We start from the raw sequence: 55577 nt of genomic DNA, 5'->3' as shown, positions 1-55577 counted from the left end.
CGTGGACGGCGGCCAGGGCGACGATCAGCTGTTGCGCCGGGGTGGCGGCGATCCGCTGGACGGCGAGGACCTCGGCGTCGGTCATCGGCAGCAGGTTGCGCTGGATGTCCTCGGCCTTCAGGCGGGTGGTGGGGTTGGCGAAGATCAGGCCGCGTTTCTTGGCGAAGCGAAACAGCGAGCGTAGTGCGGCGATCGCGTTGCGCCGCTGCCATCCGCGCAGGGGTGACAGCACGGCCGTGACGTCGGTGACGGTGATCTCGCGCAGGTGCCCACGGGTCGCCGCCCAGTTCTCCAGCAGGGGGCGAACGCAGCCGAAGTAGACGTAGAGGCAGGTGCGGGACCGGGGCTTGGCACGGCTGTCGCCGTCGAGCAGGACCAGCAGCCAGGCGCGGACGTCGCTGGCGAAGCCGGCGGGCAGTTCGGCGGTGCGGTCGTCGATCCAGGAGCGGATCGCCAAGGTGCTGTCATCTTCCAGAAGTTCCAGGTCGGTGAGGACCTCGGCGACCCGATGGCTGGAAGCGTGTCGCGGTATTCGCGCACGGACTTCGGTGAGCTTCACGGGCTTGCCAGGCGGGCGGTCCTCCAGCACCGCCGTCAGGCCATCCATCGCGCACCGCACGAGTGACGGCGACCATCCGTTGGTCTCGCCGAGCTGCTTGGCGTGGGCCGCGGCCGACCGCAGCGCGGGGTTGTCCGAGGTCAGGGCGGGGTGCTGCCAGCGCGGCGGCGGTGGGACGCTCGCCTTGCGCCGGTAGTAGGAGCCCAGAGCTCGGCATGTGTGGTCGCAGTAGGCCCGGTCTCGCCGCGATCCTTCGGGCAGCGGCTTGCCGCAGTGCACGCAGGTCATCGCGGTGGCAGAGACCTGCCGGTGCGAGGACGCGGGGCGACGGTGCGCGGCTGGCCCACCGCGGTGGCCTGTGAGTCGATCGCCGGCATCGGCTCCGGCACCTTCTCCGTCTCGGGCTAGAGCAGTTCCTCGACGCCGCAGCCGAGCACGGCGCAGATGACGTCCAGCTCGTCGAGCTTGACGGTGTTCGGCTGGCCGGACCACAGGCCCGACATCTTCCCCGCGCTGATCACCACGCCGCGTTCGGCGAGCATCCGCTGGAGTTCGCTGGCCTTCCAGATGCCGCGGTTGGCGGCCGCCAGGCGAAGGTTCCACTTCACTGGGCCAGTCCTTTCCATCGGTCGGTGGCGCGCTGTTGTCCGGCGACCCAGGCGTCTTCGACATGGGTGCCGTGGACGTGGATATACCGGGCCGTGGTTCCGGTCCAGGTATGTCCGAGTAGTTCCTGGATGGCGAACAAGGTCATGCCGGCGAGATAAAGCTGGGAGGCACAAAAATGCCGCAGCACGTGCGGGGTGAGCCTCCCGGCCCAGGTGGGCAGGTGCTGAGCCGCGGCATCGGCCAGCGACCGGCGGAAGACATCGGCGGTCGCCCGCGAGCAGGAGCCGTCCCGGTTCTTGCGCTCGGAGGGGAACAGCGGGGCACCGGGCCTGGTGTGGTCGGCGTCGAAGTGGCCCCACACGTCCTCAATGAACCAGCGCAGGTTGCGGTCGGCGCCGTTGATCAGCGGCACCAGCCGCGGCTTCGGCCCACGCCTCCGGGATCCCTTGCCGTGCCTGACATTGAGTTTGCCGAACCGGCCCAGCTCCCACCGGACATCGTCCAGGTCGAGCATCCGTGCCTCGTTGATCCGCAGCCCCACGTCGGCCGCCAGCCGGGCCACCGCGTAGTTGCGGGCGGCCGGGCCGAACTTGCGGCAGGTCACCAGCTCCTCGCGCCACCCCGCGAACAGCTCCTCGATCTCTGCTTCGCTGGGCGGGATCCGCAGCTGCGGTTCCAACGAGGCCCGCGGCCGGTTCATCTCGTCCAGCGGGCACTCGACCACACGGCCGGTGAGGTTGTGCAACTCGACCTTGTGCCGCAGCTCAAGGAATTGGAAGAACACCGCCAGCGCACTCGCCCGGCCGGTCCGGGTCGACGGTTTGGCGCCGCGCAGCACCTTGCCGAAATAGACGTCGGCGTCGGCCGGCTCCATCTCCCACAGCGGACGGCCGAACCAGTCCCGGATCAGCTCCAGATGGTTGGTGTCGTTGCGGATCGTGCTGTCGACCAGACCGGCCGAGGCCCGCGCGAGTAGGAACCCCGCCAGCACGTCGGTCTCGAACTCGGCGAGCTCCTCCTCGCTCACCGGCGCCCGGTACTCACGCAGATCGCGCACTACGGCCAGAGCCAACCCACGCCTCCACGACTTCACCCAGACTGAAGGAATCCCGACAGGGATGAGAGTTGCGCACTACGGATGAGGTTGGGTCAGAACGGCCGGCAGTCACCCGGACGAGGTAACAGGCCCAGGTCCAGGCACTCTCAGTCGTGCCAGGGAACTGCGGACGAACACGGAACCCGGGGACTATTGCTCACCCGAGTAGGCCTGCGCCAGCCGTCGAAAGGCCGGATCGCCTCGCTCGAGCATCTCCATGGGCAGGTCGTTGAAGGTGTCCATCACGTGCGTACAGGCCCACAGGGCCAGAGCGGCCACCTGGCCCGGGTCCTGGCCCAGTTGCTCCAGCAGGTCCTCGCGGCAGTGGTCGCAGCCGTCCCGAGCCGCCCCGTACAACCGGGCCACCGCGGTGCTGTCCACGTCCAGGGAGCGGCCCTGACCGTTCAGCCAGGCCGAGTCGTAGGGCGCCGGGCCACCCAGCTCGGCAGCGATATCACGCTCATGGCGATGGTCAACAACGTTCACGGCTCGCTCGCTCCCGTCGGACAAGGCACGCGTATACCGATCTGAGAGGGCGGTATGAGAGAGCTTAGGCGCTTCGTCGTCACCTGAACGTGTACCAGTGCGGCATCCCGTCCGGCCGGCGGCCATGGGCGTGCTGGGCTGGTCGTCGTGAGCGAGCGCAAGCCCTACAAGTCGGACCTGACCGATGAGCAGTGGGCGCTGGTGGAGCCGGTGATCACCGCGTGGAAGGCCGCGCACCCCTCGGTCAGCGGCCACCAGGGCCGGTACGCAATGCGGGAGATCGTCAACGCGCTGCTCTACCAGGGCCGCACCGGCTGCCAGTGGGACCTGCTCCCGCACGACTTCCCGCCGCCCGGCGCGGTGAAGTACTACTGCTACACCTGGCGTGACGACGGCACCGACCAGAGCATCCACGATCTGCTGCGCTGGCAGGTGCGGGAGAAGGCGCGCCGAAAGGCGGACCCGAGCCTGGTGGTGCTCGACACCCAGAGTGTGCACGCGGCGGCCGGGGTTCCCGCGCAGTCGACGGGGCGTGATGCGGCAAAAAAGGTACCGGGCCGCAAGCGCGGCCTGGCCGTTGACGTGCTGGGGCTGGTGATCGCGGTGGTCGTGGTGGCTGCCTCGGCGCACGAGAACGCCGTCGGCATCACGCTGCTGGACAAGGTCGCCGCCGACACCGACACCGTTCAGAAGGCTCTGATCGACCAGGGCTTCAAGAACGCCGTCGTCGCGCACGGGGAGAAGGCCGGCATCGAGGTGGAGGTCGTGGAGCGCAACCCCGCGCAGACCGGCTTCGTTCCCCAGGCCAAGCGGTGGATCGTGGAGCGCGCCTACGGGATCTTGATGTTGCACCGCAGGCTGGCACGCGACTACGAACACCAGCCCCGCACCTCCGAGTCGCGGGTGTACTGGGCGATGACCGCGGTGATACTGCGCCGGCTGACCGGAGCGACCGCGCCGTCCTGGCACACCGTATGAGGGGCGATCAGCTCACCCTCGGCGCGGTGCTGGCGCGGCTGGAGGAGCAGGAACGGGATATCACCGGGCAGGTCGACGCGGCCAAGGAGCGGATCGCGGAGCTTTCCGCGCAGCTGGAGGGGTTCCACCGGCCGCCGAAGAGATGCTGAATCGCGCCCTCCTTCGTCCTGGGCGCGGGCTGGTCGCCGGTCGGCTCGGCCGGCGGCTTCTCGGTCCGAGCGGACACGGACGGCGCGGCCGACGGCTCTTCGCCCCGCGTGGACGCGGACGGCTACGAAGGCTTCGCGTCCGTGTCCTCCTTCGCCCTGTCCGGACCGCACGCGCACGCCACCAGCGCCACACAGGCCGATACCGCCACGCTCACCATCGTCCGCGCTCTCACTCGGTCCCCTCACCATCAGCCGACAACACGTCAAGAGGTCACGCAGGATCCGGGGGGAACGGTTCCCGATCCGGTCCAGGCGGGACGCCGGCCGGTTCACGAACAACCCGCCGCAGAGCCACACCCCCCGCGAACGAGTCCCAAGGGCTCAACGAACCTCCATCGCCCCACGTCACCCTCGTGGTGCGCGTCGTCGTAGGCCGAGGACGACAGGAAACCGGGTGACTACGTGGTCGCGCCCGGCATCCGGAGGTGTCGGTGTGCTCGCTCACCGCGAACGCTCGCTCGCCTCATCACTGTGCGGTGAGCTTGGCGCGCAACCCCAGGAGCAGCAGTTCCAGTGTGGTCTCGAAGCTGCCGTCCATGGGCCGGTCCCTGCCGGAGTCCCAGCGGACCAGGAACGCGTTGTTCTCCAGCAGACTGAGATTGCGGGTCAGGGCCGGGAAAGTGTTCGGGTTCACCGTCCGTAGCTGGGCCGCGTATTCCTTCTGCCAGCCCTCCTCCACGTCCGCCGGCACGCTGGAGAGCTCAAGGGTCACCCAGCCGAGCACGAATCCGACCACCGCGTTGTACACCTCGACCAAGTCCCGCCCCGAGAAGCCGGCTCGCTCCAGCACACCCACCACGCGCTCCGCGAACGGGACCGCGGTGGTGCTCACCACCAACTGGGAGCCCAGGATCGGGGCGAGGTTGGGGTGCCGGTGCATCGCCTGGCGACACAGCCGGGCGACCTCGGTCAGCCACTCGTCCCAGGCCATGCCGTGGTCGGCGGGGAGCACGATGTCCTCCAGCACCCGTGCCGAGACGGCCGCCACGAGCTGTGCCTTGGTCCCGGTGTGCCAGTACAGCGCCGTGGGGTAGACCCCCATTTCCGTGGCGAGCGCCCGCATGGTGAGCGCGTCCAGGCCGTGCAGGTCCACATAGCGAAGAGCCGCGTCGATCACCTCCGCACGCGACAGCGGATTGCGGGCCGCCCGCCTGCCCCCGCGCCGGCCGCTGCTCTCGCCCATCGGTTGTCCCTCTCTCCACGGTTGCTGCGAACGGAGATACGTTAGCCCGCGGGCTCAGGTCAGGAGCACAGCAGGCGGGCCGGGTTCGCCGTCGTGATGTGTTCGAACTCGCCCGCGTCGAGTCCGGCCGCCAGCAACTGCTCGCGAAATCGGGTGTGGACGAACCCGTACCCGCCCCCACCGTGGGCGCGGAGCTGCGAGATCAGACATACGTCGTGGGAGAGCAGGATGTTGTCGATGTACCCGGCCCGCACGAGATCCAGCACCATCCGTACCCGGCGGTCCACCTCGCCGGCATGGTCGGTGTTGATCGTGTCGACGCCGACGTACGCGCCACGGCGGGCGATCTGTTCGGCGTAGCCGGGGGCGGTCACCGTGTCGCAGTGGCCGATGGCGACGCGCGCCGGGTCGGCTCCCTCGGAGGTGAGCAGGTCCAACTGCGGCAGGCCGACCGGCCAACGGGCCGCATGTGTGTGAACGGCCGCTCCGCTCGCTCGCTGCGCGCGGGCGGCCGCGCGCAGCGAGCGCTCCTCGGCCGCGGAGATGTACCACTTGTCGCAGCCCACCTCACCGATAATCCCGGCGCGGACTCCTCCGGTGCCGGGGAAACCCTCGGTGAGATCGCGGACGATCTCCTCGGCGATGGCGTCGGCTCCGTGACGGTCGAACCAGTCCCGGTCCAGGAACGGGTCGCGGTAGTGCCCTGTGCCGAGCACCACATGCAGTCCGGTGGCTTCGGCGACCCTTTGTACGGCGAGGACGTTGGCCGGGTCCCGGCTGGCACCGGGCGGGGGCGGAGAAGCCCCGGCGTCCGGGGCCGCGCCGGGGGTCAGCTCGGCGGTGGTCAGGTCGACGACGGTGCCGCCGCCCAGGGCGGTGAAGACGTTCAGCTCCTCGGTGACGGTGGCCTCGTCGGCGATGAGCCCATCGGCGCGCCGCTCCCGCATCAGGTTGATGAACAGGTGCTCGTGGGGCAGAACCGTACCCAGCTCCTGGCGGGCCACCAGGCCGCGAGCGGTGGACACCGTGCTGGTCATGCGGTCCTTCCGGGGAGGGTGAGGAGGCGGGCAGGGGTGGTCCGGGTGATCCGGGCGATGTCCTCGGGGCCGATGCCGCGCGCCGACATCAACGGCAGTACGCGGCGCAGGATATGGGCGTACCCCTCGCCGCCGTAGCAGGTCAGCTGCGTGCGGCGGCAGACGTCCTCGGCGATGGTGATGCGGTCGCCGTGCCCGGCCGCGATGAGCGCGGCGATGTGGCGGACCCGCATTCCGTCGTTCGGTAGATCGACCGTGGGATCGGGCGGGTAGTAGCTGGACTCGGTGCCGAAGAGGTCGAATTCGAGTACGCAGCCGGTGTCGGCGAGCGCGAGCATCTCGTCGGGTTCGAAGAGTGTGCGGTCCACATGGCACAGGACGGTTCGCGTGGGGTCGGCGCCCGCGTCGACGGCTTGGCGCAGGTGCAGCAGTGGGGCCTCGGGGTGCCGTCCGGGGTGGATCAGGAGGGCGGCGCCGGTCGCCGCCTGCGCCTGGGCGGCCGCTTGGAGGACCTTCACCTCGTCCGGGTGCGCGGGCCACGACATGCCGATCTCACCGATGACACCGGCGCGGATGCCGGTGTCATCGGCGCCCTCCTCGATGTCGCCGGTGATCTGCCGGGTGATGGCATCGCGGGAGAGGGCGGCGACCTGGGGCGGGTGGAACGCGGCAACGTAGTAGCCGCTGCCCATCACCACGTGGACACCGGAGCGGCGGGAGATCTCGCGCAGCCCGGCCGGGTCGCGGCCCAGGCCCACCGGAGTGGCGTCCACCACGGTGCCGCCGCCGGCCTCGCGGTAGAGGGCCAGTTCGTCGACGGCGGTGTCCACCTCGTCCAGCACCATGTCCCGCCGGTTGTTCCGGTCCACTCGCACGGCGAAGTAGTTGGCGGGGGTGAGGGGCTCGTCGACGGCGTCGTCCGGTGCGTAACGGCTGAGATCGGCGAGCAGGTGTTCGTGCGGCTGGACGTGCCCGAGCCGGTCGGGAGCGACCGGCCCGAGCACGGTGTGGACGACGCCGCTCATGCGCCCAGTTCGGTCTTGTGGGTCTCCCGGGTCAGCAGGACGGCCAGCGCGGTCACGGCGCAGGTGCCCGCCATGAACCAGGACACGTACACGGCGTTGGGCGCTCCGCCGCCCGCGGCCAGCAGGCTGGTCGCGGCGATCGGAGCCAGCGCACCGCCCGCCACGGAGGCGATCTGGTAGCCCAACGAGGCCCCGGTATAGCGCGTTCCGGTACCGAACAGCTCGGCCAGGAAGGCGCCCATCGGCCCGTACATCAGGGAGTGCAGGCCCAGCGCGAGCGCGTAGCCCAGGAGGAACAGCGGGGTGGAGTCCGCGTTCACCAGCGGGAAGAGCAGGAAGGAGTTGAGGCCGAGCAGCACCGCGCCGGCGAAGTAGACCGGGCGGCGGCCCACCCGGTCGGACAGCGCGGCGGCCAGCGGCAGACAGACCAGGGAGACCGCCGAGGCGACCATGAGGCCGTCCAGGGCGGTGGAACGGCTGTGCCCGACCTGGGTGGCGTACGAGATCACAAAGGTGATCAGCACCGAGTTGGCCGCGAACGGGCCGAACCCGATGAGCGACGCCAGCAGCAGATCCTTGGGCTGCGTGCGCAGCAGTTCGACGATCGGCGGGCGGGTCCGCTCGCCCCGTTCACGCTTCGCGGCCAGCTCCGACTGCGCGGCCTCGAAGGCGGGGGTCTCGGACACTCCGAGGCGGATGTACAGACCCACGGTGGCCAGGACGACGGTCATCAGGAACGGCACTCGCCAGCCCCAGGACATGAAGGCCGATTCGGGCAGCCTGTTGGCCAGCGAGAAGACGAAGGTCGACAGCAGCAGGCCGGTGGGCGCTCCCATCTGCGCCACGCTGCTCCACAGTCCGCGCCGTCCCTTTCCGGAATGCTCGACGGTCATCAGTACCGCGCCGCCCCACTCGCCGCCGACGGCGACTCCCTGCACGAGGCGCAGCAGCACCAACAGGGCCGGGGCCCAGATGCCGATGGTGTTGTGCGTGGGCAGCAGCCCGATGAGGGTGCTTGCCACGCCCATCAGCAGGATGCTCGTCACCAGCATGCTCTTGCGGCCGAGGCGGTCGCCGAAGTGTCCGAAGAGGATGCCGCCGAGAGGGCGGGCTCCGTAGCCGACGGCCAGTGTCCCGAACGAGGCGAGAGTGCCGGCAGCCGAGCTGAGTTCGGGGAAGAAGAGCTTGTTGAACACGAGCGCGGAGGCCGTGCCGTAGAGCAGGAAGTCGTACCACTCCATGACGCTGCCGAGGTACGCCGAGACCAGCACCCGGCGGGAGCCGGTGGGCGGGAGCTCGTTCTCGGGAGGCACGGGAGAGGTTCTTTTCGGGGAGGGGGAGGTTGCCGTCATGGTGACTCCGGGGGCATCGATGGAGCGGGGACAGGGCAGCCACGGGGAGCTGTACGTTGGACAGGGTTGCTTGTCCGGCGTACAACAGTCAATAGGTCGACGCCTGCCATAACACTGCGTAGCGCCCCCGCGACACCGCCTCTTTATTCTTGTCCCGCGTACAATGCATACTGGCCGGTGTACATGGCCGGGGTTGTTCCCTTCCTCGTCCCGCCCGATCCAGGAGCCCAGCATGCGCCCAGCCACCTCGCCGCCCCGTACGGCTATGCGGCCCGACGGCAGCCGACTGATCAAGTTCTACTTCGGTGAGGATCTCCCCTCCGTCAGCCACGGGCGTGGGGTGTTCGTTTACGACACCGACGGGCGCAGGTACCTCGACGGGTGCTCCGGGGCGGTGACCGCGAACCTGGGGCATGCCGACCCGGAGATCATGCGGGCCATGAGCGAGCAGGCGGAACGGATCACCTTCGCGCACCGCGGCTCGTTCCACAGCGAGCAGTCGGAACGCCTGGCCGACCGGCTCAGCGAGATGACGGGTTACCCGTACGTCTTTCTCTGCAACAGCGGGTCGGAGGCCGTGGAGACCGCGCTGCGGCTGACCCTGCAGTACTGGCGGGAGCGAGGTGAGCCCGAGCGGGCGCGGTTCGTCTCGCACGCGGTGAGCTACCACGGCGCCACCCTCGGCGGGTTGTCGCTGTCCGGCCATCCGCAGCGCCGCTGGGCCGCCGAAGCACTGCTGCACGGCTTCAACGAGCTCACCCCGCCCTATGCCTACCGGTACGCCCAGGGCCGCGACGACGCGTCGTTCACCGCGCTCCTCACCGAGCGGGCGGCCCAGGTGCTGGACTCCCACGGCCCCACCGCGGCCGGCGTGGTGGTCGAGCCCGTCGGCGGCGCGGCCGGCGGCGCCATCACACCGCCCGACGGCTACCTGCCCGCACTGGCCGGCCTGTGCCGCGAGCGCGGGCTGCCGCTGATCGCCGACGAGATCATGACCGGCATGGGCCGCACCGGCACCATGCTCGCCGCGCAGCACTGGGACGTACACCCCGACATGGTCGTCCTGGGCAAGGGGATGGGCGCCGGATACGCGCCCGTGTCGGCGGTGCTGGTCAGCGAGCACTTCATCGACACCATCGCCGCCGGGACCGCGTCCGTCACCAACGGGCACACCTACGGCGGCAACCCGCTCGGCAGCGCGGTCGCCCTTGCCGTCCTGGAGGCCATCGAGTCCAGGGATCTGGTGGCCAAGGCATCGGTGCGCGGCAAGCAACTGCGCGCGGGGCTTGAGGACCTGGCCCGGCGGCACGAGATCATCGGCGAGGTCCGCGGACTCGGTCTGCTCCAGGGGCTCGAACTGGTCGGCGACCGTGTGACCAGGAGCCCCGGCGAGCCTGTCGGCTCTCTGACCCGCGCGGTCGTGCTCGCCGCCCGTGACCAGGGGCTGCTCGTCTACCCGGCGACCGGCGGGGTCAACGACGCCGTCCTGGTAGCCCCTCCCCTGACCACAACCCCCGAGGAGATCGATCTGCTGCTCGAACTCCTCGACGCCGCACTGACTACCCTGAGCGGGAAGAGGGCCCCCACCGCATGACGACACTGCCTGCCGACCGTCCACGCCCGGCCCGCGACACCGCCGGGCTGCGGCCCCTGCTCGCCGAGTACCGCGCCCGCACCCCCGGATCGGCGAGCGCCTTCCGTCGGGCCGCCGCGGTGCTGCCTGGAGGCGAGACCCGGTTCGTCACCTACTACCCGCCGTACCCGGTCATCCTCGCCGAAGGCCATGGCTCGCGGCTGACCGACGTCGACGGCACCGAGTACCTGGACCTGGTCAACAACTACACCTCGCTCATCCACGGCAACGCCTACCCACCGGCCATGACGGCCGCCGCGGCGGTACTGACATCAGGCGCGGTCTTCCCCAGCCCGCACGAACTCCAGGTGGAACTCGCGGAGTTGCTCGCCGCCCGCCTCCCGTCGGTGCAGCGGGTACGGTTCACCAACTCCGGGACCGAGGCATCGGTCCTGGCCGCGCGACTCGCCCAGCGCGCCACCGGGCGCGGGCGGCTGCTGCTGTTCGACGGCGCCTACCACGGCAGCGCACCCCCGCTGCTGCCCGACGGCGCCGAAGTCGTCACCGTCCCCTACAACGACGTCGACGCCGCACGAGAGGCGCTCACCGAGGACGTCGCCGCGGTGTTCGCCGAGCCCTTCCTGGGCGCTGGCGGCGTGATCCCGGGCCGCCCGGACTTTCTGCGGTCCGTCGCCGACCTGGCCCGGGCGCGCGGGGCCCTGTTCGTCCTGGACGAGGTGCAGTCGCTGCGCAACGCAGTCGGCGGCGAGCAGACCCGGCTCGGACTCCGCCCAGACCTGACCGTGATGGGCAAGGTCATCGGAGGGGGCATGCCGATCGGCGCGATCGGCGGAAGCGAGGAACTGCTGAGACTGACCGCCGCGAGTACCGACCGCGGCCTCGCGCACTCCGGCACCTTCAACGGCCACCTCACCGCCGCGGCCGCCGGTACCGTCACCCTCCGGCACCTCGACGCCCCCGCGATCGGCCGCCTGGACCGGGCCGCACGCCGCCTCGCCGACGCCATCACCACAGCGGCGGCCGGGGCCGGAATCCCGGCCACGGTGACCCGCGCCGGATCCATCCTCAACGTGCACTTCACCCCGACCGCGCCGGTCGACGCCGAACAGGCCCGCAGGGCCGCCGCCACCCCCCTGCTCAGCGCCCTGCACCTGGCGCTGCTCCTCGACGGCGTCTACACGACTCCGCGAGGAATGATCAACCTGTCGACCGCGCTGGACACGAACGACCTCGACCGCGCCGCACAGGCGTACGCCCACGCCTTCCAGCGGCTCGCGGAGGCGGAGGTCACCCCATGAACGAGCCCGAGCTGTTGCGTGAACCGGCTCCCGATGTGCGCCGCGCCACCGCGATCGGTGACTACCTCACCTGGCTGGAGCGCACCCGGGATCTTGCCTTCACCGGCTACCACGACCTGCACCACTGGTCGGTCACGGACCTCGAAGGCTTCTGGTCGTCGATCTGGGACCACTTCGACGTCCGTACGCACACTCGCTACGACCGGGTACTCGGCCGACGGGACATGCCCGGCGCCGAATGGTTTCCCGGCGCAACGCTCAACTATGCCGAGCACGCCCTACGGCCGGCGGGAGCCGCGCCCGACGACGCGGCGGTGCTGGCGCGTTCGCAGACCCGCGGACCCATGGAGCTGACCTGGCGGCAACTGGCCGACCAGGTTGCCCGCGCCCGCGCCGGTCTGCGCCGCCTCGGTGTCGGAAGGGGGGACCGCGTCGTCGCCTACCTGCCGAACATCCCCGAAACCCTCGTGGCGTTCCTGGCGACCGCGAGCCTGGGTGCCATCTGGGCAAGCTGCGCACCGGAATTCGGCGCCCGCGGCGTCATCGACCGGTTCGCTCAGATCGAGCCCACCATCCTTCTGGCCACCGCCGGATACCGCTACGGCGTGAAGGACATCGACCGACGCGACGAACTCGCCGCGATCCGCGCCGGTTTGCCCACCCTGCGCCACACCGTCCACGTACCGTACGGGCCCGGGGAACTCACCGACACGGTCGCCTGGGCGGACCTGCTCGCCGCACCCGCCGACCCCGGCTTCGACCCCGTCCCCTTCGCCCACCCGCTGTGCGTGCTGTTCTCCTCCGGCACCACGGGCAAACCCAAACCGATAGTCCACGGCCACGGCGGGATCCTGCTGGAGCATCTGAAAAACCATTCCCTGAGCTGGGACCTCCGCCGCGGCGACCGCATCCTGTGGTTCACCACCACCGCGTGGATGATGTGGAACTCGCTGGTCTCCGGGCTGCTCGTGGGCGCCTCCATCGTGCTGATCGACGGCAACCCCCTGCACCCCGGCCTGGACTGGCAGTGGCGGCTGGCCGAGGAGACCGGTGCCACCCTCATGGGCGCCAGCCCCGGATTCCTGATGGCCTGCCGCAAGGAGGGCCTGACCCCCGCGCGGGACCACGACCTCTCCCGGCTGCGCCAGATCGGCGCTGCGGGAAGTCCGCTGCCACCCGAGGGATTCCACTGGGTGCGCGAGCAGTTCGGCCCCCGTGTGCTGCTCAACGTAGGCAGCGGCGGCACCGACGTGTGCACGGGAATCCTGCAGGGCGGCCCACTCCAGCCGGTCCGGGCGGGAGAGATCTCCGGCCCCTGCCTCGGCGTCGCTGCCACCGCGTACGACGAGCAGGGCAACGAGGTGACCGACGAGCTCGGCGAACTGGTCATCACCCGGCCCATGCCCTCGATGCCCGTCGGCTTCTGGGGCGACACTGACGGCTCCCGCTACCGGGCCGCCTACTTCGATACCTACCCCGGAGTGTGGCGACATGGGGACTGGGTGCGCTTCAGCGAGGCGACGGGCAGCTGCACGGTGGCCGGACGCTCCGACGCCACACTCAATCGCGGCGGGGTGCGCCTGGGAACGGCGGAGTTCTACCGCGTCGTCGAAGAGCTGCCCGAAGTCGACGACAGCCTGGTCGTCCACCTGGAGGACCCCGCCGGCGGCCCCGGCGAACTGCTCCTTTTCGTCGTACCGCGCCACGGCGCCGAACTGGACGACGCTCTGCGACGACGGATCACGACAGCGCTGCGAGACGCCCTCTCCCCGCGCCATGTGCCCGACCGCATCACCGCCGTGCCGGTCGTCCCGCGGAACCGCACCGGCAAGAAACTCGAACTGCCCGCGAAGAAGATCCTGTTGGGAGCCGCTCCGGCCGACGTCGTGGACCGGGACAGCCTGGCCGAACCGACAGGGCTGGACACATTCACCGCTCTGGCCGCCCAGCGCTCCGCGCACTGACGCGACAGCCCACGGCGACCACCCGTACCGGGAGAACACAGCATGGAACTCACCACACTGGACGCCATTGGCTGTGAATGACTTCTCTGGCCCCATTGGAACGAGTCCTGTGGCCCCTGGGGCTTGATCGGGGTATGAGTGTTCGTCAGAAGTGGCCCCAGGGGCGGCCTTGCGGTGGGAGCATCAATGTGCTTCCGAGAGGCAGGGGGCCCGGATGGACGGCCCGAGATCCAAGGTCGAGCTCTTCGCGGCGATCCGCCGGGACTCGCGTACGGAAAAGTTGTCGATCCATGAACTCTCCCGCCGCTACGGGGTCCACCGACGGCTGATCCGCGAGGCTCTCACCTCTCCATGGCCGACCCCACGCAAGCCGTTCCCTCCGCGGCCATCGGTGATCGACCCCTACAAGCACCTGATCGACGCGATTCTGCGTTCCGACCTGGACGCCCCGCGCAAGCAGAGCCACACCGCCAAGCGGGTCTTCGACCGGCTGGTGGACGAGCACGGCATGGACAACGTCTCCTACGGCCGGGTCCGCGACTACATCAGGCGCCGCAAGCCCGAGATCTGGGTCGAAGAGGGCCGCGGACCGCCCAGCGTGTTCATCCCGCAGACCCACCGGCCCGGCGAAAAGGCCGAGGTCGACTTCGGCGACGTCTACATCACCCTGAACGGCGTACGCACCCTGTGCTACCTGTTCGTCTTCCGGCTCTCCTTCTCCGGAAAGGCCATCCACCGCATCTTCATCTCGCAGGCCCAGGAAGCCTTCTTCGAGGGCCACCTCCATGCCTTCCAGGTGCTGGGAGGATTGCCGCGCGGAAAAGTCCGCTACGACAACCTCAGCTCTGCGGTCGCCCAGGTCCTCGGCTTCACCCGCGCCCGGGTGGAGACCGAGCGCTGGACCGCGTTCCGCTCCTGGGCCGGCCTGGAGGTCTTCTACTGCAAGCCGGGCATCGACGGCGCCCACGAGAAGGGCGGCGTCGAGGGCTAAGTCGGCCGATTCCGCCGCAACCACCTCGTTCCCGTCCCCGAAGTCGCCACCCTGGCCGAGCTCAACGCCCGGATCGACGCATGGGACCAGCAGGACGACCAGCGCCGGATCGGCGAGCGCCCACGCACCGTCGGCGAGTACTTCGCCATCGAGAAACCCCTGCTTCAGCCGCTGCCCGAGGACCACTTCGAGACCGGCCGGCTGCTGACCCCACGGGTGGACCGCTGTGCGCAGATCACCGTGCGGATGAACCACTACTCGGTACCGGTGCGGCTGATCGGCCGCCAGGTCCGCGTCCTGCTACACGCCTCCGAGGTGGTGGTCTACGACGGCCGCACCGAAGTCGCCCGCCACGAACGCCTGGCCACCCGCGGCGGCAGCCGCCTGGACCTGGACCACTACCTGGAAGGACTCCTGCGCAAGCCCGGCGCGCTGCCCGGGGCCACCGCGCTGGACCAGGCCCGCGCGGCGGGGAAGTTCACCCCGGTGCACGACGCCTGGTGGGAAGCCACCAGCCGCGCGCACGGCGACGCGGCCGGCACCCGCGCGCTGATCGAAGTCCTGCTGCTGCACCGGCATATGAGCCACGACCACGTCGTCGCCGGGATCGCCGCCGCCCTGCGGGCTGGGGCTGTGACCTCGGACGCGGTCGCCCTGGAAGCACGCCGGGCCGCCGAACACGAGGCCCCGAGCCAGGCCAGCCCGGACACGGCACTCGGCCGGATCGCCTCTCCGGTGGTGTCGCTGACCGCGCGCCGGCTGGCCGCGCTCCCGCCGGACCCGCGTCCGCTTCCGTCGGTGGCCGCCTACGACCAACTCCTGCGTCACACCCGCCCATCGTCCGGGCGTCCCACCAGCTGAGGGAGTTCCCGCTATGAGCGTCACCCGTCACCGCGGCCTGACCGAACCGGCTGCCGATGCCGCCATCGACGCGGCCTGCCGCAACCTGCGGCTGCCCACGATGCGCGGCCAGTTCTGCGAGCTCGCCGACGCCGCGGCCCGCGACCAGATGACCTACCGCGGGTTCCTGGCCGAGCTGCTGATGGCCGAATGCGACGACCGCAACCGCCGTCGTTCCGAGCGCCGGATCAAAGCCGCAGGCTTCCCCCGCGAGAAGGCACTGCGCACCTTCGAGTTCGACGCGAACCCCGCCATCGACCCCGCCGCCATCCATACCCTGGCCTCCTGCGAATGGGTCCGCAAAGGACTGCCGCTGTGTCTGATCGGCGACTCAGGCACCGGCAAATCACACCTGTTGATCGCGTTGGGCACCGAGGCCGCGATGGCCGGGTTCCGGGTCAAGTACGTCCTGGCCACCAAGCTCGTCAACGAACTTGTGGAGGCCGCCGACGAGAAGGTACTGACCAAGACCATCGCCCGCTACGGACGGGTCGATCTTCTCTGTATTGATGAGCTGGGCTATATGGAGCTGGACCGGCGCGGCGCCGAACTGCTGTTCCAGGTTCTGACCGAGCGCGAGGAAAAGAACAGCATGGCGATCGCCTCCAATGAGTCGTTCTCCTCGTGGACCAAGACCTTCACCGATCCCCGGCTCTGCGCGGCTATCGTGGACCGCCTCACCTTCGGCGGCAACATCATCGAGACCGGCAGCGACTCCTATCGGCTCGCCCACACCAAAGCCCGCCAACAGGCCACCGCAGCCTCCTGAACAGACCGGGCTCGGTCCTCGGCGGGGCGAGCGGCCTATTCGCCGGCACCCCGAGGCCATGGCAGCATGACCGGCTTGAGCCGAGTGAGCCGCTGGTGTCGCAGCAGTGGTTGAGACAGCATGCGGCGCATGGACTGGATGCCTCTGCTCTCCACGCTGACAGGTGCCGCTATCGGCATCGCCGCCACCCTGATCGCCGATCGCAACAGGTGGCGGCGCGAGGAAGCACGACACGCTCTGGAAGTGCGGCGCGCCGTGTACACCGAGTACGCCTCCGCCCTCAAAGACGCGGGGGAAGAGATACGGGCTGTCGCCCTGGGCGATCACATGTCCGAGTCAGCGCGTGATGCGGCGGTGCGCGAAGCCTTCCGTGGGACCGGATTGCACACGGCAAGCGAGCAGCTCTGGCTCGTGGGTCCGCCGCTCGTTGTTGCGGCCGGGAACGAGGCGTTTCACAGCCTGCGTCGGATGCGCGACGCCTATGCCCGCGGGGTGGCCGTCGGCTCCGCCGAGGACCGAGCCTTCATCCAACAGCGCCGCACGGCCATGGCTGAGATGCGCCGCCGCATGCGTGAGGATCTGGGCATCGGACCCCTCGGGATCGAATGACCACCGGCCGGAGAAGATGTCAGGAATTGCGCCGACCGCAAGCAGTCACCAGTGCAGGCCGTCGGCCTGGCACCCAGAAAGTGAGCCGCGCACGGCTCTCACGGACTCAGGTGGGGCCAATCAACTCGTTCACAGCAGGCCCCGAAGATCGCTAATCGGGGCCAGAAGACTCGTTCCTCTGGGGCCAGAGGACTCGTTCGAAGCCAAGCCATCGATGTCCACGTCCACGTCGAACAGGACGCCCACGGCTGCTACTCACTCGACGACGAGCTCATGGACGCCTCGGCGTCCTACTTCAAATCTTCCGAGAACCGCACGCCCACCCTCACCCAAATCGCCGAGCACTACCGCGCAAGGCGCATGGCCGCAGTCGTGTTCACGGTCGACGCCACCGCCGCAACCGGCCATCCGGCCCTCTCCAGCGAGGAGATCGCCGACCAGGCCGCCGAACATCCCGACGTACTCATCCCCTTCGGATCGGTTCCACCCCAGCCTGCAGGCCTTCCAGCCCAATGATGTCCGTCACTACCCGCTCTACGAAGCCCTCGCCGAACTCGGCGTCCCCGCCCTGTTCCACACCGGACAGACCGGCATAGGCGCCGGTCTGCCCGGCGGGCGAGGCATCAAGCTGCGCCACTCCGACCCGATGCTCCTCGACGACGTCGCCGCCGACTTCCCCGACCTGACCATCGTCATGGCACATCCCTCGGTGCCCTGGCAGGACGCCGCGATCTCCATCGCCACCCACAAGGCCAACGTCTACATCGACCTGTCGGGCTGGTCACCGAAGTACTTCCCGCCCCAGCTCATACGCGCCGCCGACAGCTTCCTCAAACACAAGGTGCTGTTCGGCTCGGACTTCCCCGTTGTCACTCCCGACCGCTGGATGGCCGACTTCACCGGGCTGGCGATCAAGGACGACGTACGACCCTTGATCCTCAAGGACAACGCGGCACGGGTACTGGGCTGGGAGTAGTAGCGGAGGCGGCCCGGCCAGTTCGGTGACGACGATGTCGGCCCGTTCGATCTTCGAGGAAGTCCTGTTTCGGTCCAGCACGGCCGGTGTCCGCGCAGGCGTGCCGTCGCCGTCGAGGACGGGCGAGTGGCCCGCGGCGGCGATCCGTTCCCGGTCGAGCGCGACGGTCGCCCGTTTCACGCCGCGGTGCGGCACCAGCCTTCGAAACTGGGCGCCGAGGTAGGTGCCCTTCATCCGGGCGGCGCTTGAACCGGCCATGTACAAAGCGGTCTTGAGCCAGGTGTCGCCGTGGCGGGGTCGGCCCGTACCGCGACCATCTGCGTCGGCGTCGCGCCGAGGAGCCCGGCGTGCCGGTCAAGCACCTCTTTGAAGCTCCCCCTTGATCGTGGACACCCGCTCTGGCCCGACCGGGCCACCGCCCGCGCCGAGGCCACCGCTGGTCCCGCTGCGGGCAGTCACTCGTGGCGGTGAGGCCGAGGAGGGCTAGCGTGACAGCGCACGATCGATGCGTTCGAGCGCCTCAGTCAGCACCTTCCGGGGGCAGCCGACGTTGAGTCGGACGTACCCCTCTCCTCCGGGGCCGTAGACCCGGCCGTCGTAGAGATTGACAGCCGCACGGTCGACAAGGAACTGGTGCAGCCCGCCCACACGAGCGTCAAGCTCACGAGCCTCCAGCCAGACCAGGAACGATGCGTCGGGCGGCATCGGCGTGATCTCGGGCAGTCGCTCTTGGACGAACTCGTGCACGAAGGCCACGTTGCCCTTGAGATAGTCGGTCAGCCGGTCGAGCCACGGACCACCTGTCGTGTAGGCAGTCTCTAAGGCGAGACGACCGAAATAGTGCGCGTTGATCATGAACGATGCCCGCATGGCGTTCAGCAGTTCCGAACGCAGGGATGGATCGGCAACCGAGAGTGTGGCCGATGGCAGGCCGGCAAGGTTGAAGGTCTTCGTGGGGGCAGTGCAGATGAATGCTCGGCGGGCGGCGTCGCTGCTGATCGAGGCGTAGACGACGTGGGGCCGGCCGTTCAGTCGGATGTCGCAGTGAATCTCGTCGGAAATCACCAGAAGGTCGTAGCGCGCACAGATGTCGTTCACGGCGAGCAACTCGTCGGCCGTCCAGCTCCGGCCCGAGGGATTGTGGGGGTTGCAGAGCAATAGCACCTTCGCGCCGGATGCAGCCAGCTCGGCCAGGTTGTCGAGGTCGAACTCGTAGCGGTTGTCGATGAGCCGTAGCCGGTTCACGAGCAGCCGCCGGTGGTTACCGGTAATGGCCTCGAAGTTCGGCGAGTAGACCGGTGATTGGACGATCACCCCATCTCCGGGGGCGGTGAAGGTGCGCAAGATTGCTGCGACCGAGGACATGATCGCAGGGGCCGGGAGAAGCGTTTCCACCGGCGGTGTCCAGCCGTGCCTGACGGTGAACCAGTTCTGCACGATCTGGAAGTGTTCCGGGTCGCGCAGGGTGTAGCCGTAGATACCGTGGTCCGCAGCGGCGCGCAGGCGGTCGATGACGGTTTTCGGTGCCCGGAAGTCCATGTCGGCCGTCCATAGCGAAAGCAGATCCTCGCCCCGGACACGCGGTGAGAATTCGTCCCATTGGTTGGCCCATTTCGCTGACCCGAAAGTGGCGCGGTCGTACACCGTGTCAAAATCAGGGTCGGCACCGTGCTCTGCGGTGGCGGTAGGCATGGCTTTTGTTGGTCTGGTGGTCATGCGAAACCCTTCTCCCACTCCACGGGCGATACGGCAGTCCGGGTGGTCGTGGCTGCGGGGCGGATCCGTCAGCCACGACCACCGGCCGGGTACGGGCTCAGCCGTTCTGGCCGATGCCGGCTTTGATGAGTTCCGGGACGATCTTCTTGGCTTCGTCGAACGAGATCAGCACGATGGCGTCCGGGTGCTGGGCCTTCACCTTCTCCACCTCGGCCGTGTAGTTGGCTGCGTTCGCGTCGTAGAGGACAGAGGAGACGACTTTGCCGCCGGACTCCTCGTAGAAGGAGCGGACGTTCTTCGCCAATGCCTCTCCGTAGGCGTCCTGTCGGGCGACGATTGCGATGTTGCTGTGACCGTCCTCGCTGATGGTCTGGGCCATCACCTGCCCCTGCAGGACGTCGGAGGGGGCCGTGCGGAAGTACATGCCGTGGTCGGGGTAGGTGTCGAATGCGGTCGAGGTGTTTCCGGCCGATATCTGGACGACGCCGGCCCCGGTGATCTTGTCGATGACCGACAGCGACACCGAAGAGGAAGCGGCGCCGATGATGACGTCGGCGCCACCGCGGAGCAGTTTGTCGGTCTCGGACGGCGCGATGTTCGGCGACCCGTCACCGGAGTCGCCCTTCAGCTGCTTCACGTTTTTGCCCAGCACGCCCCCGGCCTTGTTGATTTCGTCAATGGCCAGGTCCACGCCGGCGAACTGCGGGGCGCCGAGGAAGGAGCTGTCCCCGGTGGCAGGGAGCAAGGTGCCGAACGTAAGGGCGCCGTCCCCCTTGGAAATTGGGCCGCTGACCTTCTGGTCGGCTCGGATGTTGCCTTGGTCCGGGGTGGTGCCGTTGACGTAGCCGACGTTCTTGTAGTTGTTGTCCTGCCCGAATTGGTAGATGCCGACGGTCGCCGCGGACGGGCTTCCTGTCGAGTTCATCTCGATGGGGCCGGAGGCGCCGTCGTAGTCGATGTCCGTTCCGTCGGCGAGTAGGTCGGCGCACTGCTTGAAGCTGGTGCATTTCGTCCCGTCCCTGGTGATGCCGATCTCCTTCTCGGCGATCGCCTTGCCGGAGTCGTTCTTGGCGGCGACCGCAGCCAGGGCAGAGAGGATCGTGGCGTCGTAGGCCTCCGGAGCGTAGGTGAAGTCCTTCACCTTGCTGTTGATCTTGAGGATCCTCTGCCGGAACTCGTCGCCGATCTTGCCGCCGGGCAGGGTGGCGCGCACACCGTTGAGAGTGCCGGGCTCGAAATCACCGGAGTAGTCGGCGGTGTTGCCGTCTACGAAGTAGAGCTGGGTGCCCGCCTTGACTGGCGGCTCACTGCCGGCTGCGGTGGGGGTGCTGTTGGAGCTGCAGGCGGCGGTTGCCAGCGCGGCGGAGGCCGAAACGGCGATACAGATGATGCGTCGCGGGAGCGACATGGGACCTCCAGGTGTGGGTGATGACTGGTGCGCTATTGGTGTGGTGCACGACCGTGCCGTGGCGGGTGTCAGGAGTGGACGCGAGGGGAGGATTCGACCGACACATATGTGTGGTCGTGGTCCTAGTTCCGCCTGCCGGCAGGTGTGCTGTCTGCCTGGGCGGCCTTGGCCAAGGTGCCGAGATAGAGCTCGATCACCCTGGGGTCACGGGCCAGCGACTGTCCGGACCCGGTGTAGGCGTTGCGTCCTTGGTCGAGGACGTACCCGCGGTCGCAGATCTGCAGGCAGCGGCGTGCGTTCTGCTCGACCATGACGACCGATACACCGGTGCGGTTGATGGCTCGGGTCTGGACGAACACCTCGTCCTGCATCACCGGGGACAGGCCCGCTGAGGGTTCGTCGAGCAACAACACGGAGGGTTCCATCATCAGAGCCCGGCCCATGGCCACCATCTGCCGCTCACCGCCTGACAATTGTCCGGCCCGTTGCTTGCGGCGCCGGCCCAGCGCAGGGAACAGATCGGTCACGAACGCAAACCGGGGGGCGAACTTCTTGGGGGCCTGATAGCACCCCATCTGCAGGTTTTCCTCGATGGTGAGCGAGGGGAAAATGTTGTTGGTTTGCGGTACGAAGCCGATCCCTTGGGTTACCAGTGCGTCGGCGCGCTGGTTCGTGACCTCCTCGCCCCGCAGGCGAACCGTCCCGGTGGTGACCTTGACCAGCCCGAAGAGTGCTTTGAGCAATGTCGACTTGCCGGCGCCGTTGGGTCCGATGATGCCGACCAACTCGCCGGGTTGGCAGTACAGATCGGCGCCATTCAGGATGTTGACTCCGGGGAGATACCCGGCGATCAGATTGTCGGCGCGAAGAGTTGCGCCCTCGGCCGCCTGCAGATGCCTTGTCCGAGCTGCCTCGTCGATCTTTGGAACGTTGGGGTCGGTTTCAGCCACGATCTCGCCCTGGTCGGTGACCTGGGAGTCCGATGGGCCGTGATGGGCAGAAGTCATCTCGGGACCTCCCGGTCGGCCCTCTGCTCGGCGTGGTCGTGCGCGTTCTCGACCTGGATTACGCGTTCGAGCTCGCTGATGTCGGTGTCGTGGTGAGCTCCGAGGTAGGCGTCGATGACACGTTCGTCGGACATGATGGATGTGGGGGGTCCCTCGGCGATCACCTTGCCCTGGGCCATGACGACCACCCAGTCGGAGATCTCTCGCACCATGTCCATGTCGTGTTCGACGAACAGGACGCTCATTCCCTGATCCCGCAGCGACTTCACATGCCCGAGCAGGGACTGCTTCAGCGCTGGGTTGACGCCGGCCATGGGTTCGTCGAGCATGACCAGCTTCGGTTCGACCATGAGCGCTCGCGCCATCTCGAGCAGCTTTCTCTGGCCGCCTGACAGGGATCCGGCGAAGTCTTCCTCCTTGGCGTCGAGCTTGAACCGCTTGAGCAGGTCCCGGGCCCGGTCGGTGATGTCTCGTTCCTGCGCCCGCCACAGGGCGGGGAGCGCGGCGGCCCACAAGCGCTCGCCACGCTGACCTGTGGCGCCCATCCGCATGTTCTCCAGAACTGTCAGTTTCGAGAGCACTCTGGTCAGCTGGAATGTCCGGACCATGCCGAGGCGTGCCACTTTGTAGGCTGCCTTGCCTTTGAGCGGTGTCCCGTCGAAGGACCAGGAACCGGCATCGGGCTGATCGAAGCCGGTGAGCAGGTTGAAGAACGTGGTCTTGCCTGCACCGTTGGGTCCGATCAAGGCGGTGATGACCCCACGTTGGATTTCGAGGTGTTCCACGTCGACCGCGGTGAGGCCTCCGAAGGTGCGGCGGATTCCGTTCACGACCACAACGGGGTCGGGTTTGGAAGCGCCAGGCTCATGCGGCACCGACTGCAAAGCGGTCCGGCACTCGCGCATCGACTTGTTCTCCCCGGCGCCGGGGTCGGGAACCCTTGGCTGGGACGTATCACCGGCAGCGGAGACGTCCTTGGGCGCGGTGCCCGAGGAGAGGTGGTCAGTGGGGAAGTTGTCAGTGGGGACGTTGTCAGTGGGCATCGAGCGCGATCTCCCTTCGATCACCGAAGATGCCTTGCGGCCGGTAGATCATCAGCAGCATCAGCGCCAATCCGACCAACATCAGGCGGATGGTTGATGCTTGGTCGGCGTTCATGAACCGCGCCACGACCGGGTAGCCCGCCAACTGCGTCAAGACCGATCCGAGGAACGACAGGATCGCCCAGAACATCACCGCGCCGACGACCGGACCAAGGATCCGAGCGGCGCCGCCGAGGATGAGCATGGTCAAGGCGATGAAGGTGAAGTCCAGGTTGAACGTGTCGGCCTGGACCGAAGCGGCCCCGAACGCGCCCACGAAACCTCCGGCGCATCCGACCACTCCACCGAGGATGAGGGCCTGGATCTTGTAGCCGTAGACGTTCTTGCCCAGAGAACGCATCGCATCCTCGTCTTCACGGATGCCCCGAAGAACCCTTCCCCACGGTGATCGCATCAGGGCCCAGGTGAGCAGACTGATCATGATGACCAGGCCCCAGCCGACCATGATTGTCCACAGCTCCTCCCGGCTGTAGGTCAGGAAGAAGCCGTCGTAGTTCGGCAGCGGGTTGAGGCTTCGGAACCCGGCGGTAAAGCCGGTCACACCGTCCTTGCCGTGAAAGTACGTTCGGAACGACGTCCCGAACACAAGTCGTAGGATCTCTGCCGCCGCGATGGTGACGATCGCCAGGTAATCCGCCCGAAGACGCAGGGTGGGAATACCCAATATCAGCGCCAACGCCACGGTGAAGGCGATCGCGAGCAGGATCGCAAGGACGGTGGGAATCCCGCTTGTCGCGATCGCCGCGCCCATGATGTAACCGCCTACCGACAAGAAGGCGGCCTGACCGAAGTTGACCAGCCCGGCGTAGCCGAACTGAATGTTCAAACCGATCGCAGCCAGGCAGAACGAGACGGCCAGATAGCCGAAGCCGTCGTGCAGTGCCCCCGTGAAGGCGCCGATGATGTCCATGTCCTCACCCGATCCTCTCGGCGCGGCCGAGCAGGCCTTGTGGTCGTACGAGCAGGACCAGCACCAGCAGAACCATCGCGCCTGCGAACTTGAGTTCCGATGGGATGACCAAGGTCGAGGTCTCCACGAACAGCCCGATGATGATCGAGCCGATCATCGCGCCCCACACTGATCCCAGACCTCCGACGCAGGTGGCGGCGAAGACCAACAGCAGTACCTGCGCTCCCAGTTGGTAGGTCACCGATTGGGAGAATCCCAAGAACGCCCCGCTCAGTCCCGCCAGCGCGGTGCCCACGATCCACACCGTGGCTATGACACGATCGACGTTGATCCCCGTCGCAGAGGCCAGGGCCGGATTGTCCGACACCGCGCGCGTGGCGCGACCGAGCCGGGTGTACTGCAAAGCAAGAGTGACCGCGACGAGCGCAAGCCCACTGATGGAGATGATGACAACATCCCGATCGGTATAGGTGAACAAGCCGAAGGCGTCTCGGCCGGCGGGCGTGACGTATTCGCGGTAGGTCAAGGCGCGGCCACCTGAGAAGTACTGGTAGAAGTTCCGGAGAAGGAACTGCAGACCGATCGAGACGATCATCATGGCGATCAGTCCCGTTCCGCGGCGTCTGAGTGGACTCCACAAACCCTTTTCGTTCAGGTAGCCGAACAGCGCCGACAGCGCTACCGCCACCGTCACCGCCACGACGATGGGCAGCCCTACGACTCGGTTGCCGAGATAGGTGGCGAATGCCCCGAAGGTCACCAGCTCGCCGTGGGAGAAGTTCGACAGTCCCGTCGTGCCGAACACCATGGACAGGCCAAGAGCCCCCAACGACAGCACCAGGCCGAACAGCAGGCCGTTGTAGAGCAGTTGGGGAACCTGGTCCCACACCGTCGACACTTGACGCGTATCGGGGCCGAGGGGGAAGTTGACGGTGATCGTGCTCAAGCTGCCCGTTGGCCGCAAGGTGTTCGACGCTCCGTCGCGGATCCGCACAGCATCGGGAAGCGTTTTGGTGTCCAATATGACGGTCAGCGTGCCCGAGTCACTGCCGGGCACAGTGATCGCGAACCGGCCTTGGTCGTTGCTGGCGCCCGTGTAGGTCTTCCCCGTACTGGTCTGGACACTGATCTTCACCCCAGCGACCGGTGCGTTGTTGTCGGCAGAGTTACGCAACGTTCCCTGCACGGTCCGATCACCAGCCGCGTACGTCGGAGCGCTCGCTGCCACGACGCCGAGCAGGGCGATCGCAAGCATGACCGCTCCCCGCAGTAGCGACAGGCGAGCAGGATGGCGGCGCACGCGCCAACGTGCACGGGGTGGTGTCATGGCCTCTCCGAAGTCGGCATGGCGGGATATCTGATCGGCGGGCTGCGGGCGCCGGGCGGGCCGGCAGGCAGCGACGACAGCGCGGGAAGACCGAGGGACCGATACCAATGCGCCGCGGGCTGCGTCGGCCGTAGCGCGGATCTCGGGGTGGCTGATTCTCGAGGTTCTGGAATGCTAGACGCCCCTCCATTGGCCGGTCCAGTCGTCGTTATCGATGCGCACTCATCGATATTTTCGACCAATCACCGGGAAGAAGCCGTATCCAGTGCTGTGACCGCGTAGGTTCGCCGGGTCGGTGGTCGTGGCGGCGGTTGATATGCGGTGACGTCCATTCGACTGGTGGGGGTGCGGTGGCTGCGCCTGTCCGTGTACGCAGACTGACCGGCCAGGAGGGGCAGAAGCTGCAGCGGATCGTGCGCCGCGTAGCACGAGTTCGGTGGGTTACCGCGCGATGATGCTGCTGGACCCGGCGGGCGGGAACCGTGTTCCGATGATCGCCCAGCTGATGCAGGCCGACGAGAACATCGCGCGCGATGTGATCCACCGGTTCGCCTACGACGAATTCGGACCCCTTGGGATCCGGCCCACCGCCGGCTCGTGCTGGGCGAAGCAGGGCAGGCCCGACCGCCTGTCGGCGACCTACCGCCGCACCCACGGCGTCACCTACTTCCACGGCCACTACTCCGTGGGCGACGACTGGCCGTGGGGCGTCAACCGGCGCCGCAAGGGCTCCGTCAACACCCTGGCCGCGCTGAGGTCGATCCAAGCCGCCCGACCCGGCGGCGCCCCGTCTACATCATTCTGGACAACCTCTCCGCTCCTCACGGTCTCGTTGGACATGCCGCAAGACGAGGCAGTCTCGCGGTGCCTCAATGCGAGGCAGCACATGTATACGCGTACGATTGGTTATCTCAAGCGACGAATCGGTGGTCACGGGCGGCGATTGGTGCGTGATGTACGACCTTCACCGGCTTCGGTTGCTGCGCGAACTCAAGCACCGCGGCACCCTTGCAGCTGTGGCTTCGGCCCTCTCATACAGTCCTTCGACCATCTCTTCGCAGCTTTCGCAGCTGGAGGCCGAGGTTGGTGTCCCGCTCCTGGAACCAATGGGACGTCGGGTCCGTCTGACGCCCGCGGCGGAGATGCTGGTCGGGCATATCGAGGTGATCTTGGACCGGCTCGAGCAGGCTGAGGCCGATATCGCGCGGACTAAAACTGTGCTCGAGGGGGACTTGCGGATTGCAACCTTCCAGACTGCTGCTAAGACTCTGGTCCTACCTGCCGTAGAGCTGCTTCAGCGTGAGCATCCGCAGCTTCGCGTCCACGTGCATCAGGAGAACGAACGCACACCGCTGCGGGCACTTGTCGCGCACGAATTCGACCTGGTCCTCGCCGAGGAGTACCCGGGAGAGCCGCCGTGGGCTCTGACCGGCCTGCACACTCAGCTTCTCCTCGAGGATCCTCTTCTTCTTGCCACCCCACCGGACGGCGAGCCGGCGCAACTCGCAGCTCTCGCACACCTGCCTTGGGTCATGGAGCCCGAGGGCAATGCCGCCAGGCGCTGGGCCAACGCTGTCTGTCGCCAAGCCGGCTTTGAACCCCACGTTCGCTACCAGTCGACCGACCTCACCTTCCATGTGCGATTGATCGAAGCCGGGCAGGCGGTCGGATTCCTACCAAAACTTGCCTGGGGCGTCCACGCTCCTACGGTGACACTTTCCGAGCTGACGCCGCCGAACACTCGGCGCGTCCTCATCGCTACCCGCACTGGCAGCCACGATCACCCGGCAGTCGTTGCTGCCCGCGTCGCGCTCGACCGAATCAGCCGCAGCTCATGGGATCTGACCCGGAGTTGACGCCCGAGAGGGCTTCGCGTCGTCCCGCAGCCAGATCCGCGCCTTTTGCCTGACCGAGTCCGCGGCGTCTTCGGCACGCCTAGTACGGCTCACCCGATCGGGGTGCGTTGAACAGAGATCGCACCCAACACCATCAACAACACCCGTCTGAAGCCCAAGCGGCTGACCGAGCGCGGAATCCTGGTCGAGACCGAGCAAGGCTTGTTCACCCAGCCGCGGCTGTAGCCGCCCGGCGACGCCGCGGCCAGCCCGCTTGCCCCTCCCGGAAGAGCGAAACGGACATCAACTCACGTACCACCCTCTGACGACGGCGCTCCGACAACTTCGCCACGCAGTGACGCTTGGATCCAGTGAACAGGCCCTCAGGTGGTCGGTGTGCGGCAGCGGTACTTACCGCATAGGGGATCTTGTACGTCCTCGCCGTTGCAGAAGTCGGATAGGGGCGAGCTGCCCCAACGGGAGTGAATCGCTCGGCACACCGTTCATGACCACGGTGACGGCGGCCAGGTCCGCGACGTCCGAGGCCGCCCACGGGCACCCGGGGCAACGGCCACGCGGCTCGAGTTCTGTTGCCTCGCGAATGTCCGTCTTTTGTATCACCGGGCCCAGAACCGCCCGGGCTTGCGCCTGCCGCCATAGCCTAGGAACTCGTCACGGCACGCACTTGAACCACAGCGGCGTCCGGATAGAACATGTGCGCCACACGAAGGCGTCGGAACAGCGAACACGAGGTGGAACGACCGAAGATGAACAGCACTGGAGCGGAGACCGGCGGGGCGCGTGGGGCGTTCGCCGTGGATTCCACGGTCCCGGACGCCGCACCGCAAGGATTCGACGCCTTCCATCGCGGATGGCAGTCGCAGGTCGGCGACGTCTTCTCCCTGCCGGCCTTCAGCCCGGACACGATCGCCGACTTCCGGCTCAAGGGACGCGTCGCCAGGGTGCGCGACGCAGTGATCTCCGATCTCCACGCCGCGTCGGCCACCCGGATCGCGGACCCCCCGGGCGGCGATCGGGATCTGGTGGAGATCCACATATTACGGCGCGGCTCATGGATGTTGGGCCGCCCGCACGAGCGCGATGAATACACCGTATCGACCGGGCAGTTCCTCCTCCGGCACTTCGAGCGCCAGTATCCCTTCGAGATGGCGCCGCACACCACGGGGCAGTTCCTTTTCCTGCCCTCCGCGATGCTCAAACCTCTGCTGGGGAACAGGAGTATCACCGGGTCGGCGGACTCGGCCGAGATGCGCATGCTGACGGCCCACTCGAACATGATCCACGCAACCGTGGCCGATCTCGGCCCGGCCGGTGTGCACGCCGCCCACAGCACTCTGATCGAGCTGGCCAAGGCCGTGGCGGTGCGTCGCTTCGACGACGTGGAACCGCAACTGGCCCCCGCACTCACCCGCGCCGCGAAGGACCTCGCCAACAGCCACCTCCCGGATCCCGAACTGTCCCCGGCGATGCTGGCACGCGAACTCAACATCTCCGTACGCACCCTGCAGCGCGCGTTCGCCACGGTGGGAGAGTCGGTGACCACCTACATCCGCCACCGGCGGCTGGAAGAAGCCCGGCTCGCCCTCACCGCGCCATCCGGCCGATGGAGCATCTCCGAACTGGCCGCCCACTGGCAGTTCGCCGACAGCAGCCACTTCATCCGCGCCTTCAAGAAACACTACGGCCAAACGCCCACCGAGTACGCCCGCTCGACCGGGGCAGCCGCACGCTGAACCGACCTGAAGCAGGTTCTGACGCATGAACTGACCAATGACGCGGGGACGTTGACCGTGTGCGCCACGACGTGGGTGAGAACATCGGCCGCATGGACGCGCCCACCCTGAGCGTGCCCGGCGCCGTACACCTGGCGAGGCGAGCGCCTTCTCACGGTTGCCGTAGTCGAGCCAGCCCCTGGCCGCGTCCATGTACCAGCGCCCAGCCCGCACGGGTTCGACGTCCGCGGGCAGAGTGGTGGACTGGGTGAGGAGTACAACCTCGGGTCCATCGTGCCGTTCGACGGCCGCACGACGAGTCGCTCCCGAGCAGACCCGCAACCATCCCCAGGTGCGGGAAGTCGTGCTGACGCTGATTCAGTTGGAGCGCTACAGCAAGCAATCGCTGTCGGGGTTCGCCTCCTGGATCGGCGTCACCTGACGACGTATCACAAACCGTGAAACTCGCAGCGCGCGCACCACAGCAGCATGAAGAGCTCGGGCCCCGGCGAGGTGATGGCCTCCCGGGGCGCGGCCCACGCTGCTGAGGAACGCCGACACCATGAAACGTACAACCACATGTCCGTGCGGAGTGGACGAAGGCCGGGGGGCGCTGCGGCCGTGCAGCCTGACCACCCCACCGGGCAACGTTCCCGGTCACAGCATCAGCCGACGTTGAAATCGAGATTGGTCACATACCAGGCGTCGGCGATCTTGGTGGACTCCACCTTAACGTCCAACTGCCCTGACTCCAAGCCGGTGGAGTGAGACAGGATGATCTTGTCGAGAGTCTGTCCGTCGACGGTGACCTTGTCGGCGGGGACCATCGCCTTGTCGCCGGTGACCGGGACTGTGGCGACTTCCACCTTCGGGTTGTTCGTGGGCGGCTCGGGCATGAACGACGTACGGAACTTCCCAATGTTGTCCTGCATTTGCCGCACCTCAGGCGCATTGCTGTTGCACCTCGACGGGGTGCCGGCTCGCGCGGGCGACGAATCGGCGGCGGGTTCGCCCATCAGCAGGCACGCCTGCTTCGGCTGCCCCTTGATGACCGCGGTGACCCACGCGGCAACCGCCCCCTCGGCTGTGGACTGGCGGACGGCCGAGGGCTGCGCCGCCGCCGAACCATCCTGCTGCTCCCTCTTCTTCGCCTTCTCCGAGTCGGCTGTGGTCGAGCTGCTTGCGGCCGGCTCCTTGTCCGCGGCGGAGCCCGTATCGTTCGAGCACCCCGTGACACCCGCGACCATCGCCGCCAACGCGCCCCCGGCGATCCAGCCGACGGTCCTCTTCCTGTGGCTCACTAACACCGTTCCGGCAGTCCTTCCTCTAGACACACATATGCCTCGATGGCACCCCGAGGCATCTCTCGTCGAGATACCGCATCGACCATGGAGACGGAATGGGCGGCCAAACGGTTCGTCGTTTGGAGCGTTGATATGCGCGCCGGTCCTCACTCACAGCGGACTGGCGTCGCGTCGCATCCTGAACGGTGACCTCGTCAGCCTGCACCGTTGTCACACACCCTCGGCCATCCCCCGATCGGTGGCCAGACCGAAGAAACTCAGTGAGCGGGGCGGGGCAGTACAGCAAGGGCTGTGCAGGCTATATCGGTCAGCGTCTCCTCGCTCGCTCCGGCCTTGCCCAGCGCTTCAATGGCGCGCAGTACGGCGAGCACCAGCGCGGCCAGCTTTCCCGGATCCGCGTCCGCGGCAATATCGCCATTGCGCTGACAGGCTGAGATGTCGCCCTCCAGCAGCGCCAGCAGCGCCTGCAGCGCCTCGATGGCCGCGCGCGCCCGCTTGGCCACCGTCTCGTCGTGTTCGGCTAGCTCGGCGGCGCCCTTGGCCAACAGACATCCGCGGTGGACGGTGTCTGCGGCAGTCGCCGCCACCGCGTACACGTGGGCGGACAGTCGCGCGTAGGCGTCCGGGTCGTTGCCGCGCAGCTGTCGGCTCACAGCATCGACGACGGAGCCGCAGTAATCGTCGAACACGCGGTGGAACAGTTCCTGCTTTCCGCAGAACGCGCCGTACAGGCTGCCTTTGCCGAGCCCCGTTGCCTCGGCGATGTCTTGAGGAGTGCGCGCGTCATGACGGAAGTACTCGCAGGCAAGGTGGCGGTGGTCACCGGAGCCAACAGCGGCATTGGGCTTGCCATCGCCAGGCGGTTCGCCGCGGAGGGGGCGCGGGTGTTCCTGGTCGGTCGCCGTCAGGAGCCGCTCGACGCGGCCGTCGTTGAGATCGGGCCGGCGGCCACCGGTGTGAGGACCGACGTTGCGGTACAGACGGACCTCGATGACCTTTACTCGGTCGTGCGCGAGGAGGCGGGCCGCATCGGCGTGCTTGTCGCCAACGCCGGCAGCGCTGTCCCTCAGCATCTCGGTGAGATCACAGAGGAAGCCATCGCCGCCACCTTCGGTACGAACGTGAAGGGCACGATCTTCACCGTACAGAAGGCGCTGCCCCTGCTGTCGGACGGCGCCTCGATCGTAGTGACAGGATCGACCAGCGCCCTCCGCCCCGCACCGAGCCTGGAAATCTACGGCGCCTCGAAGGCAGCGGTGCGCAACCTGGTGCCCAGCTGGGCGCTCAGCGCCCAGGAACGGAAGTTCCGGGTGAACTTGCTGAGCCCCGGCCCGACCGAGTCCCCGGGCCTGATCGGCGCCGTAGGCCCGGACCACCAGCTCGCCTCGGAACTACTGCTCGGCAGGATCGGCAGCCCGGATGAGATCGCCGCCGTGGCGACGTTCCTGGCCTCGGACGCTTCCAGCTTCGTCAACGGCGTCGACTGATTCGTCGACCGAGGCCCGGCCCAGGTCTGACTGCGCCCCTCGTACGGTGGGCATACCGGGCACCCTGGTTCACCGGACGGCCTTTCTCATGGGGCCTGACGGCTTGCCCACATCCCGTGTTGACCAGGTGGGAGGGTTGGCGGCAGCACCTTGTGCCCGCCAACCCGCCCGTGGGCGGGGCGTTACGGCCCCAGCGGCTCGCCTGCGCCGAACTCCAGCCCGGTACTGGCTCGAAGGACGGCACCGACAAGGCGGTCTGCAAACGCCAGGACATCCCCATCCTGGCCGACCTCGCCCGCGTTTCGCGAGCGCATCCGCATGGAAGCTGCTGCCTTGTTCGACGCCGGCCTACCCAACGCCAAGATCGCAAAGCGGTTACGAGTGAGCGTGAGCGTTCGGTCGATGCAGCGGTGGCTCCAGGCCTGGGAACATCTCGGCCCGAGGGCGGCCTGCGCTCGCAGGGGTCAGCGTCGCATCCCGAACTGAGCGTTCCCTCTTCGCCGTATTGGAGGACGAGTTGGCCAAGGGGCCGCGTGTCCATCGTGGTTCTGAACGCGCACCGCCACCGCCCCCACACCCTCATCCACCCAGCCCATGGACAGCTTGACAACTCCATGCTCTACATCCCGCTGAGGGCCATCATCAGGGCACCGACGGACAGCAGCGTGCCGACGACATAAGCGGCGCCACCGGCCGCCATCGCCTGCGTACCCGTCAAATATCGGCGCGTCACCAGATAGACCACAAGCCCGACCGCGAAACCGAGTAACGCATGGAAAAGCGTCAACAGCCAGCCGACGCCCACGGCCACGGCAACGCACCCGACGGCCAGCAGCGCTCCCGACGGGCTGAGGTCACGCCGGACGAGCGGGTACGTCACAGCGCCGGTGACTATCGCTATGACCACGGTAAGAATGGCAAGAAAATAGAAAGCACTCACGTCGGACCTCTCGCTCAACGCTGACATTTCTTAGGGTATGGGCCGTACTCGCCGATCGGCAGGTATGGGTCGCTGAACTCCCTCTCCTGGTCTGTCAGTTGCACTCGCGTCACACAGAAACATCTACCGGTTCGGGTACCGACGCGAGGGTGACTCCCGCAGATTGAGAAGCACCGGCGGAAGGTACCTCTTGCCGGTGCCGCGCCGGGCTCCTCGGTGGCGAGGGCGACGATCGCATCCGTGCCCTTCGTGTCAGTTTGGGGGCCGCTGTGACCGTTGAGGTCGGTCGCGGTGCAGCCGGGGTCGGCGGCGTTGACGCGGATGCCCTTGAGCCCCTTGGCGTACTGCGTGGTCAGCATCGTCAACGCCGCCTTCGAGGAGGTGTACAGCGGTGCTATGACGCGCGGCTCCGGCCGGGCCGGGGTCGTGGGTGAGGGCGAGGGAGCCCATGCCGCTGCTGACGTTGACGATCACAGGGTCGTCCGAGCGGCGCAGCAGCGGCAGGAACGCGGTGGTGGTGCGGACGCTGGGATCGCCGACGGGGCCGTGCACACCAGCATTGTTGTCCAACCACAATGCCGACCTCACACGGCGAGGAACACCGTCGAGCGCCTGATCAACAAGCTCAAAGCCTGGCGAGGTATCGCCACGGGCCACCACAAGGCCCCGGACAGCTACCTCGCCGGCCTCCACCTGCGCGCCTCGATGACCTGGACCAAAGACCTCACCCGGACCACTCATTGGTTGCAACGGTGTGCCTGGCGGTCGGCCGGTGGCCGGTGGGGTCGGGATCGGAGTCGGTGTCGGTGTCGGTGTCAGCGGTCAGCCGCCCTGGTCGAGCGGGCGTACTCGGTGGGCGTTTGGCCGTAGTGTTTCTTGAAGGCGCGGATGAAGTGGCTGCTGTCGGCGAACTGCCAGTGGGCGGCCAGTTCGGAGATGCTCCATCGGCCGGATGGCGCGGTGAGGGCGAGCCGGGCTTCTTCCAGCCGCCGGTGGCGGATGTAGGTGGTCACCGACTCTCCCACCGTGGCGAACGCGCGCTGCAGGGTGCGTACGGAGATGTTGAGTTCGCGTGCCAGCATCGCCGGGGACAGTTCGGGATCCGGGAGGTGGTTGTTGGCGAGGTCCTTCGCGGCGCGGGTGAGTGCGGGGGCCAGTTGCGGTTCCACGTCGTCGAAGCGACGCACTGCCACGGCCTTGGCCAGTTCGATCAGGGTGCTGTGGGCGGCGTGCACACCGGCCGGGCCGAGCTCGGCCACGGTTGCGTGGATCATGTTCGAGTGGGCGGTGAACAGGCGCACCTCGGCCGAGTCCGCCGACCCGATGACGGTGCGGTTCCCGAGCAGGGGTTTGAGCATCGCGGAGGGCAGGAAGAAGAACTGCGCCGTGGTGTGCGGCGCCGTCTCGAAGGGATATTGGCGCTCGAAGTGCCGAAGGAGGAACTGCCCGGCCGTTACGGTGTGCTCCCCGCGATCGTGCGGGCGGCCCAACATCCATGCGCCGCGCCGTACTACGTACATCCGCACCAGATCCTCAACGCCGCCTGGGTCGTCCGTGGTCCGGCCGGTCGACGCGTTGTGGAAATCACCGATCGCCGCGTCGCGCACCCTGGCGACGCGTCCCTTGAACCGGAAGTCGGCGATCGTGGCCGGGCTGAAGGTCGGCACCATGAAGGCGTTGCCGATCTGCGTCTGCCAGCCGCGACGGAAGGCGTCGAATCCTCGCGGTGCGGCGCCCGGGACCGTGGAATCCACGGCGAACGCCCCCCGCGCCCCGTCGGTCTCCGATGCAGTGCTGTTCATCTTCGGTCGATCCACCTCGTGTTCGCTGTTCCGACGCCTTCGTGTGGCGCATGTGTTCTGTCCGGACGCCACTGTGGTTCAAGTGCGTGCCGTGACGAGTTCCTAGGCTATGGCGGCAGGCGCAAGCCCGGGCGGTTCTGGGCCCGGTGATACAAAGGACGGACATTCGCGAAGCAACGGGACTTCAGCTGCGTGGTTGTCGTCACGGGTGCCGGTACGAGCCTCGGGACCGCGGTTGCGCATCGGTTCGTCGCCGTCGGGTACACCGTGGCGCTCGTGGGCCGCGCTGAGGCGACTCTGCGGCAGACATCCAAGAGAGCCTGGACCGCGTGGAAATGGCATCCCCGGGTCGGGGATGTCTTGCACCTGGGCGCCAAGGTGTGCTCGGCCAACTCGGCGCCGACCGGGTGGCGTTCGGTGTGGTAGGTCCAGCAGCTCCGCGTCGACCCACCCCGGGACCACGGCGGCCGGCTTCCAGCCGAGGTTCATTGCGTCTTGGAGCCCGATAGCCCGACGTTCAGGCCGACGCCGCCGACCGGCCAGTGGATGTGGGCGGCGTCCCCGGCAGACTGTCCCGGTTCGGCAGCGCGACCCGGCTGGCCCGCCGCCTACCGCAACCGCCGGATCCGTACGGGCAAGAGCCGCTGCCCCCACCCGATGACGCTGATCGTCGACTCCCAATCGGTCGAGGCCGCCTCCACCGTCGGTAGGGACAGCCGCGGTTACGACGCCGCCCATTAGATCAACGGACGCAAACGACACATCACGGTCGACACGCTCGGTCTGCCCGTGATGATCACGGTGACGCCCGCCGACCTCCAGGACCGCGACACCGCCCGCGACGTGTTCTGGCGCCTGCGCCTCACCCAGCCGCAGATCACCCAGGTCTGGGCCGACCGCGGCTACGCGGGCGAACTCGTGTCCTGGGACCGCGAACGCCTCTGGCTCACTGTGCGCATCGTCTCCAGGCCGAAGGGCACCAAGGGCTTTTGCCGTCCTGCCCCGCCGACGGAAAGCCGAACGGACCATCGACTGGTGCATGAACGCCCGCCGCAGCGCACGCGACTACGAACGCCTGCCCCAGCACTCCGAAGCCCACCTGAACTGGGCACTCATCACCATGATGAGCAGGGCCGTCGACCGCGGTGCGGCGGGAGAGGGTGCGTCAGCGTGCGTAGCCGGCAGCGAGGGCCGACACCCCACCGAGGTGACTCGTCCGACAGCTTCGGATTGGACGGGCGTGGCCGCGGCTGGACTCGCGAGAGCGGGAATCCGGTGGGGGACCGCCCAGATCTCTACCTCTGCGCCGCTGCCAGGCCGGTACCGACGCGGTCCAGCATCGCGTGCACGGCGGCGATCCGGTCTGCCGCGGGTTGGTCGACCTGCCAGTACTGGACGGCGGTCCCGAGGACGGTGACCGCGACGTTGGTCACGAGCATGATCTCCGGCTCAGACAGGTGAGGATGGTGTTCGAGCGCCCAGTCGCGCAGGTCGGTCACGAGCCGTTCGGTCATCGGTCGAGCGGACCGGGACAGGATGGGTGAGTCGGCCTTCAGGTGCAGGTGCAGGTGCACGACGATCTGCGCTTCGAAGTCGTCGAGGATACATGGCGGCCCAGACCGCGATGATGCGGCCAGACCCTCGCGGGACTACTACCTCAAGAAGCGAGACCAAGGGCTGATGCACACCCAGGCGCTGCTCGCGCCCGCCCGCCGCCGGGTCGATGTCCCGTGGGCCATGCTGCGTGACAAGAGGCTGTTCACCTCCGCCCCGCTGGTCACGCAGGCGGCTTGACACGATCAGTGAGATTCCCGTCGTCGTCCTGCTTCGGCGGGCGCGGCTGGTGCTGGCTGTGGGCGCCGATTCCGCCGGAGGCGGGATTCGACGGCCGCGCCGTTCCGTTGACGGCACTCCCGCTCCGGCTTGCTGCTGTCGCCGCGACCGCCGTGGGCATGGATGCCGTGCCGCACGCCCGAGGCAGCGCCGCCACCGGTGACCACCGGGCGGCGCCACCGGCGGTGCGGACCAATTCCCGGCCACCTGGACAGAGTCTCCGAACCCTGGGAACTCAAAGATCAGGTGGATGGCGGCGCCGAGCGCGCAGGCGGAGACGGCGAGGCTGGTGGCAACGGGCCCGCTCTCGCCGGTGCCGACACGGAGTCACGAACCAAACAGACTCACTGATCAGCTTCACGAAAATCTTGACTGAGCCAGGATTCAACCGCCCACACCTTCAGCCGCCCTGGAGTTCGGCTGCCTGGTTCACCGGTTCCAAAACGCGGGCGACAACGGGTCCCGGAGGTGCAATGTGCCCCGGAGAATGAGGCAGGACGCCGGGAAGACGTACTCGCCGCCGGGCGCATCCGCGTATACCTCGGTGGCCGACCGAAGATCTCGCTGAACCGACACCGCGGTGCCGCCGCAGAACGCGTCGATGATGCCGCCAAACATTCCAGGTTGCGAGAGCATCCGCCAGATCGCCGCGAAGTCCGGAAGTCGAATGAAAAAATCCACAGTGCTTTCCTCGACCTCACCGAAGCCCGCTTCGCGCAGCAGTTCTTTCCGAGCGGTCGAATCCGGGAACGATTGCACACGGGAGCCCGGCGCGGTGCCAGGGGGTGCGTACCAAGCAAGGATCGGGGCGGCCAGCGACCACAGGGTGTTCGATCGCATGTCGCCGTAGGTCGCCAGGCTGAACCGACTTCCCAGCCGCATGATGCGGACGGCTTCACGGAGGGATTGTCGTGGGTCACCGACCTGCAGCAATCCGAATGTGGAGACGATCACGTCGGTCGAGGCGGCCGGGATCGTCAACTGTTCCAGGGGCATCACGGCGAATTCGGCGTTGGTGGCGCCGAGGGCGCGGGCCTCTGCTCGGGCGTGACCGATGGCCGCGGGATCCAGATCGACGCCGAGCACGGTGACGTCGGAGCGGCGTGCGGCGAGCGTGAGACTGGGCCGCCCCAACCCGCACGCGAGATCGACGACGGCGGCATTCTCCGGAATCTCGATCGCGTCGAGAACGGCGTCGACGACGGGATTGGCAACGGCGGAGGCATGCGTCATGACTGAATCCCTTTCCGGCCGAGGTGGCCCATGCGAGTGCGAGTTCTGAGGCGTCTCGGCGGCGATCACACTGATCCCAGAGAACCATCGCGAGGGCCCTGCGCCCATGCGCATAAAGCCCGGGCCCATACGCGTCTGTGTCTGGCGTTCCGCGGTGCCCGTGCCCGCACTGCTGGCCGGCGGACAGCTTCTCCCGTTCGGCTCCGGAAAGGCGCCCGCACCGCGGTGCCGGCTCCTCGGTACATCTTGTCCGCCCAGCACGGAGCACCGACCGCGGCCAGGGCATCGACGATGCTGTGGGCGCGGCCCGCACGGATGTCGTGCACCGCGCCGGGCCGGGCCCACATCAGGTTTCCCAACCGGTCGGCGAGGGCTGCACGTTCATCCCATGCTTCTTGTGCGCGCGATGAGGGCCTCAACCGCATCAAACGCCGGCGGTCCGAGGCCGATCGCGGTGGAGTGTCGCCCTGTGTGCCGACCGGATGACGTCCGCGAGGGCGGTCGGCTGCGAGAGGAACGGCGAGTGCGAGGGGTCGAACTCGACAACCCTCGTCGGCATGGCCGAAACAGCGTCGATCTCCCTGACGAAGAGGCGCTGCAACTCCGGGCGTATCGCGTTGTCCCTGGCACAGACGATAGAGCTGTGCGGGATCGAACCAAACCGTTCGGCAGTCACCGTGATCGGCTCGGCGGCAACACCGGTAGGTGCGTCCACTGTCAGCAGCGAGATCGCCGCCTCGGCGATCACGTCGTCAACGTCGTCGTTGTAGAACGCCTCGCGGATGGCGGCTCGCCGATCGCTCGCCTGTGTCGTATCGCAACGCACCGCCGACATGCGCCGCCGGCATGCCGTTGACCGGGGCGCACGCCGCGACGTACATGAGTTCGGCGAACAGTTCGGGCGCCTGTTCGGCGACGGCGGTCGCCACGACGCCGCCCATACTGTGCGCCACGACCAGACACGGGCACGCGATCGGATCGCCGGTGCGGGACCCGGGCTGGAGGCCCGCCGGGGCACCCAGGTGACAGACCGGGTCCGCCTCGGCGGCTTCCTCCGCCTACGAAAGCCTTGAACAGGTGCGTAGTCAGCAACCATCGGCCTCGATGCTCGCGAGTACCCTGCGGCTGACGTCCGGATCCGGGCCTACGTCGAGGCCCCTCTCCCCCAGAACGTCCGCGCTCACAGCCTGCGCCGCTCCCGCTACCGCAGACCGGCGAAGAGCCCCGTCCGTACATGCTCACCGAGCGGTCCTGCACCATGGCCCGAATCGCCGACTGGTTCGACAGCGCACCGCCGCCCCCGCCGGTCCAATCAATTCCGCGGTCTGAGCACCACCACCGCATAACCTCGTCACCATCACCGACAGAGTCACAGCATTGAGGGACTGGACATCAACTGTCTCGGAGCGTCATGAAGACGCAGGAGGCTCATGACACTGCTGCAAGGCCCGTGCCGAAGGTCTCGGCCGCGAGGTATGGGTTCAGGTGGGGGTGACGGCTGCCGACGGCGATGTCTCGCCAATACCGCTGGAGTACGTTCGCGTTGTTGAAACCGCTCGCGCCGTGCAGGTCGAGCATCCGCTCGACCGCGGCCCGGCAGTCCCGGCCGGCGTCCGCGAGATCCATGTGCAGGCGGGCATCGTCAGCCTCGGACAGTTCGGCCGTGTCCGCCGCCCGGGCGACTGCGAGCATGGTGTTTTCGGCGCGGTTCACGAGGTGGGTCGCCTCCGCCAGCCAGTGCCGGGCCCCGGGGGAGTCCCCCATCCGGGAGTAGGCGGTCATGAACGGCTTGCGGTCCGAAGCGAACATCGCGTTGATCGCGTCGAGCGCGCCCCGGGCGGCCCCCAGCACCGGTCCGAGCACCGTCATCGCGTACAGCAGTCTGTCCCCGAAGGAGAAGGGGTTCGCTGCCTCGATTCGCTCAGCCGACGCGACTCGCTCAGCCGACACCAATATGTCCTCGGCGACCAGCGTGTGGCTGCCCGTGCCACGCATACCGGCCATGTGCCAGGTCCGCTCGATGGCCAGGTCGGCCGTCGGTACGAGGGCGAAGGAGAACTCGCCGTCGATCAGCAGACCGAAGCCGGCCCAGGCCGCGTCTTCGCACCCGGAGACGTACGGCCAGCGGCCACTGACGCGCACGCCCCCAGGCACGCGCTCGCCTTGGCCGGCGGGGACACCTGTTCCGCAGAAGAGAGCGTCCGGGTCGGCGAAGACCTCACTCACCAGTTCATCCGGGAAACACTTGGCGGTGATGTTCTTCGCGGTCACGCACGTCCCGGCGATCCAGGCCGTGGACGGACAAGCTCGGCCCAAGCCGGTCAGGCGTCGCGCGACGGCCTCCGCGCCCGCCCAGGCACCCCCGTACTCCCGCGGTGTCCGCAGCGCGAACACCCCGTCCTTGCGTAGCGCCTCCAGACTCTCCGCGGCGGGCCGGTCGTTCTGTTCCGCGTTCTCGGCATGGGCACGCAGGACCCGGATGGTCTCATCCTCGGTGGAGTAATCGATCATGGCATCAAGGCAACCAGCTGCCGCGCGTGCCAGACCATACGTGAGCCGCCCCGGTTCATATGCGGCTGAGCGTGGTGACCACGCCCACATGTCTATAGGTGACTGAGCAAGCGGCTATGTGTCAGCTCTGCTGTCGTATGCCCGCTGGCAGTTCTGGATTTCCTCGCTGTGCTCGACGGTCCAGCCGTAGAGATGCCCGAACGGCTCGCGCAGGGACTCACCCAGCGCCGTGAGCGAGTACTCGACGCCAATCGGTGAGGTCGGCAGTACTTTCCGACGAACCATGCCGTTTCGCTCAAGACGGCGCAGTGTCTGAGTGAGGACACGCTGTGTCACGCCTTCCAAGCGGCGCTTCAGCTCATTGAACCGCATGGGCTGCTCAAGAAGCGCCATGATCATCATCGACCACTTGTCTGCTATCTGGTCGAGGATGGGCCGGCTGGGGCAGTCCGCCCGGAAAACGATGCGTGTTCCCGCGTCAACGCCGTGCGGGTCGGTATCCCTCATGATCCTTGGTTCTCCCAGAGTGCGTTCTTGACGGTCCCAGCGGCCTCGCCGACGGTAGGTATGCATTGCAAACCTACCCATCTATCGGTAACCAATGGAGAAGCTCTTGACCACCAACGTCTACTCGACCCTGCACATGAGCATCGAAGACGGCGTCGCCCGGATCGTCCTCGACAATCCGCCGGTGAACGTGCTCGACGCGACGATGATGCGCGAGCTCCGCACCCTGCTGACCACGCTCGCGGACGACTCAACGGTCCGGGTGATCGTCTTCTCCAGCGCCGACCCGGAATTCTTCCTCGCCCACGTGGACATGCGGATCGGGGAGAAGATGGACGTCCTCCAGGAGCTCGCCGCGTCGACACCGGCCGACGTCAATGTGTTCCAGGCTGTCGGCGAGCTCATCCGCCACCAGCCCCAGGTGACCATCGTCAAGCTGGCCGGGAAGGCCCGCGGAGGCGGGGCGGAATTCGTAGCCGCGGCGGACATGGCATTCGCCGCCACCGAGACCGCCGGAATCGGTCAGATCGAAGCGCTCATGGGCATCATCCCCGGCGGAGGCGGAACGCAGTACCTCCGGGACCGCGTCGGTCGCAACCGCGCACTGGAAGTGGTCCTCACTGCCGACCTGTTCGATGCCGAGGCCGCAGCGTCCTACGGCTGGATCAACCGGGCCCTGCCGGCTGACCAACTCGACGAGTACGTCGACCGTATCGCCCGCAATATCGCCGCGCTGCCCGACGGTGTCATCGAAGCAGCCAAGCGCTCGCTGCCCGCGGATGACTTCAAGGAAGGACTCCTCCGGGAGAACGACGCTTGGGCTTCTCAGATCAGTCAGCCGGCCGCTCAGCAGTTGATCAGCGGGGGCCTACAGAGTGGGGCGCAAACACCGGCCGGCGAACGCGACCTTGAGGAACTGATGCGCAGTGCCACCCGCCAATGAGTCAGAACCAGTAGCCGTCGCCGAGACGGACGTGCGGGCAGGTGCCGCGATCCCGTAGCTCCTTGGAGCGGTCGCTGCTGGGGCGCCCAGCAAGAACTCCTACCGCAACGACTTCAGCCGTCGCCAGCAGGTAAGTGCGCATCCGAGGGTGAGGAAGGCTTCGTGGATGTCGTCGCCTATCTCCCATATCTCCCAGCGGATCCGCGGGCGGCGGAACCAATGCAAGCAGGCGAACGCGCGCTCCACGACCCAGCGTTGGGTTCCCAGGCCGGAGCCGTGCTCAGTGTCGCGGTGAGCGATCAGGGGTTCCCCCCGAGGTTCCGGACCAAGCGGCCGTATTTGTCATAGTCACAGCCGCGGTCCGCCGGCACCACCTCCGGACGACGCTGGGGCCGGCCCGCTTGCCTGGCACAGGCAGCACAGGCGGCACAGCTTGGAGGAGCGGTATCGGCTGGGTGACGTCGTTACGGTTGCCGTCGGTCAGGGTGGCGGCGAGCGGGATCCCGGTGGCGTCGGTGATCAGGTGATGCTTGCTGCCCGTCCTGCCCCGGTCTACGGGACTTCGTTCGGGCTTGATTCCCCTTTTAACGCCCGGATGTGCGCTCGCTGGTCGACCTCCTTCGCGCGGATGTGTCCGGAGTACGGATGGGCAGCCGAACGACACTGACCGCGCTGATGGGCCTGGTCCTGGTCCACGGGCTGCGTCAGTGGCACGAGCAGGACAGCACCGCCGGGTGACCGAAGACCGACGACCCGGCGATCGCCGCGGCCCTGCGGGAGGTCCACGAAAAACCGCAGCGGCAGTTGCCGGTGAGCCGACTCAGCGAGGCCGCGCGGATGCCTCGTACAGCGTTCCGCCGCGAGTACGGCTGTCGCCCACGTGCTTCCGCCGGCGGCGGCTCAGAACGCGAACAGTGCCGGGCGCACCAGGCCGCCGCCCGCGCCGACACGGTGCACCGCAGGCGCCGGGCGATCGCAGTCGACGGAACAGTGCTTGCACGGCGCGAAGCGCCCAGACGGCCGTCAGGTCTTCGTGCTGTCCGCGGTCCGCCATGGCGACGGCATCACCCTCGCCTCTCGTGAGATCGGCGCATAGACGAACGAGACACCCGAGTTCCAGCCCCTGCTCGACCAGATCAACGACGCCGATCTCACCGGGCGGTCATCACCGCCGACGCGCCCCACGCCCAGCACGCCCACGCCGCCGCCTACCTGCACCAACGCAGCGCGCACCGAACGCCACCGCGTCCTCGCCCTCTACGGCATCACACGACCAAACAGACATCACAGGCAAACGCCGGGGCCTTGCTGCCAGGTCGTATCGATCACCATCACCTCACGTCATCCATGGCGAGCAGACCGGCGATCCCCAGAAAGGAGACACCGCTCGCCAGCTCCACTTTGTGCTGGTTTCGCACGGAAATGCCGACGACTCCAAGGCGGCTCCCCACCCCCACGTACAGCAACCCCACAAGGAACTCCACCAGCAGATAGACAGCGCCGAGAACAGCGATCTGCATGGGGGCTTCATCCGTCGATGTGGCCGTGAACTGGGGCAGCAGCGCAGCGAAGAGAAGCAATGCTTTCGGGTTACTGATGGCAACAAAGAATTCAGTCACGATAATCGAACGAATATTCTTTTTGCTGTTGCTGTCGTCTGATGTCGCCAAAGCGTCATCTTTCAAGTCTCGTGACGCTTGATGGAGAGTGCGAATTCCAAGCCAGGCAAGATACACGACACCGATCCACTTGATCACGACAAGGGTTGTGGTAGACGATGCCATGATGGCACCCAGGCCCGCGACGACCAGCCCGATGAGAACCGCGAACGCAGCGAGACGGCCACCGATACCAAATAGCGAGCTCGCTAATCCGTAACGCATAGCATTTCTCATCCCCAAAACTTGGCTGGCGCCAGGTATGAGTGATACCAGAAGGACGGAAGGAAAGAAGGCTGCCCAATTCATTAAGATTCCAAGAGTAGTTGAACGACTATGCACGCAGGCTCTTGTGATAAATCACGAAGTCGCAGGGAGTGGCCAGGCTGGGTGCCAACTCCGGATACGAATCGTCGATCGAGCCTGTACGGACCACCTGGTAGCCGATGCGTCCGTACCAGGTGGCCAGGAATTCCTTGGAGGGGTGCGACCACTCGCGCGGAACAAGCAACTCCAGCTGCATGACATCGAGGCCGGCATCCCGACCGTACTGTTCGGCGAACCGAACCAGTTCCCTGCCGATCCCCGTGCCACGCCGCTTGGGCGCGGCGGCGAGCATGCCGAACTCACAGATGTCAGCGGTGAGTTGTTGGATCCGGACGCAGCCGACGAGCTCCTCGTCCAGCCGTGCCACAGTGATCTCCCCCGCGTGGGTGAGCGACGCAACCTCCTGTCGGCTGGTCCGCGTTGTGCCTGGAGCCCACAAGCCTTCCTCGGCCACTTCGTAGACCTCGTTGATCAGCGCGGTCAGCGCTGACATGAGAGCGAAGTCTTCGGCGTGGCCAGGAGAGAGTGTTTCGATGCGGAGTGCTTCATCGCTGGTCATCGATGTGCCCTTCATCAGCGGGATTCTCAACGGAACCGTTGTGTGCCGCCGCCGAACCAGCCGAACCAAGCGGACATCTCATCCAGGCAGTTGGCGGCGCACGACCGATTCGGCGGAAACCTAGGCCTTGAGATATCAGGCTCTCAACGCCGTGACAACCGGGTGGGACGACCAGCAGGGGACGCTGTTGCGGGTCCAGGAGCCGGTGGCGCGGCCCTATGCTCCACGTGCCTGGCGGGACTCGAGGCTGCGGAAACGGCCGGGTGAAATCCCGTACTCGCGGCGGAAGGCGGCTCCGAATGCGAATTCCGTCGAGTAGCCGACCTGGCGGGCTATCGCCGCCAGCGGCGCCTTGGTTTCCCGGAGCAGCCGGGCGCCGTAGCTCAGGCGCCAACCGGTCAGGTACGTCATGGGCGGTTTTCCGACCAGCGCGGTGAATCGTTTGGTGAATGCTGTCCGCGACATTCCTACGGTCTCGCCGAGCTGCTGTACCGTCCACGGCTTGTGCGGGCTCGAGTGGATCTCACGCAGCGCGACAGCGATGGCGGGATCGCCGACCTCCGGCCGGTCCACGTCACGATTCTGCTCCAGCCACTGACGCAGGACATGAGTCAGCAGCAGGTCCAGTAGCGCAGCACGGGTCGCCCCGCTCCCGGGTTGAGTATCGGACACGTCCACAGCCAGGAGATTGGCCAGCGACCGCAGTTGTGAGGTGTGGCCATGGTCCGACGACACCGCGATGACCTCAGGTAACGCTCTGAGGAAGGGGTGCACTTGTCCATGGTCGAGCCAGTAGGCGCCGCAGAGGATGTCGACGTCGGCCGGATCGGAATCGTGCGGGCCCGCTGGGGACAAATTCTGGAGCAGGGATGGTGCGTGACTCAGTCCGTACTCGGCGCCGAAGGGGGTGAGGACGACATCGCCCGCCTTGAGCGCGCGTGGCCGGCCAGTGGCCGTGATCAGCCATGCGCTGCCTCGCAGGAGGATGTTGAAGCCGCTGCCCGCAAAGGCGGGAAATCGTATGCCCCAAGAGCCCGACTCCCTGACCCGGCAGGTCTGGGCGCGCCCGATCCGCACGCTCCCGATCGCCTCGCTGAGGATGTCCATACCTGCGCCGGTACGGGCACGAGTGATGGCGACTACGCGGGTGGAATTCGCTTGGTTCACGAGTTTCTCGTCTTTCATATCACCGGGCCCACAACGGCCCAGGTTTGTCCCTACCGCCGTAGCCTAAGAAATCGGCACGGCAGGCACTTGAACCACAGCGGCGTCCGGACAGAACATATGCGCCACAGGACGGCATCCGAGCAGCGAATACAGGGTGGGACCGAAAGGTGACGGACAGTACTGGAGCGGAAACTCACGGGTCGCGCGGGGCGTTCTACCTGGACTCGCCCACGCCGGGTGCCGCACCGCGAGAATTCGACGCCTTCCGTCGTGGATGGCAGACGCAGATTGGCGATGTTTTCATCGTGCCGCCCTTCAGCCCAGCCACGATCACCGATTTCCGGCTCAATGGACGCGTCACCAGGGTGCGCGACGCGGCGATCGGTAATCTCCACAGCGCGTCAGCCGCCGGCACCACGGACACCCCAGGCGGCGTGCGTTGAGGATCTGGTACCGATACGCACTCCCGATGTGTGACCGTACCGGCGCCGCAGGCGATCACAGTGTCAGCGCGTATCGGGCGCGCGGCGGACGGAGACGGGGGATCGCCGATCTCCGACCGGGCCGCATCACGATGCTGCTCCAGCCAACTGGTGCACAGGACCCAACTGGTGCACAGGACATGGGTCACGCCCGAGCGCACCGACTGTGCACGTACGCGTATGGCTCGGCATCACCGGAGTATGGGCCCACCCGACGGACCGCTGGTTGAGTCGACCACGCCACCAGGCCAGAGTGGAGCGCTCCGCGAGCGAACCGGTTGGGCACGGACTCAGCCTCTCAGCAAAGGTGTCGATATGACCGCGGTATTTGTTCATGGTGTGCCCGAGACCGGCCGGCTGTGGGACCGGCTTCGTGTCCGTCTCGAAACCGATTCGAGAGCCCTGGACCTGCCAGGGTTCGGTGTGCCGCGTCCCGCCGGATTCGGCGCGACCATGGACGAGTACGTCCAGTGGCTGGAGGGGGAGTTGCGGGGGATCGATGAGCCGGTCGACTTGGTCGGACACGACTGGGGTGCGGGGCTGGTGGCACGGGTGGCCACGAAATCCTCGGCCGTGGTGCGGAGTTGGGCCGTGGACGTGGCAGGCATCCTGCACCCCGCGTACGTCTGGCACGATCTGGCCAAGCTGTGGCAGACCCCGGGAGCGGGGGAGCAATGGGTGAAGACCGCGGTCGAGGCCGCCGCCGCGGGAAGCCCGGATGATGCCACGGCGCTGTATATCGAGGCCGGGGTGCCCGCCGAAGATGCCGCGGCGCTGGCGGAGAGGTTCGACGCCACGATGGCGGACTGCATCCTGGACCTGTACCGCTCGGCGACGCCCAACCCCCACGCCCACTGGGGGGCTGAACTGTCAGCTCCCCCCTCCTCCCCCGGGCTGGTGATCCAGCCGTTGCTCGACCCCTACGACGACCCGACCGCCTCCGGCGAGATGGCCGCCCGCCTCGGGGCCCGCACACAGCGCCTCGAAGGTATGGGCCACTGGTGGATGCTGCAGGACCCCGACAGCGCGGCCGAAGCCCTGGAGCGGTTCTGGACCTCCGTCGGCGAGGGATGACGACCACGGCGCAGCGGCGCGGCTCCCGGGGCTCGGCCCGTCTGCCCCCGTGGTCTTGGGGAACATTGATCCGTCAACTGGCATGCGAATGAACACCTCTGGCGCAGAGCGTGAGCGACGCCGATCGATGCCGATCGATGCTCGATCAATAAGGAGAAGAAGAGCGCAATGGTGCACGTGTTGGTGCTGGGAGCCGGTCCGACGGGCCTCATGACGGCGATGATGCTCGCCACGGACGGACACCGGGTCACGGTCCTCGACCGTGATCCCTCCCCTCCGAAGGGCGGACCCTCGGAGATATGGAGCGACTGGAAGCGGCCCGGCGTCCACCAGTTCTCGCAGGGCCACCTCCTTATGCCGGGCGGCTTCCAGCTGCTGGCCGCCGAGTTACCCACCGTGGTGGAACGGCTCATCGACCTGGGAGGAAGCCGATACAACATAATCAGTGGGGCCTGGGGTGTGAAGGAGATCGGCGGCCCGCAGCCGGGTGACGACCGGTTCGACACGGTGGCTGCCCGGCGGCCGGTGCTGGAGGCGGCCCTCCTGGCCGAGGCAATGGGGACTGCCGGCATCACCGTACGACGCGGGTCGCGGGTCACCGGACTGCTGGTCGGCAACCCCCGCAGCGCGGGTCGCCCCCATGTGACGGGCGTGCTGGTCCAGGGCGGTGAACGGGTGGAGGCGGACCTCGTGGTCGACGCTGCCGGCCGTCACTCGCAGGTGGCCGCGATGCTGGCCGACATCGGAGCGGCGCCGCACGAGGAGCGGGTGGAGAGGGGCTTTCGCTACTACACCAGGTTCTTCCGCTCGGCCGACGGCACCCTGCCCCCTCCGAGGCCGTGGCTGGTCTACCACCACGAAAGCGTCTCCGTCATATCGTTTCCGGGCGACTCCGGGACGTGGGCGGTGTGGATGGTGACCTCCGGCCGTGACCAGGAACTGCGTGGCCTGGGAAATGAGGATGCGTGGCAACGAGCGGCGAGGCTGCTGTTCGCGACTGAAGCGCGCTGGGTCGAGGGAGAGCCGATCACGGGTGTGCGGGCCATGGGCGGAATGGGAAGCACATACCGCCGCTTCGTGGTCGACGATCTCCCCGTGGCCACCGGGATCCTGACGGCAGGCGATGCCTGGGCCACGATCAACCCCGCGTTCGGCACGGGGATGACCATGGGCTTCAGGCACGCCGCGCTGCTGCGCGACACCCTGCGCATGGTCGGCACCGACGACCCCGTGGAGCTTGCCGTGAGGTTCGACGCCGCCACCGAAGAGCAACTGACTCCCGTGTGGAAGCGCATCGCCGCATGGGACCGGCACCGCCTCGCCGAGATCGACGCCGAGATCCGGGGCGAGGGCTACACCACCGACGATCCCGCCTGGCACCAGAACCTCGCCGTGCATACCGCCTCCCGGAAAGATCCCGACATCCTGCGCGGCTTGACCGACGTGGGCTCTCTGCTTGCCACCCCCGAGGAAGCCCTGGCCAAGCCCCACCTGATGGAGAAGATCGCCGATCTGGGCGTCGGCGCCTCCCGTTACCCCGATCCCGGCCCCACGCGCCGGGAGCTGCTGGCCGCCCGGGCGAACGACTGACGCCAGGCCGGGACCGGCCTCCCATCCCACCGCCGAGACGGTCAACAGCCCGGTTCGGCGGTGGGAGTTGGCAGCTCCGCCCAATGCTCTGTTGAGACTGGTGCGAGTTCGAGATCGCGAAACGGCCGGGTGAGATCCCGTACTCGCGGCGTAAGGCAGCTCCGAATGCGAATTCCGTCGGCCTCACGTAGAGCCGTTTGACCTCCACGACGGCGGGCTTCAGCGTCCGCGGCGCGCCATGCCGATCAGGTCGTTCTCGTGCTCGATCACGAGGAGGGCCGCGTCCGGCCCGTCGAACGCGCGCACCTGCTCGGCCGCGGTGGCATCGTCCGGAATCGGCATGACCTGCGGAACTCGTCCAGCAGCCGCCCCGTCGCCCAGGTCAGGTACTCCAAGTTGAGGCCGACGACGGCATCGAGGTCAACGGAGAAGCCCGCTGGGCGGATTCTCATGTGCTCAGACCGATCAGGCAGGCCACCTGGGCCCCGGGCCGGCCGACCGGTTCAAACACCGTGGACATCACGACGTGGAATCCGGCTCCCTGCAGCATGGCCGCCACCGCCTCGGGCCGCCTGCGGTGCACCGTCAGATCGACCTGGCTGCCCCACTGCTGGTCGACGTGCTTCGGGCCGTCACCGACCTGGAAGGCCATCAGGACCGGCGCCCCGTCAGTCAGCACCCGGCGGAACCCCACCAGCACAGCCGGAAGCTGGTCGTCACGCAGGTGAATCGTGGAGAGCCAGGCGATGACGCCCGACAGACTGGCGTCGGGCCGGTCGATCTCGGCCATCGAGCCGACCTCGAGATCCAGCTCCGGGAAGTTGGCCCTGGCCTGCTCGATCATGCCGGGGGAAAGGTCGATGCCGAACACGTCCAGGCCCAGCTGGTGCAGGTACTGCGTGATCTGTCCCGGCCCGCACCCCACATCGGCAATGCGGCCACCGGAGGCCAGCTCGGCGAAGATCGACAGCATGCCACGCTCAACGGGCTGGCGCGCCAGGTCGTCGAGGACCAGCGTCGAATAGTTGCCGGCCGCAGCGTCGTACGACGCCCGCACGGCATCCCACTGCTCGGTATCCCACTGGTCGGTGTCTCTCACAGGAATGACTCCGTTTCGGTTTCCATAACTTTTCGCAGGGGCGACCGTGGCCGAGGGCCATGCCGTCAGGCGGGCCCTTCTGGGGCCAGGAACGACAGGATCGCCGCGGTAGCGTCCACGACATTGCCTACTCTGCGTCACGGTCGAGTCATGGCTCGGCGCCGGTAGCAAGGCCAGGTCCGACCGAGCTGATCACGGTCAGTCCCGAGGATCTACCACTGAGTCCTGCGATCATGCAGGCTGAAGCCGTCATGTCATTGGTGGGGCCGGGGGTGGACCGGCCTATCGACGCCGTGATGTCGGCGGCACAGCCGTTCGCGAGTTGCGTGCGGCAGCGCGGCGGGCCTCGCGGAGCACTGCCTCTTCGGTGCGCGAGGTGTGCACGAATCGGCCGCCCGCGTACCAGTAGGCGGCTGCCGCGATGCGCAGTGGCCACAGCATGGCCTGCACGACCGCTCTTTTTCTCCGTTCCGACAGCAAGTTGAGTCTCCTTTGTGAGGGCAGATCGCCTCAGCGCTCGTCATCCGCGAGGCGCCAGTTCCAGTTGCGGCGTTCGTAGGCCACCTGGAACCCGAGGCGGAGCATGGTTTGCAGGGACAAGTTGCGGATCTCGGCACCGGTCTCGCCGATGAGTAGGCGACAGCCCAGTTCCTGTGCCAGCGGGGCGCGGGCGGCCAAGCCGGGCGCTCTGGCCACCGCGCCGGCGCGCGTGGGGCAGCACCGCGCGGCGAACATGCCACTTGCCAGGTTCCGCGCATGATCTTGTCCGTCACGTGGCCATGGCTGCTCTTTCGTTGGCGGCGACTGCCCTCGCCAGCAGTGCCGGGTCGGCCAGCGTGGCGGGGTGGCGCAGCATGTAGGAGACGTTGTTGAAGGCGCGCGTGACGTCCCCGTCGGCGAGGGTGGCGGCCGTGATCTGTTCCATGGCCCACCGCTGCTGCCGTACGTCTGCCGGCACCTCGGCACCGTTTTGCGCATCCAGGCGGGCGGCGTCACCCCCGGCAGAGATGGCCCAGGCGGCATCCACGACCACCTGCTGAAGGCGGAAGAACTCCCGCGCGGCCGTGCCCAGATCGGGACCACCGCCGAGATAGGAGGCCAGGCAGGACGCGTGCAGCGCGGCCGAGCTCATGCCCTGGCCGTAGATCGGGTTGAACGACGCCACGGCGTCCCCCACGCTGACCAGGCGGGCGGGAAAGCGGCCCACGTCGGCGAAGTGGCGCCGTCGGCTCTCGGCCTGGTGGTAGGTCACCACGTCGCCGATGACGGCGCCGGCGGTGGCCGTGGCGAAAACCGGGGGCAGCTTGGCGCAGGCCTCACGGAACTCGGCGAGGGTCCGGCCGGGCCGGCTGTCGCCGTAGCCCATCAGCATGACGATCCACCGCTTGCCCTCGATGGGCTGCGCCGCCGCGACGGACACCCCGCCCGAGGGGTACTGCGGCGTGAACAGTGCCAGGGCGCCGGTCTGCTCCAGGTCGGTGACCTGCACCGGCCGCTCGAACAGGGCCGTCGCGTAGTTGATGGGCGCTGCCAGCCGCTCCAGCCCGGGCCGGTCGTAGCCACCCTGCGTGAGCCAGTTCGACAGCCTGCTGGAGCGTCCCATGGCGTCCACGACAAAGTCCACGTCCAGCACCCCCGCGCCCCGACCTCCGTCGGGCATCGCCACGTAGCCGACCGAAGTGACGGCGTCGTCGCGGTACTGCAGCTTGGTCGCTTGCGCGCGCAGGACGGACACGTTGGGCAGGGACGTGACCCGGTCGCGGATCAGAGCCTCCAGCAAAGGGCGCCCGATCGCGAGCAGGTGATGGCCCTCACCGTCCGGCGCCTGCGGCACGCCGTCGATGACAGTGCTCCCCGTATCGGGCACCAAGGACGCGCCACGGTCCTGCGCTTCCTTCGTGACCCCCGGAATCCACCGCTCCACCCACCGCTGACCGGCCGGCAGCAGCGTATGCACCTGCTGATCCTGAGGCACACCAGCACGCGCCCCGGTCACCGCCACGATGTCGTCGGGCTCGATGACCACGACCTGGCGGGCACGGTCGGAAAGCACCCGCGCCGCCAACAGTCCCGCGATACTGCCGCCGATCACACACGCCGTGTCAAACAACACAGGGACGTTGCCGGGCGGATCGGCCTGGACGAGCTTTTCAAAGAGGGAGACCGCGGACTCGGTCATGAAATGTGCTCCCGTTGGTGAGATGACGTCGGTGCAGGAATGGACGCCTGAGCGCACTCAGGCGTGGGCCGGCCGCGAAGGCTCCGTCATGGCCGTGCCTGACCGTCCCGGCGGGACGGCAGCACCCATGACGGCCACTCTTGTACGCTCCGGCCGTCGAAGTCTTGTTCCTGCTGGCCAGCTGTCTTGTACTTTCGTGCCACCCCAGGGAGTTGCGGGCCACCCCTCGCTGTCGTCGATGCCCGCGTACGTACCCTGCTGCGGTGGACAGCACAGTCAGCACATCGCTCTGGCGGGTGGGCGGCGCCTCGCCACCCGCGGTCGACATCGCCGTGCCCTATGCCGACGAGAACCGGAACCATGTGCTGCTCAGCGACTGGCGACGCCAGGCGGGCGAATCGTTACCGGCGCCCCCGCTGACGCCGGCGCGGCACAGCGAAGGGGCGTACCAGGTCCGCATCCGGGCCCAGAAATTGCTCGACATCCCCGTCGAGGACCAGTACAGCGACGCGGTCGCCGGGGGCACCGGCGGTCCGGACGGGCACCACGGGGACATGATCGTCACGCACATCACGCTCAGCGGCGAGTGGCGCTTCACCTCGCGCAACCAGCGGTCCAGGGCGGGAGCCGGGACACTGTGTGTCCGCAGGAACGAGGAACCCTGGGACTTCCAAGGGCTGGTGAACGACCAGGTCATGGACGACGCGGACTTCACGCCGGCGCTCCTCGAAGCGGCGACGGGCTACATCGAGGACCGTCTGCTCGACGATTCCGAGCTGAATGCCCGAGCCATCGCGGAGGCGCTTCATGTGTCCGTCCGCACCCTCTACCGCGTGTTCGCCCAGAAGGCCACATCGTCGGTCATGGCGTACGTCCGTGAACGACGCCTCGAACGTGCCAGGGCGGAACTCCTCTCCACACGCCTGACCGTGTCCGAGGTCGCCGCCCGCTGGCACTTCGCCGACGGCCGTCATTTCGTCAAGGCGTACAAGAAGCACTTCGGCGAAACACCGACCGCCGGCAGGCGGCGCTGACTGCTCCTGGGAATGTAGGGGATGTCCTTGGCGGCGATGACCGGGATACGACGATCGAGATGCGGGCTCGCCACCTCGGCGGGCTGCCAGCGAGCCTGCCTGGCACCCTGGCACCCTGGCACCCTGGCACCCTGGCACCCTGTGAAGTCTGCGCGGTTCGGCATTAGGCCCGTGCCTTCCGGCCGGAGCTCCACGTGCCGGGGTCGCTGAGCTCGATGATGGTGCCGACGTTGTCGGTGACGAAGGCGATGCGCTGGCCGGTTGCCGGTATCTCCATGGGGCCGCCGATCAGCGGCACATCGAGTTCGAGCAGCCGGGACACTGCCGCGTCGAGATCTGCTACAGCGAGGCAGAAGTGGTGCAGGCGCGACGTGTGCATGCTCGCGAGGATGTTGTCGGTCGGCGCCCCGCCCCGGTTCGACGCGCCCGCGAGGAGCTCGATCTTGACGTCACCGGCGGTGAGGAAGACGAACGTCGTGCCGTGGGCCTCGAACCGCTGCTCGACAGCGAAACCGAGGTTGCGCGAGTACCACGCGATCGTGGCGTCAAGGTCCTCTGGCGTAACGGTGATGCCCACGTGGTCATGGGAGAACGTGAAGGTCATGTCGGTAAGAATCATCGACCGCCGGGCCGGCAACCAGAGAGAGGAATTCGGTAGGAAAACCGCTACCACCTTCGGGTTGGCGCCGGGTGCGACAATCAGTCTCATGACCGTTGACATCGCGAAACTCGGTCCGATGTTGCGCACCTGGCGTGGCCGTGTCTCACCGGACACGGCGGGACTGCCCAGCGGCCACAGGCGCCGGGTCACGGGACTGCGCCGGGAGGACCTTGCCGAGCTCGCGGGGATCTCGGTCGATTATGTGGTCCGCCTGGAGCAGGGACGCCATGTGACCCCATCGGCGCAGGTGACCGCGGCGCTGGCCCGCGCCCTGCAGCTCACCGACGCCGAGCGGGACCATCTCTACCGGCTGGCCGGGCTTGCCCCTCCCGCCGGCCGGGAGATCTCGGACCACATCCCGCCCGGCCTGCGCCGCATGCTGAACCGGCTCGGCGACTCCGCAGCCGCCGTGTTCGCCGCGGACTGGCAGCTCATCTGGTGGAACCGTTGCTGGGCGGCGTTGCTGGGCGACCCGTCCTCAACGCCGTCGGCGCTGCGCAACTTCGCTCGCGACACCTTCCCTGCCGGCAGTGCCGCCCCCTGCCTGTCGCACTGGCCGGTGACCTCGCTCAGCCAGCCGGAGGTCGAGGTTTCCGTCGTGTCCGACCTGCGCCGCGCCACGGGACGGTTCCCGGACAGCGAGCGCCTGGCCGGCCTGATCCGGGACCTCACGACGGGCAGTCCGCGCTTCGCCGAACTGTGGGCCTCCGGCGTGGTCGGCGCGCACCGGGAAGACCACAAGATCGTCCAGCACCCGGTGACCGGGCCGATCGCGGTGGACTGCGACGTCCTGACCGACGGCGACGCGGAACGCAAGATCGTCGTTCTCACCGCAGCCCCCTTTACCGAGGACGAAACCAAGCTCCGCCTGGCGGTGGTATCGGGCATTTCCAGCTCCTCTCACGCATGAGCGGAACAACCCGTTGATCAGGTTGCATGCGTGGGGCTGTGATCGTTGATCAGGGCGGTTGCCAGGCCAGGCCCGTTGCGGTGGGGCAGCCGGTGGTCGCGTCGGGCTGGTGCCGGACCTGCTTGAGGCAGCTACGGACGAGGCGTTCGGGGCCGGTGATGTCCGCTGAGCAGAAAGGCCACGATGCCGCGCTTGAGCAGGCCCCAGATGCCGTCGCCAGCGTCCGCCTCGGGCGCTGGGCGGTCAGGTGCTACACCGTCAGCCAGTGGTTGTCGTGCCATCCAGGTGGTGAGCCCCGGCATCCTGCGGCTGGAGGGGTTCTCCCGGACCAGGGCGATCGGGACGTGCAGCATCTGGTGCAGGCCGGTGAGGAACGCCCGGTCCAGAGGCCGGCGTTGGTCGTCAGGGAATCCCTGCGCGGCGGCAGCAGCTGCCCGTACCGCCTCCACCCGCTCGGCTTCTCCGCTCTGACCGGCGACCCAGCAGCACGCGCTGCTCCTCGTTCGCCCTGCAAAAACGGCTCTTGGGCGGTTGGGGGAGATGTGTGCTTCGCGCGCATCTCCCCCAACCGCCCATGTCGGCTCCGCCTGTCACGTCATCCCCACTGGCGACGCCGGACCCGTTGACGTGCCGCAGGGGCTCGGTCCTGTCCTTCTCCTGCGTGCCGGTGAGGGTGCGGACCGTGAGAGCGCAGGCCACGGCCGCGCCGATGACAGCGGCGTCGGCGACGGCCAACGGGCCGACGTTCGTGTAGGCGCGGGCGATAACGGCGTCCGTCGTGTCGGTGTACATCAGGCCCGCCCCACTCAGGGCGCCGACCAGCCACAGGCCCCACCACCAGTTCGGGGATCACCCCTCCGCACAGCGAATACTGGACCGGCTCACCGAGGTCCCGACCTGCCCGTGCGATGCCGCCTGGAACGTTCTGACCGGCAACCGCCGCTGGCTGGCTTTCAACTGTGGCGCGGCAACGGCCGACGGACGTGACCGCAACATGGCTTGGCGGACATTCACCGACGCGCCGTCCACAGTCTTCCGCTCTGCCGGGCATCTGAACTCATTCCGCGCCGCCATCGTCGCCGGCTTACGCGCGGCGGCCCGTCGCTACCCCACCGACCCGGAACTACGCAGCCTCGTCCGCGATCTGCACGAGGTCAGCGGGAACTTCGCCGGCCTCTGGGACGCGAAGGGCCAGCCGCAAAACGAAGGGGACCAGCTGACGGTGGACGACCCGGATCTCGGCCGCTTCACGCTGGACACGGACGTACTGACGGTAGAACCAGGTGACCTGCGCGTGGTCGTACTCAGTGCGCCCGTGAACTCGCCGGACGCAAGTCGGCTCGCAGCGATAACCGGCTGAGGCGGCGCCCGCCGCAGGTTGAGCGGGTTCTTCGAACAGGACGTCAGCATTTTCCCCGTCTCCACCGGGACCAGCGGAGCGCTTCCTTTGAGTAGGGTCAGACGGCGCGGACCCTTCGCTTCCGGCTCCTGCCGCGGCGACGGAAAGACCGACGCGAAGGACGCCTGGGTGATCGCCGACCAGTCTCGTACGTACCGCGACCTCCAACCTCTGCGGGCAGCGGACGAGATACCCGTCGACCTG

49 protein-coding genes and 12 pseudogenes (1 of these 61 running past the window's edge) are annotated in these 55577 nt (G+C 67.6%); 26 read left to right on the top strand and 35 right to left on the bottom strand.

Annotated features, from left to right (window positions below; translation table 11 throughout):
- The 4 genes and pseudogenes from G5C60_RS11855 to G5C60_RS11840 all read right to left on the bottom strand — a co-directional run.
- Positions 1 to 847, bottom strand: partial view of a site-specific integrase gene (locus tag G5C60_RS11855; protein ID WP_206439383.1) — the 5' portion only. It extends 449 nt beyond the left edge of the window; only the first 847 of its 1296 coding nucleotides appear in the window; it begins with the start codon at positions 845 to 847; its stop codon lies off the left edge, out of view.
- Positions 844 to 1167: pseudogene (locus tag G5C60_RS54060) on the bottom strand (helix-turn-helix domain-containing protein). Before G5C60_RS54060 ends, G5C60_RS11855 begins: the two are co-directional and overlap by 4 nt.
- Positions 1164 to 2240, bottom strand: coding sequence for a tyrosine-type recombinase/integrase (locus G5C60_RS11845; protein WP_165257886.1), 1077 nt, complete (start codon positions 2238 to 2240; stop codon positions 1164 to 1166). The pseudogene G5C60_RS54060 and the gene G5C60_RS11845 overlap by 4 nt, the downstream one beginning before the upstream one ends.
- A 174-nt stretch (positions 2241 to 2414) precedes the next feature.
- On the bottom strand, positions 2415 to 2750 hold the full coding sequence (locus G5C60_RS11840) for an Erv1/Alr family FAD-linked sulfhydryl oxidase (RefSeq protein WP_241266701.1): 336 nt from the start codon (positions 2748 to 2750) through the stop codon (positions 2415 to 2417).
- A 147-nt stretch (positions 2751 to 2897) separates the two neighbouring features.
- Here G5C60_RS11840 and G5C60_RS11835 point away from each other — a divergent pair, with 147 nt between their 5' ends.
- Positions 2898 to 3728, top strand: a complete 831-nt coding sequence (locus G5C60_RS11835; protein ID WP_165257884.1) for an IS5 family transposase — start codon at positions 2898 to 2900, stop codon at positions 3726 to 3728.
- On the top strand, positions 3725 to 3877 hold the full coding sequence (locus G5C60_RS11830; RefSeq protein ID WP_165257881.1) for a hypothetical protein: 153 nt from the start codon (positions 3725 to 3727) through the stop codon (positions 3875 to 3877). Before G5C60_RS11835 ends, G5C60_RS11830 begins: the two co-directional genes overlap by 4 nt.
- A gap of 526 nt (positions 3878 to 4403) precedes the next feature.
- On the opposite strand, the gene G5C60_RS11825 is transcribed toward G5C60_RS11830, so the two are convergent.
- From G5C60_RS11825 to G5C60_RS11810, 4 genes are read right to left on the bottom strand one after another with little or no spacing between them, the layout of a single operon-like run.
- A complete protein-coding gene (locus G5C60_RS11825; RefSeq protein ID WP_165257879.1) occupies positions 4404 to 5120 on the bottom strand; it encodes a TetR/AcrR family transcriptional regulator C-terminal domain-containing protein in 717 nt (238 codons plus the stop codon).
- Between the two features lie 59 nt (positions 5121 to 5179).
- Complete coding sequence (locus tag G5C60_RS11820; RefSeq protein WP_165257876.1) at positions 5180 to 6157, bottom strand: phosphotriesterase family protein; 978 nt, start codon at positions 6155 to 6157, stop codon at positions 5180 to 5182.
- Complete coding sequence (locus G5C60_RS11815) at positions 6154 to 7182, bottom strand: phosphotriesterase family protein (RefSeq protein WP_165257871.1); 1029 nt, start codon at positions 7180 to 7182, stop codon at positions 6154 to 6156. Before G5C60_RS11815 ends, G5C60_RS11820 begins: the two co-directional genes overlap by 4 nt.
- Positions 7179 to 8495, bottom strand: a complete 1317-nt coding sequence (locus G5C60_RS11810) for an MFS transporter (RefSeq protein ID WP_338145785.1) — start codon at positions 8493 to 8495, stop codon at positions 7179 to 7181. Before G5C60_RS11810 ends, G5C60_RS11815 begins: the two co-directional genes overlap by 4 nt.
- 271 nt (positions 8496 to 8766) lie before the next feature.
- Between G5C60_RS11810 and G5C60_RS11805 the strand changes: the two genes are divergently transcribed.
- The 7 genes and pseudogenes from G5C60_RS11805 to G5C60_RS11775 all read left to right on the top strand — a co-directional run bounded on the left by G5C60_RS11805 (position 8767) and on the right by G5C60_RS11775 (position 17635).
- Complete coding sequence (locus tag G5C60_RS11805) at positions 8767 to 10128, top strand: aminotransferase class III-fold pyridoxal phosphate-dependent enzyme (protein ID WP_165257861.1); 1362 nt, start codon at positions 8767 to 8769, stop codon at positions 10126 to 10128.
- Positions 10125 to 11426, top strand: a complete 1302-nt coding sequence (locus G5C60_RS11800; protein WP_165257858.1) for an aspartate aminotransferase family protein — start codon at positions 10125 to 10127, stop codon at positions 11424 to 11426. Before G5C60_RS11805 ends, G5C60_RS11800 begins: the two co-directional genes overlap by 4 nt.
- Positions 11423 to 13390, top strand: coding sequence for an acetoacetate--CoA ligase (locus G5C60_RS11795; protein ID WP_165257856.1), 1968 nt, complete (start codon positions 11423 to 11425; stop codon positions 13388 to 13390). The genes G5C60_RS11800 and G5C60_RS11795 overlap by 4 nt, the downstream gene beginning before the upstream one ends.
- A gap of 214 nt (positions 13391 to 13604) precedes the next feature.
- Positions 13605 to 15242, top strand: a pseudogene (istA, locus tag G5C60_RS11790) (IS21 family transposase).
- Positions 15243 to 15255: 13 nt separating this feature from the next.
- Positions 15256 to 16050, top strand: coding sequence for an IS21-like element helper ATPase IstB (gene istB, locus G5C60_RS11785; RefSeq protein ID WP_165257853.1), 795 nt, complete (start codon positions 15256 to 15258; stop codon positions 16048 to 16050).
- 129 nt (positions 16051 to 16179) lie between these two features.
- On the top strand, positions 16180 to 16659 hold the full coding sequence (locus G5C60_RS11780; protein ID WP_241266700.1) for a hypothetical protein: 480 nt from the start codon (positions 16180 to 16182) through the stop codon (positions 16657 to 16659).
- A 147-nt stretch (positions 16660 to 16806) separates the two neighbouring features.
- A pseudogene (locus tag G5C60_RS11775) lies at positions 16807 to 17635 on the top strand (amidohydrolase family protein).
- A gap of 483 nt (positions 17636 to 18118) precedes the next feature.
- Here G5C60_RS11775 and G5C60_RS11770 read toward each other — a convergent pair.
- The 6 genes from G5C60_RS11770 to G5C60_RS11745 form a co-directional block, all read right to left on the bottom strand.
- Positions 18119 to 19351 carry a MalY/PatB family protein gene (locus tag G5C60_RS11770; RefSeq protein WP_165257850.1) on the bottom strand — a complete coding sequence of 411 codons (1233 nt, stop codon included), beginning with the start codon at positions 19349 to 19351 and terminating at the stop codon, positions 18119 to 18121.
- Positions 19352 to 19448: 97 nt separating this feature from the next.
- Entirely contained in the window at positions 19449 to 20759 is a 1311-nt protein-coding gene (locus tag G5C60_RS51045) for an ABC transporter substrate-binding protein (RefSeq protein ID WP_206439380.1), read from the bottom strand.
- A 122-nt stretch (positions 20760 to 20881) separates the two neighbouring features.
- A complete protein-coding gene (locus G5C60_RS11760; protein ID WP_165257847.1) occupies positions 20882 to 21766 on the bottom strand; it encodes an ABC transporter ATP-binding protein in 885 nt (294 codons plus the stop codon).
- Entirely contained in the window at positions 21763 to 22671 is a 909-nt protein-coding gene (locus tag G5C60_RS11755; RefSeq protein WP_206439379.1) for an ABC transporter ATP-binding protein, read from the bottom strand. The genes G5C60_RS11760 and G5C60_RS11755 overlap by 4 nt, the downstream gene beginning before the upstream one ends.
- A gap of 127 nt (positions 22672 to 22798) precedes the next feature.
- Positions 22799 to 23779, bottom strand: coding sequence for a branched-chain amino acid ABC transporter permease (locus tag G5C60_RS11750; protein WP_165257840.1), 981 nt, complete (start codon positions 23777 to 23779; stop codon positions 22799 to 22801).
- A 4-nt stretch (positions 23780 to 23783) separates the two neighbouring features.
- Positions 23784 to 25034 carry a branched-chain amino acid ABC transporter permease gene (locus G5C60_RS11745; RefSeq protein WP_165257837.1) on the bottom strand — a complete coding sequence of 417 codons (1251 nt, stop codon included), beginning with the start codon at positions 25032 to 25034 and terminating at the stop codon, positions 23784 to 23786.
- 422 nt (positions 25035 to 25456) lie between these two features.
- Between G5C60_RS11745 and G5C60_RS51845 the strand changes: the two are divergent.
- The 3 genes and pseudogenes from G5C60_RS51845 to G5C60_RS51840 form a co-directional block, all read left to right on the top strand.
- Positions 25457 to 25934: pseudogene (locus G5C60_RS51845) on the top strand (IS630 family transposase); the annotation flags it as partial.
- A 125-nt stretch (positions 25935 to 26059) separates the two neighbouring features.
- Positions 26060 to 26962, top strand: a complete 903-nt coding sequence (locus G5C60_RS11735; RefSeq protein ID WP_165257954.1) for a LysR family transcriptional regulator — start codon at positions 26060 to 26062, stop codon at positions 26960 to 26962.
- A 746-nt stretch (positions 26963 to 27708) separates the two neighbouring features.
- Positions 27709 to 28695: a helix-turn-helix domain-containing protein gene (locus G5C60_RS51840; RefSeq protein ID WP_241266699.1), complete on the top strand. Its 987-nt coding sequence runs from the start codon at positions 27709 to 27711 to the stop codon at positions 28693 to 28695.
- 644 nt (positions 28696 to 29339) lie between these two features.
- On the opposite strand, the gene G5C60_RS11720 is transcribed toward G5C60_RS51840, so the two are convergent.
- Positions 29340 to 29930 (bottom strand): hypothetical protein, encoded by a 591-nt coding sequence (locus G5C60_RS11720; protein WP_420907363.1) that lies wholly within the window; start codon positions 29928 to 29930, stop codon positions 29340 to 29342.
- Between the two features lie 305 nt (positions 29931 to 30235).
- On the bottom strand, positions 30236 to 30667 hold the full coding sequence (locus G5C60_RS11715) for a TetR family transcriptional regulator C-terminal domain-containing protein (RefSeq protein ID WP_338145783.1): 432 nt from the start codon (positions 30665 to 30667) through the stop codon (positions 30236 to 30238).
- Positions 30668 to 30763: 96 nt separating this feature from the next.
- Here G5C60_RS11715 and G5C60_RS11710 point away from each other — a divergent pair, with 96 nt between their 5' ends.
- Positions 30764 to 31465, top strand: a complete 702-nt coding sequence (locus G5C60_RS11710; protein ID WP_165257947.1) for an SDR family NAD(P)-dependent oxidoreductase — start codon at positions 30764 to 30766, stop codon at positions 31463 to 31465.
- A gap of 318 nt (positions 31466 to 31783) precedes the next feature.
- Positions 31784 to 31951, top strand: a complete 168-nt coding sequence (locus tag G5C60_RS53630) for a hypothetical protein (protein WP_338145782.1) — start codon at positions 31784 to 31786, stop codon at positions 31949 to 31951.
- A gap of 133 nt (positions 31952 to 32084) precedes the next feature.
- Here the strand turns inward: G5C60_RS53630 and G5C60_RS11705 are convergent, their stop codons facing one another.
- The 3 genes and pseudogenes from G5C60_RS11705 to G5C60_RS51835 all read right to left on the bottom strand — a co-directional run bounded on the left by G5C60_RS11705 (position 32085) and on the right by G5C60_RS51835 (position 34207).
- Complete coding sequence (locus G5C60_RS11705) at positions 32085 to 32372, bottom strand: hypothetical protein (RefSeq protein ID WP_165257835.1); 288 nt, start codon at positions 32370 to 32372, stop codon at positions 32085 to 32087.
- A gap of 221 nt (positions 32373 to 32593) precedes the next feature.
- Positions 32594 to 32975, bottom strand: a pseudogene (locus tag G5C60_RS11700) (SDR family NAD(P)-dependent oxidoreductase); the annotation flags it as partial.
- Positions 32976 to 33220: 245 nt separating this feature from the next.
- Positions 33221 to 34207 (bottom strand): helix-turn-helix domain-containing protein, encoded by a 987-nt coding sequence (locus G5C60_RS51835; RefSeq protein ID WP_241266698.1) that lies wholly within the window; start codon positions 34205 to 34207, stop codon positions 33221 to 33223.
- Between the two features lie 192 nt (positions 34208 to 34399).
- Here G5C60_RS51835 and G5C60_RS54055 point away from each other — a divergent pair, with 192 nt between their 5' ends.
- Positions 34400 to 34633 carry an SDR family NAD(P)-dependent oxidoreductase gene (locus tag G5C60_RS54055; RefSeq protein WP_420907362.1) on the top strand — a complete coding sequence of 78 codons (234 nt, stop codon included), beginning with the start codon at positions 34400 to 34402 and terminating at the stop codon, positions 34631 to 34633.
- Here G5C60_RS54055 and G5C60_RS11680 read toward each other — a convergent pair.
- Positions 34579 to 34773, bottom strand: a pseudogene (locus G5C60_RS11680) (FAD-dependent monooxygenase); the annotation flags it as partial. The gene G5C60_RS54055 and the pseudogene G5C60_RS11680 sit on opposite strands and share 55 nt — an antisense overlap.
- Positions 34774 to 34948: 175 nt before the next feature.
- Here G5C60_RS11680 and G5C60_RS51825 point away from each other — a divergent pair.
- Positions 34949 to 35260: pseudogene (locus tag G5C60_RS51825) on the top strand (transposase); the annotation flags it as partial.
- A gap of 242 nt (positions 35261 to 35502) precedes the next feature.
- Here the strand turns inward: G5C60_RS51825 and G5C60_RS51820 are convergent.
- The gene (locus G5C60_RS51820) at positions 35503 to 35721 is read right to left on the bottom strand and encodes a hypothetical protein (RefSeq protein WP_241266713.1); all 219 of its coding nucleotides are present in this window, start codon (positions 35719 to 35721) and stop codon (positions 35503 to 35505) included.
- Between the two features lie 89 nt (positions 35722 to 35810).
- On the opposite strand from G5C60_RS51820, the pseudogene G5C60_RS11665 reads away from it, so the two are divergent.
- Positions 35811 to 36001, top strand: a pseudogene (locus G5C60_RS11665) (IS110 family transposase); the annotation flags it as partial.
- Between the two features lie 468 nt (positions 36002 to 36469).
- Here the strand turns inward: G5C60_RS11665 and G5C60_RS11660 are convergent.
- From G5C60_RS11660 to G5C60_RS11645, 5 genes and pseudogenes are all read right to left on the bottom strand, one after another.
- Complete coding sequence (locus G5C60_RS11660) at positions 36470 to 37273, bottom strand: class I SAM-dependent methyltransferase (RefSeq protein ID WP_165257831.1); 804 nt, start codon at positions 37271 to 37273, stop codon at positions 36470 to 36472.
- 169 nt (positions 37274 to 37442) lie between these two features.
- Positions 37443 to 37673, bottom strand: a pseudogene (locus tag G5C60_RS51815) (IS5/IS1182 family transposase); the annotation flags it as partial.
- Between the two features lie 24 nt (positions 37674 to 37697).
- Positions 37698 to 38108 (bottom strand): hypothetical protein, encoded by a 411-nt coding sequence (locus G5C60_RS11655; RefSeq protein WP_165257828.1) that lies wholly within the window; start codon positions 38106 to 38108, stop codon positions 37698 to 37700.
- 593 nt (positions 38109 to 38701) lie between these two features.
- The gene (locus G5C60_RS11650) at positions 38702 to 39784 is read right to left on the bottom strand and encodes an acyl-CoA dehydrogenase family protein (RefSeq protein WP_165257826.1); all 1083 of its coding nucleotides are present in this window, start codon (positions 39782 to 39784) and stop codon (positions 38702 to 38704) included.
- A gap of 114 nt (positions 39785 to 39898) precedes the next feature.
- Positions 39899 to 40291 carry a winged helix-turn-helix transcriptional regulator gene (locus tag G5C60_RS11645; RefSeq protein ID WP_165257824.1) on the bottom strand — a complete coding sequence of 131 codons (393 nt, stop codon included), beginning with the start codon at positions 40289 to 40291 and terminating at the stop codon, positions 39899 to 39901.
- Between the two features lie 106 nt (positions 40292 to 40397).
- On the opposite strand from G5C60_RS11645, the gene G5C60_RS11640 reads away from it, so the two are divergent.
- On the top strand, positions 40398 to 41234 hold the full coding sequence (locus tag G5C60_RS11640) for an enoyl-CoA hydratase/isomerase family protein (protein ID WP_165257821.1): 837 nt from the start codon (positions 40398 to 40400) through the stop codon (positions 41232 to 41234).
- A 99-nt stretch (positions 41235 to 41333) separates the two neighbouring features.
- Here the strand turns inward: G5C60_RS11640 and G5C60_RS51810 are convergent.
- Positions 41334 to 41823, bottom strand: a pseudogene (locus G5C60_RS51810) (transposase); the annotation flags it as partial.
- 305 nt (positions 41824 to 42128) lie between these two features.
- Here G5C60_RS51810 and G5C60_RS11630 point away from each other — a divergent pair.
- Positions 42129 to 42467: pseudogene (locus G5C60_RS11630) on the top strand (ISAs1 family transposase); the annotation flags it as partial.
- Positions 42468 to 42565: 98 nt separating this feature from the next.
- On the opposite strand, the gene G5C60_RS11625 reads toward G5C60_RS11630, so the two are convergent.
- The 3 genes from G5C60_RS11625 to G5C60_RS11615 form a co-directional block, all read right to left on the bottom strand.
- Complete coding sequence (locus G5C60_RS11625; RefSeq protein ID WP_165257819.1) at positions 42566 to 43201, bottom strand: LysE family translocator; 636 nt, start codon at positions 43199 to 43201, stop codon at positions 42566 to 42568.
- A 25-nt stretch (positions 43202 to 43226) separates the two neighbouring features.
- Positions 43227 to 43793 carry a GNAT family N-acetyltransferase gene (locus G5C60_RS11620; RefSeq protein WP_241266696.1) on the bottom strand — a complete coding sequence of 189 codons (567 nt, stop codon included), beginning with the start codon at positions 43791 to 43793 and terminating at the stop codon, positions 43227 to 43229.
- 201 nt (positions 43794 to 43994) lie between these two features.
- Positions 43995 to 44885, bottom strand: a complete 891-nt coding sequence (locus tag G5C60_RS11615) for an AraC family transcriptional regulator (protein ID WP_165257814.1) — start codon at positions 44883 to 44885, stop codon at positions 43995 to 43997.
- A gap of 227 nt (positions 44886 to 45112) precedes the next feature.
- On the opposite strand from G5C60_RS11615, the gene G5C60_RS11610 reads away from it, so the two are divergent.
- From G5C60_RS11610 to G5C60_RS11600, 3 genes are all read left to right on the top strand, one after another.
- The gene (locus G5C60_RS11610) at positions 45113 to 45388 is read left to right on the top strand and encodes a hypothetical protein (RefSeq protein ID WP_165257809.1); all 276 of its coding nucleotides are present in this window, start codon (positions 45113 to 45115) and stop codon (positions 45386 to 45388) included.
- 354 nt (positions 45389 to 45742) lie between these two features.
- On the top strand, positions 45743 to 46501 hold the full coding sequence (locus tag G5C60_RS11605) for an alpha/beta fold hydrolase (RefSeq protein ID WP_165257804.1): 759 nt from the start codon (positions 45743 to 45745) through the stop codon (positions 46499 to 46501).
- Between the two features lie 168 nt (positions 46502 to 46669).
- Positions 46670 to 48091 carry an FAD-dependent oxidoreductase gene (locus G5C60_RS11600; protein ID WP_165257937.1) on the top strand — a complete coding sequence of 474 codons (1422 nt, stop codon included), beginning with the start codon at positions 46670 to 46672 and terminating at the stop codon, positions 48089 to 48091.
- Positions 48092 to 48310: 219 nt separating this feature from the next.
- Here G5C60_RS11600 and G5C60_RS53105 read toward each other — a convergent pair whose 3' ends face one another.
- The 4 genes from G5C60_RS53105 to G5C60_RS11585 form a co-directional block, all read right to left on the bottom strand.
- Positions 48311 to 48433: a hypothetical protein gene (locus tag G5C60_RS53105; RefSeq protein WP_277611235.1), complete on the bottom strand. Its 123-nt coding sequence runs from the start codon at positions 48431 to 48433 to the stop codon at positions 48311 to 48313.
- Between the two features lie 106 nt (positions 48434 to 48539).
- Positions 48540 to 49148, bottom strand: a complete 609-nt coding sequence (locus G5C60_RS11595) for a class I SAM-dependent DNA methyltransferase (RefSeq protein WP_338145781.1) — start codon at positions 49146 to 49148, stop codon at positions 48540 to 48542.
- Between the two features lie 552 nt (positions 49149 to 49700).
- Positions 49701 to 49868, bottom strand: a complete 168-nt coding sequence (locus tag G5C60_RS11590) for a hypothetical protein (protein ID WP_241266695.1) — start codon at positions 49866 to 49868, stop codon at positions 49701 to 49703.
- Between the two features lie 91 nt (positions 49869 to 49959).
- Complete coding sequence (locus tag G5C60_RS11585) at positions 49960 to 51369, bottom strand: FAD-dependent oxidoreductase (protein WP_165257799.1); 1410 nt, start codon at positions 51367 to 51369, stop codon at positions 49960 to 49962.
- A gap of 263 nt (positions 51370 to 51632) precedes the next feature.
- Between G5C60_RS11585 and G5C60_RS53625 the strand changes: the two genes are divergently transcribed.
- Complete coding sequence (locus G5C60_RS53625; RefSeq protein ID WP_338145780.1) at positions 51633 to 52403, top strand: helix-turn-helix domain-containing protein; 771 nt, start codon at positions 51633 to 51635, stop codon at positions 52401 to 52403.
- 163 nt (positions 52404 to 52566) lie between these two features.
- On the opposite strand, the gene G5C60_RS11575 is transcribed toward G5C60_RS53625, so the two are convergent.
- Positions 52567 to 53007, bottom strand: coding sequence for a VOC family protein (locus tag G5C60_RS11575; RefSeq protein WP_165257795.1), 441 nt, complete (start codon positions 53005 to 53007; stop codon positions 52567 to 52569).
- Between the two features lie 103 nt (positions 53008 to 53110).
- Here G5C60_RS11575 and G5C60_RS11570 point away from each other — a divergent pair, with 103 nt between their 5' ends.
- From G5C60_RS11570 to G5C60_RS51805, 3 genes and pseudogenes are all read left to right on the top strand, one after another.
- On the top strand, positions 53111 to 53974 hold the full coding sequence (locus G5C60_RS11570) for a helix-turn-helix transcriptional regulator (protein ID WP_241266694.1): 864 nt from the start codon (positions 53111 to 53113) through the stop codon (positions 53972 to 53974).
- Positions 53975 to 54752: 778 nt separating this feature from the next.
- On the top strand, positions 54753 to 55334 hold the full coding sequence (locus G5C60_RS11565) for an MmyB family transcriptional regulator (protein ID WP_165257790.1): 582 nt from the start codon (positions 54753 to 54755) through the stop codon (positions 55332 to 55334).
- 117 nt (positions 55335 to 55451) lie between these two features.
- Positions 55452 to 55577 (top strand): annotated as a pseudogene (locus G5C60_RS51805) (IS110 family transposase); the annotation flags it as partial.

The organism is Streptomyces scabichelini, assembly GCF_011045015.1.
Lineage (GTDB): Bacteria > Actinomycetota > Actinomycetes > Streptomycetales > Streptomycetaceae > Streptomyces > Streptomyces scabichelini.
Note: the sequence above shows the minus strand (reverse complement) of the source record. Positions and strands in the feature narration are given on the sequence as shown.

Excerpts from the sequence above, each read along its gene's own strand:
- G5C60_RS11815 (WP_165257871.1), bottom strand. The coding sequence starts at position 7,182 with ATGAGCGGCGTCGTCCACACCGTGCTCGGGCCGGTCGCTCCCGACCGG.
- G5C60_RS11575 (WP_165257795.1), bottom strand. The coding sequence starts at position 53,007 with ATGACCTTCACGTTCTCCCATGACCACGTGGGCATCACCGTTACGCCA.
- G5C60_RS11620 (WP_241266696.1), bottom strand. The coding sequence starts at position 43,793 with ATGAAGGGCACATCGATGACCAGCGATGAAGCACTCCGCATCGAAACA.
- G5C60_RS11570 (WP_241266694.1), top strand. The coding sequence starts at position 53,111 with ATGACCGTTGACATCGCGAAACTCGGTCCGATGTTGCGCACCTGGCGT.
- G5C60_RS11600 (WP_165257937.1), top strand. The coding sequence starts at position 46,670 with ATGGTGCACGTGTTGGTGCTGGGAGCCGGTCCGACGGGCCTCATGACG.
- G5C60_RS11745 (WP_165257837.1), bottom strand. The coding sequence starts at position 25,034 with ATGCTTGCGATCGCCCTGCTCGGCGTCGTGGCAGCGAGCGCTCCGACG.
- G5C60_RS11650 (WP_165257826.1), bottom strand. The coding sequence starts at position 39,784 with ATGATCGATTACTCCACCGAGGATGAGACCATCCGGGTCCTGCGTGCC.
- G5C60_RS11755 (WP_206439379.1), bottom strand. The coding sequence starts at position 22,671 with ATGCGCGAGTGCCGGACCGCTTTGCAGTCGGTGCCGCATGAGCCTGGC.
- G5C60_RS11760 (WP_165257847.1), bottom strand. The coding sequence starts at position 21,766 with ATGACTTCTGCCCATCACGGCCCATCGGACTCCCAGGTCACCGACCAG.
- G5C60_RS51820 (WP_241266713.1), bottom strand. The coding sequence starts at position 35,721 with ATGACCGAACGGCTCGTGACCGACCTGCGCGACTGGGCGCTCGAACAC.
- G5C60_RS11735 (WP_165257954.1), top strand. The coding sequence starts at position 26,060 with ATGTACGACCTTCACCGGCTTCGGTTGCTGCGCGAACTCAAGCACCGC.
- istB (WP_165257853.1), top strand. The coding sequence starts at position 15,256 with ATGAGCGTCACCCGTCACCGCGGCCTGACCGAACCGGCTGCCGATGCC.
- G5C60_RS11645 (WP_165257824.1), bottom strand. The coding sequence starts at position 40,291 with ATGAGGGATACCGACCCGCACGGCGTTGACGCGGGAACACGCATCGTT.
- G5C60_RS11825 (WP_165257879.1), bottom strand. The coding sequence starts at position 5,120 with ATGGGCGAGAGCAGCGGCCGGCGCGGGGGCAGGCGGGCGGCCCGCAAT.
- G5C60_RS11625 (WP_165257819.1), bottom strand. The coding sequence starts at position 43,201 with ATGAATTGGGCAGCCTTCTTTCCTTCCGTCCTTCTGGTATCACTCATA.
- G5C60_RS11830 (WP_165257881.1), top strand. The coding sequence starts at position 3,725 with ATGAGGGGCGATCAGCTCACCCTCGGCGCGGTGCTGGCGCGGCTGGAG.
- G5C60_RS11805 (WP_165257861.1), top strand. The coding sequence starts at position 8,767 with ATGCGCCCAGCCACCTCGCCGCCCCGTACGGCTATGCGGCCCGACGGC.
- G5C60_RS11770 (WP_165257850.1), bottom strand. The coding sequence starts at position 19,351 with ATGACCACCAGACCAACAAAAGCCATGCCTACCGCCACCGCAGAGCAC.
- G5C60_RS11780 (WP_241266700.1), top strand. The coding sequence starts at position 16,180 with ATGGACTGGATGCCTCTGCTCTCCACGCTGACAGGTGCCGCTATCGGC.
- G5C60_RS11585 (WP_165257799.1), bottom strand. The coding sequence starts at position 51,369 with ATGACCGAGTCCGCGGTCTCCCTCTTTGAAAAGCTCGTCCAGGCCGAT.
- G5C60_RS11655 (WP_165257828.1), bottom strand. The coding sequence starts at position 38,108 with ATGTCGGCGGTGCGTTGCGATACGACACAGGCGAGCGATCGGCGAGCC.
- G5C60_RS11750 (WP_165257840.1), bottom strand. The coding sequence starts at position 23,779 with ATGGACATCATCGGCGCCTTCACGGGGGCACTGCACGACGGCTTCGGC.
- G5C60_RS11660 (WP_165257831.1), bottom strand. The coding sequence starts at position 37,273 with ATGACGCATGCCTCCGCCGTTGCCAATCCCGTCGTCGACGCCGTTCTC.
- G5C60_RS11800 (WP_165257858.1), top strand. The coding sequence starts at position 10,125 with ATGACGACACTGCCTGCCGACCGTCCACGCCCGGCCCGCGACACCGCC.
- G5C60_RS11710 (WP_165257947.1), top strand. The coding sequence starts at position 30,764 with ATGACGGAAGTACTCGCAGGCAAGGTGGCGGTGGTCACCGGAGCCAAC.
- G5C60_RS51045 (WP_206439380.1), bottom strand. The coding sequence starts at position 20,759 with ATGTCGCTCCCGCGACGCATCATCTGTATCGCCGTTTCGGCCTCCGCC.
- G5C60_RS51835 (WP_241266698.1), bottom strand. The coding sequence starts at position 34,207 with ATGAACAGCACTGCATCGGAGACCGACGGGGCGCGGGGGGCGTTCGCC.
- G5C60_RS11820 (WP_165257876.1), bottom strand. The coding sequence starts at position 6,157 with ATGACCAGCACGGTGTCCACCGCTCGCGGCCTGGTGGCCCGCCAGGAG.
- G5C60_RS51840 (WP_241266699.1), top strand. The coding sequence starts at position 27,709 with ATGAACAGCACTGGAGCGGAGACCGGCGGGGCGCGTGGGGCGTTCGCC.
- G5C60_RS11615 (WP_165257814.1), bottom strand. The coding sequence starts at position 44,885 with ATGGACATCCTCAGCGAGGCGATCGGGAGCGTGCGGATCGGGCGCGCC.
- G5C60_RS53105 (WP_277611235.1), bottom strand. The coding sequence starts at position 48,433 with ATGCCGATTCCGGACGATGCCACCGCGGCCGAGCAGGTGCGCGCGTTC.
- G5C60_RS11605 (WP_165257804.1), top strand. The coding sequence starts at position 45,743 with ATGACCGCGGTATTTGTTCATGGTGTGCCCGAGACCGGCCGGCTGTGG.
- G5C60_RS53630 (WP_338145782.1), top strand. The coding sequence starts at position 31,784 with ATGGAAGCTGCTGCCTTGTTCGACGCCGGCCTACCCAACGCCAAGATC.
- G5C60_RS11795 (WP_165257856.1), top strand. The coding sequence starts at position 11,423 with ATGAACGAGCCCGAGCTGTTGCGTGAACCGGCTCCCGATGTGCGCCGC.